Below are 57671 nucleotides of genomic sequence, written 5' to 3' on the forward strand. Positions count from 1 at the left end.
GGTATTTGCAAGAAAAAAATTACTTTTCTTTTTGCTCCTATTTCTATCTCTCTTCATCTTCTGCTCCGCCTCGCGCTTTGCTTTTCCCCCTTCGATTTGGGATTGCAAAAGTGCACATTCTGTAGCAATACTGCAACTATTTCTCAGTCATTTGCTCAGAAATACAGGCCCTAATCTTAATGAACAGACAGGGACGCTTATCCGACAGCATGTTAACAGGTGAAAATAAAATGAAATAATTGTTGACTTAAGCCAAACAAAATGCGAATCCAGCAGATAATAGATCCCAGGGATGCGAAATAGTAGGAATCTGTATTCAATCTTAACAGCTAATACAACAGGAATAAAGTATATATAACTTAATAAATGATTCAATAGCATGAGGTAGCTATTCTTACAAATAGCTTAAACCACCATTTCCCTTTGTGGGTCTGTTTATAAGCGTCATATCGTTTGCATAATGGATATAAAGCGATTACTATTCCTATCCAAACCAAGTAAGCGACCGGTAACGAGAATCCATAGCCTTTCAGATCTGAGGTAGACCAAATAGGCTGAGATAAAATCCACATTTCCCAGTCCTGATGAGGCGACAACAACGATGCAATAATGGCAACCACATGAATCACATATATATGAATGAGATAATAAAACATAGGCACCCTACCAAATACTGAAACTACATTCACAAATGCCCCTTTTAATTTATCAGTACATGAAAGAAAAAGAAAAGCCGTGCTCAGAGCCATTGAAAGATACAATAACGACAAAGGATACTTACTTCCATTAAGAAATGACAGGAAAGTAAAGAAAGCATCTTTTTGCACACTCCATTTTACCGGATCACCATAAACATTAGCATAACGCAACACGACGAAGAAATCAACAGCAACACAGGCCAGAATCAATAAACTCCTTTGCCTTTTGTGAGGATCGTAGTTTACGGAATACAAGGCGCCCAGACAATAACCTAAAGGCATTACAGCCACCAGAGGAACAATCGGGTAGCCAACCAAAAAAGAGCGATCCTGCCAGGTAAAGAATTGCGGGTCATGTAACAATGCCCAGCCAAAAGCGGAGAGCGAATTACCAGGTACATGAATAGGATCTAAAAGGTTATGCCCCACTATAATGATGATACAAATCCACAGGATCAACTTTATACGCAAATGAATTAATCCCGCCAACACGATCATACTTACCCCTAATGCCCATATGGTAATAAAGAAAAACATGGGGAAAGTAATATTGAAATTCCAGCCAAAATTAACCAAAACCATTTCAAGAAAGACAAGCCAAAGTCCCCTTTTTACAAGGAATAGAGATAATTCCTTTTTATCTTTATTTTGTTGCATCAGATATGCTGAGGTTCCGGCAAGCATCATAAATACTGGTGCACAAAAATGAGTTATCCACCTGGTAAAAAATAATATCCCGCTAGTTTGTGTTGGATCAAGCGGATCGTAAAAAAATGAGCCAGAATATAAATAATCCCTTACATGATCAAGCGCCATAATGATCATTATAGTGCCGCGCAAAAAATCGATAGCTGTTATCCTGTTTTTTATAATTGTATCCTTTCAGGTCATTGTTTAAGATAAAGGCATCAAATGTATCTTACTCAACATCGGCACTGGTCATTTCAACCAAAAAATACTACAGGTTAAATTAAGTTATCAATTCGATAACTAGCTCTAATATAGAAAAATACTAAATGAAATACTAGCACTTCATCTGACTCTTCTACCAAATAATATTAAGTTTATTCTGAGTTTGTTGTATTGTTGAAGCAGAATTGGATAAACATTATACAAGATGTTGCAAAGTAATATCAGCAGAGCCATTCCCGTTTTGCCGATACATAGAGCATCAATTGTGCTTAGGAGAAATAACAGGAAACAGGAGTAATGAAATCTTTCCTGCATAGCAATGGTACCCAGATAGTTCAATGCTTCCTTGCGGTTATGAATTAATCCACTATTTAAAAGATACTTTCCTTTAACCCAGTTGACCAGCTTTCCATTTTGTACAAACCAACGGATGAATGTAACACCAATCCGTTCATAAAATTTCCGATCTTTACTGATAGTTAGAGCTGACAACCATCTTGCTGGAAGCATGGAGATCAGTAAACTTATTCCAATAGATGTAAATAACAACCAGGCAGGTCTCTTTTCAGCAAAGTACAGTGCCCAATAGAAGCCAACCGGTGCAAAACACACCATAGTCCAAAACATATTGATTACCTGGTTTAACATTCTTCTGCCGGGTTAGCTGCTATATCAAGCACATTACATATTTAAGTAGTTCAAGATTTTAAAGATAGTCAATTGAGATCAAACCTATTCTTAACGACTTATTGTGAAACACCCAATACAAAAAAGATTTTCTCAAAGCTGAATCAAACCTTAATGATCAATATATTTGTATTAAGATGGAAGCAACCTCAGAAATAGCATATCGAAAGATTATTCATATAGATATGGATGCTTTTTATGCTTCCGTAGAACAAAGGGACAATCCCGAATATAGAGGAAAACCACTGGTAGTAGGTGGCCTTCCGGAAGGTCGTGGAGGTGTAGTAGCTACCGCTAGTTACGAAGCCAGAGGGTTTGGTATTCACTCCGCCATGCCATCCAAACAAGCCTTAAAACTTTGTCCACATGCCTTATTCGTTCGTCCAAGATTTGAGGCTTATAAAGAAATTTCCAGAAAGATCCGGGAGATATTTAGTAGGTACACCGATCTGATTGAACCCTTATCGCTGGATGAAGCGTATTTGGATGTTACACAAGATAAGCTTCACATAGGTTCCGCTTTAGAAATCGCCTGGCAAATTAAAGCCGCCATTAAAGATGAGTTAAAGTTAACCGCCTCAGCAGGTGTTTCCATTAATAAGTTTGTAGCCAAGATGGCTTCGGATATCAATAAACCAGATGGCTTAAAGTTTATTGGTCCTTCGTCTGTGGAGGCTTTTATGGAAACTTTGCCTGTAGCAAAGTTCTATGGCGTGGGCAAAGTAACTGCCGAAAAGATGAAAAAGATGGGATTATTTACCGGTGCCGATATAAAGAACTTATCCGAAGCTGAACTCAGCCGAAGTTTTGGTAAATCAGGCCGATTTTATTATCAGATAGTAAGAGGAATTGACGACCGCGAAGTACAGCCGCATCGGGAAACCAAGTCACTGGCCGCTGAAGACACCTTTGCATATGATCTCAGCACCTTGGAGGAGATGGAAGCCGAACTCGATAAGATTGCAAAGCTGGTTTATGATCGCTTGTTAAAAAAGAATTTAAAAGGGCGCACCATTACCTTGAAAATCAAATACAGCAATTTTAAACAGATCACCAGAAACAAGTCTTTTCCTGTCCCGGTTGCCGACCTGGAAACTATTAATGCCACAGCTAAACAACTATTGAGAATCACTTTTATGGAAACTCACCGTATAAGGCTGCTAGGCATCTCGTTATCTAATTTTGGAGAGTTGGATACCCGGCCAAAGGGAAAAATAGGTGCAGATCAATTGAAGCTCTTTTAATCAGTTAAATTCATATTCACCTGACATAATCTTGCCACAATTGAGTTCAAAATCGTCAAATTGAATTTATTTTAAAATCTTGTAGAATCAAGTGCCACCAATGCAGGTTCTTCATCATTATCAATTACCCGCATAAATGCCTTTTTAACAATTCTTGACCTCAACAATTTAAAATAATAAAACCTGAAGTTTTCAGAAATAAGTTCCTGATGGCCAATCCTATAAACCAATACACTTTTAATAATTCTGTTCTGATAATTAAATTGCAGCATACTAAAAAATGATGCCGCATTTAACCTATTAACCAATTCAGAAACCCGTGCTATTTTATTATCAGAAATAGCCCTGTCATTAATTTGAGTTTGAAACATCATAAGCCTATTACCACCATTATAAAAACTTTCTATCCTTATTCAAAATACACTATAACCATCATTATAGGTAATTATATGTGATTTAAGATCATTTGAAGTGTGGTAGCCCAGTTCATATTGGACGAGTAAATCTGTAATAAAGATATGGCACCTTAAATAAAACTGATCCTGTGTTTCATTAGCATAGATGCTTACTGGTTCACTACTATATTTAGGGGTAGTTTTTTCTACATCTTTTTCTGGAAAATACCTTTTTGCAATAATGTAAAACAGTACTATTGAGAATAATAGGAACACTGGATATAGGCTTAACGGCATAGAACATGAATTTTATAAGATTTAAACTGCACTTACCTTCCTAAACTTAAAATAACGATAAGTGAAGATTATTACAACGCCGGCTAAGATAAACATCCAAAGACTGACAGCCCCTATTATAAAAGTTAAAAAATAATACCATCCATTGAAAAATGAATTCCTTATGCTGCTTAAAAAAGGTAGCCTGTAGCCCGAAAGATCGTCTCTTGCCATTACTTCAGATCTTACCAATGGATTCTGATAAAAGCTAAGCTGAACAGAGCTATAATTAACATCAGCGTCAATTTTTTTATTCTTTACCTGTTGATCAACGAGTTTATTATTTTGCTCAAGAAGGCTTATCGATTCGTTGGTTTTATGATTCTTTCCTGCCTTATACTGTAAAAGTTGCTCATGATTTTGTTGCTTCATCTTCCCGGCTAAATAATCAAGACTTTTATCTTCAATCTTGAGTTGAATGTCTTGAATATGAGCAGCAGAGGCTGATACATCATCAATAAATCCGTCTAGCTTCTCAGTAGGAACGCTTACAAGCATATTTGCCTTAACTACATAAGAATTGATTAATTGTACCGAATCATCAGAGATTGCCAGTGACTTACTATTTTCATCAACAGATTCTATATGACGATCAAGAACAAGCCCGTTCATCTTATGGGTTGAGGATACTATATGCTTGGCACTTTCAAATACGTTTTTTACTTTGAAATCAATACTCGCAGTTTTAATCAGCTTCACCGAAATGCCAACTAAACCGCTTGCCGATAGTGTATCCACAGAAGTGTTTATAATTTCTTTTTCAGAACGGTTAGTGTTGCAGGAACAAATTAATCCGGTGATGATTAGATAATAACCAAAGAGATTTAAATTCTTCATATAAAATAGGTTTATTATTGATACAATAATAAAAGAAATGTCACCCTTTGAGTTCGAGATTGCTATTCATATAGCGGTCAGTTGTATTAGGAAGTTCTAAAAGTTATTCACTAGACTTATTTTGAGACGTATGTATCATATTAAAACAAACCGCCTAATCCTCCTAAAGACTTAGAGAGACTTTCATGTGTAATACTCTGATCGTTGGGATCATTTGTTTTGTGAGCAAACTTTTGAAGTATAGCAGGTAAAGCAGCCGCGATTGCTCCTGTAGCTGCTGGAGGTAACCCTAATTTACTTTCCAAGACTACCTACCAATCCACCGGAGATGGCACTAGTGATTGGGCTACCTGATCTTAAGTTACCAGTAAGCGAAGATAACAAACCACCTATCCCTCCTTGTTCTGCCGCATGGGTTTTTAAGCCATCATTAATATGTGCGGCCACTTCATTATGAACGGCATCCACTTTATCATTAGGGATGGCGTTGGTCACTTCCGGATGTCAGCTCCCAAATTAGATAGTTCGGAAAGTCCTGAAGACGCTCTGCCGATGGCAATAATGCAATCCGCTCCACGGTTTTTGGCCATTTGTATTGCTATCCTTCCAGTGGCACCTGTAGCACCTTGAATCATAACAGTGCCGCCTTTTTTTAGGCCACCCAGGTAAAGCATTGCAACATCAGAACCTAGAAGTGCATTCGGTAATGCTGCAGCAAGTGGAATAGGCAAGCTCTGGGGAACTAACGTCCAGCTGTCTGCAACAATAAGAGCTTTTTCAGACATTGTACCTGTAACACCCGAAACATACACATGAGTACCACCTTTTAATCGGGCAATTCCATCCAGGCCCACTATTGCTGGTAAAATAGGATATTTAGTATAATGTTTACCAGCCGCTTTTAGCTTGTCCACCTATTTTATCGATGAGGCGACCATCTCAACAATTGCCTCACCTGCTTTAGGTATTGGATCTATTGAATATGCATATTTAGGACTTTCTCCGTATTAGGATAAAATTGCTGCTTTCATGTTTTTAATAATTTAAACAAAGGTAAAACCCAGTTTACTGATGAAAGATAACAATTGATAAGAAATACCTTATTTACGGCTCCTAATACGGCTAAGCGAAACAGGTGTAATTCCTAGATAAGAGGCAATATAATGTTGTGGTATTCGCTGAAGAATCTCAGGATGTTTATGCAGCAGCTCAATATAGCGCTCATAAGGTTTTGTCCGAAGATAGCTAACCAGATGTTTGGAATAATAGAAAAACCGTTCCAGAATGATGCCATCCAGCCAAATCTTAAATGACTCATCTGTTTCTTTAAAAAACAAAAAGTCCTGCCTTGACATTACGAATAGCGAACAGGCTTCAATGGTTTCGATCGTATAATCGCTTGCTTCATCTTTGAGAAGACTCTCTAAACTGGCTATTGCACTGCCCTCAAAAAAAAACTGAGTTGTAATGTCTGTGTCGCGATTATTTAACCACATACGCAGACATCCTTTCTTTACAAAATAAATATATTTGGCTTTATTTCCCTCCTGCAGTATTATGGTTTTTGCAGCAAAACTTATTTCCTGCAAATTATAAGAAGCGATAAAGTCCAATAAACCCATAAGATCCTTTAATATTCAAAGCTACGTAAAATAAACACTTGCATAATAAAATGAAAATTTGCATAATAAACTTGTTTGATTTATGCACAAAATGTTCGATTACTGATGTTAAATCACTTATCTTTTTTTCAGTGATGCGATATCGCCTAAATCTTTTTTCCTGCCAGTAGCCTCATTGTTTTTAATAAACTCACCAACATTAATGAAGTTGACTTTTAAATCATCTACCTCTCCTTCGACTCTATTATGATAGGCTTCATCAAACTCCACACCTAAAATAGCGTTTAGAATATCTATTCGAAGCGGAGGATATCCTAAGCAAGTGCATGAGCACTGACTATCATATAATCAACACTATGCACATTAAGTAACTCAATAAAATCTATAAAGTCTCGTTCGAAAATCATAGGGTTCTCTGGTGTACAACTTTCACCATTTTTTCAGGGAATATGCCATCTACCCAGGTTAAATAATTCTTACGTTGACGGCTCACTTCAGAAAGTCTCTCTGACTCTCCTACTAAGCCAAAATAAAACATCAAGACTATCTTCGTCTTCCATTTTTATCTGGTTAACAACCATAGCCATCTTTCTTTCGTGTTTCATTTCTATAATTTTATGATGTCAACGTGAATTATATAACAAAAATAGTTAAAAAAATGGAGCATTTCTAACTGGCTCATTTACTTAAGTCCCTAATAATGCAGCTATCAAACTAATCTACATTCGAAAAATTTCATGCAATCAATATGCTTAAAACTCTGGTTGACATATACTTCTTCATTGGTGAAATACTAGTTCACCAGCCTTTTCTCGCCTCAATGATGGCAGGCTATAAGATTGATCTGAAGCCACAAGAACTAGACGAAGTGCTGAATCTTTACATTGCTATTTGGGAGTTCTTCAAGACCGATCCTCAAACAAAAGTCAAAGCGATTACTGAGTCACAATTTGATCAATTACAAATCTTCAATATCAATCTAGTTGGAAAAGATACCTTCTCGGGCGGGGAAACGACCAGTGTAATGCTTAGTGCAATAATACAACGTATTGGAACACACCCAACCTTCCAAAAAATGGGTATTCAAAAAAGAGGTGCACTGATTGTTGGAGTAAAAAGCACCATTGAATGCTTTCAAGAGCTTGCATCATAAGATGCTACCAAGATTCCTTTATGTTATTCATTCAGTTTAATAGATTATTAGTTTTATAATTAGCATAAACCTATACCCTAAACGCTGCAGCCATTAAAACCTACTCAGATCTTGCTATTCCTATTTCGTTAGCTACTACCTTCCACTTTGCAACCGCATTTTTAACCTCTAAAATCGCAACCTCCATTTCTTCAGCGTTTAATTTAAAACAAACTTTTCAGAGCTTCCCTTCTTTTCATTAAAGTCCTGCCCCATGTATCAGGCATTGAATCTAAAAAAACACCAAAATTTTCCTTTTTATACAGAAACTGGGTACCAGAGTACCAACCAATATCAGGATCCAAAATCAGCTGCTGATTTGCTGCAATCCAGTCCTTATCGTACTCAAAACCAAAACTCTTCCTTCCTTTTGCTTGATTTGCAGTAAGCACACCAACACAAACCGGTTCAGCCATCCCAACCCAATGTGCATAAACCCATATATTTGTTTTATTGATTGCCATCCCCTACTTTCCTAATAGCTCCAGATCTTGCAGTTTCCTTCCAAATTCATCATCTGATGCTAATTTTAGAAAATCATCCTGCAGATTCAATACACGTAAAACATTAAAGTATGAGCCCATAGAAACGCTTGGGTTGCCCTTCTCAATCTGATATAAAGTTGTTCGATCTATGCTTGCACGTTCAGCAACTTGTATGGTTGTCAATCTTCGCCTTTTTCTAGCCAGCTTAATTTGCTCGCCCAACACGTCTAAAACTTTCTGGTGTTTTGGGAAAAGTACAGTTTTTTTAGATTTCATAGTGTTGTTTATTATCAACAAAAATAAGATATATGTTGATAATAAACAACATATATCTTAAATCTAAGGATAGTAGCAATCCGACAAATTATGTCTTTTCTCGGGTGATGTTACAAGTGAATCTACTTTAAGGTGGACGCATGGAAATCAGTATAGACTCCATATGGCTACCAAAATGAGTACCCTCGTACCCGCAAACAAATGCCCCAAAAAGTAAGAACCTTTTGGGGCATTTGTAAGGCAAACTAAGAAACAGTAGGTTCCTACTTGTCAGCTTTAAAACGGGCCAATGGTGCCATTCTAGCTTTGTTTAGAGATAAATCGTCTCCCTTAAGACTAAAATTATCGGCATCTTTCAACGCTTTGGTAAGACCAATTTCAATTTCCATGTTTTCACAAGCCACCTTGGTAGACATACCCTGAGAGAACTTTATTCTTCCGTTATCCTGAAACGTAAAAGTTCCGCCAATTCCATTACAACCACCGGAAGCCGAAAAGCGACCCTCTTTTTGCTGAAGTAAGATAAATGGCTCTTTACCATTTACCCTATCAGGTACAGGTTTACCCGCAAGTTCAACCAGCTTCCATCTACGCTCGGTAATTACAGTGGATTTTTGTGCATCGTCTCCGCCCGACTTCTTAAAGATACCACATGCACTCAGAGAAAGCGCGCAAAAAACGACTGCTAAACAATGTGTAAATTTCACTCTATTCATTTCCTGATTGATAAGCAAATTAATCACCAAAGCTAAGAAATTCGCTAGAATGGCAGGCATGCCTTGATAAAGCACCTTCAACCTTTCATGCAAATGTGCAGTTACTTAGTTAAAGGGTTCCGAAAGCCACCCTTCAAGTTCAAGATTGCTAATTCATCAAGCGATCAGCTATTTATGAAGTTCTTAGATATACCCGACCTGAGTTCGTATAAATAAAGAGGTTGTACCATCTTGTCAATGATACAACCTCTAAAACTCAACTTTTAAGACAAATTTATTTTCTCAATTCCTTGATCCAATCTATGAATCGGTCGACTTGTTCAGAAATAAAAGATTCGTGCTCCTTACTGTCGTCCTCGTTATCTACTAAAATATGTTCAAAATATGTCCCTTTTAAAAATTTTCTTAAAATCCACTCCCCTGTAATAGGTTGATAATCATTTAAGGATTGAGCAGCTTTCAACAACTGCCGGATATCGTATTGCAAGGGATTAATATCAGGAACCTGTTTATTTAAGTTCAACAATTCATATACAGCAATTCTTGCAGTCCTTACCGAACTCTCCATAGTAAAGACGATGTCGTTGTTTGTTTCCACAAATTGCCCTACCAGCCCTAAATTTGTACAGCCCTCAGGAACTACCCTCGGGCGGTCGCCTCTCGCTCTAGGCATAAACATTGACGTGATATACGGCATAAAAGATGTATGCACAATGGTATTTTTCACTACGTTATCCAATTGATCAACAATACCAAGGTGGTAACACAACTCGGCCAGGATTTCGTTTCCAGTACACTGTGGCATCGTTTTCTTGATATAGTTTCCTTCTTTGTTCATAAATAACGAATACACCCAAAGTACCAAAACATCTTCCGGCTGGTTAAGAAAATGCGGTTGTCTGTTGCAGGTAAAGCTCATCAGCCAGTTGGAATCGGTTATGGTAATGATGCCACCTGTTGCTGTTCTGCCCGAATAGGGGTCGTTCACGCAAAGCTCCTTAACTTTGTCTACAAAAGCTGATGGTTTACACGTAAGCGTAGCCGATTCCCAGGAAGACTTTTCAATAGTACTGCAAAATTTTTCAGGCTTACCAAAGACTTCTGATTTCGCAGCCAGGTTTTTCCAAAGCTGCCATCCTGCACTTTGCCCACTCCTGCTGTTGTCAAAAGCAAATTCAGGCACTTTTTCATTGTTACCATAGGACGTGTCTTCCGTCATAGATCCTGTAGTTACGATCACATAGTCATCTTTGCCGACAGCGATTTTGAGTTCTTTGCCCTTCCTTTCCGCAAAAATGCCTTCCACAACTTTCCCTTCGGTGTCTATATGGATATCCAGATCCCTTACAATGGTATTGAGTTCAATCTTTACCCCTTTGCTTTGGAGAAATTTCCTCAGCGGCGTAACGTAGGTATCATACTGATTGTATTTAGGAAACACAAGGCAGGAGAAGTCTTTCATACCATCTATTGCATGGAGGAAACGGTGCATGTACAACTTACATTCAAGCAGGCTATGCCAATTTTCAAAAGCAAACATTGTTCTCCAAAAAATCCAGAAATTACTATTCAGGAACGATTCACTGAAGTAGTCTTTAATACTCAGGTCGTCCAGTTCTTCTTTTTTCTTCAATAACAGCTTTACAATCGCTAACTGGTCCTTTTTTTCTAAGCCGAACTTACTAAAATCGCTAATTTGTCCCTGCTTATGAATCAGGCGTGCTTTTGAATAATTGGGGTCATTATCATTTACCAGACGATATTCATCCAATACGCTAAAAGGTTTTGGAAGTTCCAGGGCAGGAATATCCTGAAACATGTCCCAAAGATTTTCATAGGTCATATCCATTTCCCTTCCCCCACGGATAATAAATCCGTCTTCTGCATTGCCTGTACCGTCGAGCGAGCCGCCATCAACACCTAGTTGATCCAGAAAAGTAATGTTTTCCCCAGGAATACGACCGTCACGGATCAGATAATAAGCCGCTGACATCCCAGCGATACCCGTTCCTACGATATAGACTTTACTTTTGTCATATGATTGAGATGGAATACCTTTGTTTCGCTGGTAATTTCCGATCTGATCTGAAAAGGGCATGGTCTTGTCGTCGGAATTTACCTGAACTTCTTTACTAGAATCCGGTTCATGCTGGGTATGCTTATATTGTTTAGAATTATCGAGTATTTTGCTAAATTTTGAAGTGTCTATTTTCATCTTTTGTATTATTATACACAAAGTTAAACCCTTCTCATCGCCCCTTACGTTCCGAAAATCGCAATTACTTTACTCAAATTCATAATTCATATCGTTTGTTGCTTCTTATACTCAGAAGGAGAAAAAGCTGCATATTTTTTGAAGAACCTGCTGAATGCAGATACTGAACTAAAGTTTAGCCGATAGGCAATTTCAGTAATATCGACATCCGGATTTCCCAGCATAACATAGGCCTCTTTTAGCAGGTTCTCATCCATAATATGGTGGGGTGTTTTACCTGATGTCTTTTTCACGATTTTGATCAAATGTTTATTGGATACAAATAGTTTATCAGCGTAATACGTGATACTTTGGTGATTGAGTATTTCCTTCTGGACAAGCTGATTAAATTTATAAAAGATATGATCAGAACTCTGATTTGGAAAATCTATCGCTGTATGCGCATTGATATGAATTACTTCGGCAATCTCCAATAGTAGATTGATAATAATGGTCCGTATAATATCCTCGGTAAACCTTCCCGTTACAGTAGTCTTTTCGTGCAAATATGCCAGGAGTCCTAATAGTCGTAGCGAAACAATAGCATCTGTGGGGACAATCCTGTATAATGTGTTACTAAATAGTGCTATCTTCTCTATAAAGAAAGGGTTGGAATTATTTTTGAGCAGGAAGGTTTTCTCGAAGAACAGTAATTTCATTTTGAAATCATCGCTCACTGTAATGAACCTGACAACGGTTGAAGGAGCAGAAATGAGCAAGACATTGGGGATGATGTCATACTCCTGATTGTCTATAGCTAAATGAATTGTTCCTGAAATACAAATACAGACTGCGTAAAAATCCATTCGAAAAGTAACTTCAGGAAGTTTAAAAATGGAATTACCAGAAGAGATATAAAAGGGATCGTGACAGTTAATTTTGTAAAAGGACAGTATATCCCGTAAATTCTCGGTATTATTCATCTTTGTTTTTCAATTAACAGATCGTTCATCAATCAATTTTGTTTTGTTACAAACGATAAAAAAGTTCTAATCTTAAGCCAAATCAACGGATCTCGTAGTGAACGCCCTGCTCCTTCTTGTACAAAAATGCCTATTTCCTGGAGTTCTTGCAAATCTCGGGTACCAACATTCTTAAATATCATCTATGGTCTGGAAGTAATCCAACAATTGTTTAATATTTTCTTTATTTTTCATTGATCCATATTTTTTGAACGTCGATTTAACTTTTAATTACCAACGATACACTGGCTATGATAAACAGACCTACAAATAGAAACATCATTCCATCCTCTGATATTTTGATTAGCAAAGCGGATACGATAACAATAAGACTAAAAGGAATAACCGAAAGATAAAATCTACTTTTGGCTTTTAGTCCGTGCCAAATTCCCGCTGCAAAGACGATCGAAGATATTAATATCAATACAAGAAAAACAACCTCGTATTTGTTAAAAATTCCAAAAACAATTCCCATAGTTGCATAGCTTATAGCAGCTAAGGCCACTGTATTTAAAAACCAATTAGGAACGATTGCCATCTTTTGGTATTTGGAGAGTAATAAAAAAGCAAGAAGTGCTGTTGCATTAAAAAGGAAAAGCAGCGTAAAAACAAGACCCTCCGACCAATCATTAGCCACTTGCTGTGAGTACAAAACAAAGGTGGTGTTAATCAAAATGAGATAAAGTAACCACAAGGGTGCAAAGTTTGAAACGATAACCCATAAGCTTGCAAAAACAGTCCAAGCCAGAAAGAAGTCATGTGCATTAGCTCCAGTCTGATAGATTTGTCCGAACACAGCGAACAGAACGCCAACTACAATTACTGAACTTGTCAGAATAATATTCCTGGCAGTAATAGGAAGCAACACAAGGATTGTAGTTACGATGATTAATCCCTCTATGAGTCCAATTTTTTTAAACTTTTGCAGGTCAGCCCAATTGTAGGCAAAAAAGAAAACTATTCCCGCCACCGTAAAACCAATGCCAAGAGTGATAAAGAACATTCGGAGAAATTTCTGCCACATCTCCTTGTCATTATAGACATTTTCTTTCAAAGCTCTTTAACCCCTTGTTCAGTCAGGTTGCTGTGCCTAGAAATGATGTAGATGTCTTCACGTTGGATACTTTTCATCAGTATGCAGTTAATTTTGATTTAAAATAATTACAAAATCTTTTTTTTAGCTTTCGATATAACAATACCACATGCTTTATCTCCTAAAGGACTTCCATTAAAATAACTCACATTAGTAAAACCCCGTTTTTGTAATCTATCTTGACCTGGAAACAACAAATACCACTTAACAGCATCAAAATAATGATGATAGGGAACATTTGCCGAAGGTCATCCAACCCTACTTTTTAGCAGTACGCGCCTGGTAAGCCACTAAAATGCAATTTTCTTAAAACTTAAGACCTATCTTGAGTTTGCATTGTCAGCAAATTTGTAATCAATCATATCTTTAGTATTAACCGTTGGCAGAGAATTTAAAAGACCTTTCCCATACGCATATGTAGGATAAATCTCATCCCCTTTTTTGCCTGGAGTGTAAAACTCAGTGTAAGTATCATACTTTATTATTGCTTCATTTCCAATTCCGACCCAGTAAACCCAGTATAATGTATTAGACGGAAGTGAAACAGGCATTGATACCCTACCGGAAGATGTTGTATAAGTATTCGCCGCAATCTGCTTAAAAGTTGTATCCGATTTAATTTTTACGTTAGTACTAAAATTAGTTTTAATTGATGAACCAGAAATTCGAACTATTTTAAAATTAGCATTTTTGTCACCAATATGATTATTGGTTAATTGAAAAATAGTAAACCCCTTTTTGAGGTATTATCAAACTATCGCTCAACTCGGTAATGACTTTCTTAAAGTATACTGCTTGGTTAAAACTCAAAAACGGTGTTACCTCCTTGATGAAGCACCACCCCCTAATCCACCTAATCCTATTACAAAGCCGATCCAATACAGTACCCCTGAATTATTTTCCGCGTACAACCCGTATTGTGATGAGAATAGCTTTGAAATTAGAGCAAATGGGAAAACTAAACCATGAATTATTCCACTGAAGAATCCAGATTCATTTGAAGTGTAATGGCTTGATGTGCAAGAGGACAAAGTACAAATAACGACAACAATGAATAGGATACTAAAATATTTATTATATTTCATTTTTGATTAGGTTAAATCAATTTAGATTTTAATATTGATAAGATATTCAATCTTTTCTTCCTGGGGTAAGAATTAGCACAATTATAAATAAAAATAAGCAACTATTGCGTGGTTTTGTTGGCTATACTGAATCCCAAGCCAATATATATGCTGCTAATAAAAAAGGTATTCTCTTCAAGATTCGCAAGCTAATTACTTACGATCTAAGTAATTAGTTGTTCGTAGATTCCTTCTTATAATGGCATAGCATCTATATAAATATCAAAAACATCAACCTTGAGTTCGTATCAAACTATAGGATGTATTTCGTCCTCCACCTGTTTCTTTTTCCAATATGCCTTTTTCTATAAGATCCTGTATATCTCTTAGCGCAGTATCAGGAGAACTCTTTGTCATCTTCGCCCATTTCGTACTGGTTAGCTTTCCGTAGAATTCATCGAGTAACACACTGACCATATATTGCTGACGGCTATTGAATAAAACTTCGCGGTTCTTTTCCCAAAATTGAGTTCTTTTTACAACGGCAGAAAAAGTTTCTTCTGTGTGATCCATGGCATGAAACAAACAATCTAAAAACCAGCTTAACCAACGGGTAATATCAAGATCACCTTTTTGTGTTTGTTCGAGCATATTATAGTAAGTCGCTTTTTCCTGTAATATTTGCGCAGACATACTGTAAAAACGCTGGGACGTTCCGTCGGCACGAGCAAGTTGCATATCAGTAATTGCACGGGCTATACGACCGTTGCCGTCATCAAATGGATGTATAGTTACAAACCATAAATGCGCTATTGCTGCTTTCAATACCAAATCGATAGTTGGTGCGGCATTAAACCAATTCAGAAACGAGTCCATTTCTGCCGATACTAGTTCAGCTTTGGGAGCCTCAAAGTGAATCTTCTCTTTACCCATTGCCCCTGATACCACTTGCATTGGTCCTGCTTCAGGAGTGCGCCAAGCAGCAACCGTGATTTTATGCATCCCACTCCTTCCCGTTGGGAATAAAGCAGCATGCCAGTCATATATTCGATTTGCAGTTAAATTAGTAGAATACCTTTGGGTTGCGTCTAACATCATTTCAACCACCCCATCTACATTACGGTCGATAGGCACTGCCCCTGCTAATTCTATGCCCAACCTGCGTGCTATAGAAGATCTTACCTGATCAGTGTTAAGCTTTACTCCCTCTATCTCGCTTGATTTAGAAACATCCAATGTTAAGGTATCTAATACCGCATTCTCCTGTAACTTAAAACCAGCCGAACTCATCAATCCTAATATACGTCCCTGGCGGTGTCGTACTTCACCTAAACGAACGTGTATTGCTTCGGTGTCCCAACTGAACGAAGGCCAGCCTTTTAACTGATGTATATACATATCTTTTGCATAATGCGGTAAATATATTCATTTTTCTCCGCACATTTGCGGACTACTTCATCAACAGAGACTAGATGACGATTAAGGACCATCCCATCCATCTTCCGGGTTGAGGTTGCTACAAGCTTAGCAATGGCTTTTTTTGCATAGAATGAAAGTCATGAACTGATATGGATTCTAAATATGCTGAAGAAGGTGCATTGAAGTTCTGCTCATCACCATCTATATAAAATTCACTTATATTCACTTGAAAAGTGTCAGAAACCCGTCTCAAAAATATGTCAGGCTCCAGATGGTACAATTCTGAAGTACCCATACCTTTGATTGATTTTCCTAATCCCATACTAGCATAGTACTATTTAATATCTTCAATGCTATATGAGTCATCTAACCTTACAACTTTCTTCTTCCCCTCGAGGATATCGTAAAAGTCATCTCTTGAAATAATTCAGTAATCGAAGTAAATTCTTTACTATAAACTCTGGGATTGGGTCAATATGGCTTTGGAAGATTATAGGCCGATTTAAATCTGATCGAAATATTTAATAATAGACTACAAATGAGTCAAAGTAACCAATACTAATCCCATATAGTACAAAATAATATTGGGAGTACTCTACCTTTCCCTCATTTAACTGCTTAATAATTAATTCTTCCATGATATTTTAAAAATAGATAGTGCTGCTTGCAATGCCCAGGCTTGTTGTATCACCGATGATATAAATAGTTTTGATATTAATGAATTCCCATTATTTTAAAATACCCTACCAACTATCAACCTTCACTTCTTCCTCAACCACTGATGAAAGACCAAAGTACATTTTAAATATATCCAAACCAGGTTTCAATTCATCATAATCCGGTAAGTCAGCAAGCTCTTCATCAATAATATCGAAAACCTTATAGTTAGCAATTACAATAAATTTTTTTATCCCTCTTGTAATCGCAACATTTAACCGATTAGGGCTATAAAAAAAGTCAAGTCTCCTTTTCGATTCCAAAGGATTTGAATTAGACATACTGTAGATAATGTAATCGATCACATTCACTTAGGTCTCCAGGTTCCATTAACGACCATCCCGTTTCTTAGAATGTCCAGTTAGATTTGGCAGAGTTGCGATTTAAGTTATGTTACTCAAGGTACACATTAGGTACAAAACCCAATCATACTTATCAAGTATTACATACGATGCAAATAACTTTTAATACGTCCAATGATCTCCTCAAATGTAGGCTGACCATTATAATATAGAGCTTTTGTCTGTAGAAAACGTTCCTTGAAGATTTGCAGTAAGCCATTATCAGAAAAATCAAATGCAGCGTTTTCCGATAGGGGTGTTTCTAACTCTTTAGTATTGAAACGTCTTACTTTATGTGCTTCATACTTTTCTGTACCGATAAAATTAATAACAGCCTGATTTCCATGAAGCTCATATACATCATAATATTGACGGAGGAAGTTCTGGTTGATCACTTTCGATTCTTGCTCCTGAGCAAACTTCCTGATAATGGCCTGCAATTTCTCAACGAAGGTATATTCAGGATTGTAACATTTTATACCAATAGCCCTATTATCGGCAATCTCTACACCTGCATCCAACGCTCTAACGTATGTCCAAGAACTAATTTATCCCTTCTATATTAATATTTTCCGTAAGCCATTGATAATAATCAAGCCTGGATTGAACGTGGATCTCTTTTGTATGATTTCTGCCAATCCATAACTTTATAGGAAGGGTTGCCGGCGGATTGATCACAATATCGATATCTTCGGAAAATCTGCTGATTATATCATAACCCTTCGAAAGGGAAGTTCCTCCTTTTAATTCGAAATCGAAGCCCTGTTTCCGTAATCCATAAAGCACATGCATAATCCAGTAATCCTTCTCTACTAAAAAAGGTTCTATGCTTCTTTCGTCGGCAATCACGTTAATAAGGTCTAAAAAATCTTTACGCTGATGTAAATAATTTGCTTCCATTATGTATCAATTATAAAATTGACATCAAGAACGACTTGGTTCTTGGATTTCCATAAGCCTGAACAGACTTCTTCAACTTTTCCTTGTCCATATCAGACACTCTTTCCTTTACCCTACTTAATACCTTAGAAGAGTCTTCAGCTATATTGGAAAGATTATTTAAAAGGTCAACAAGTAAAAACTCGATTGTTGCCTTTCTAGGGAATGCGGCTTTGTCAACGAAATTGAATGTACGGTTCCCCAGTTTTATTTCACCCTTGCGCTTATGATTATAAACAATTGATTTATTGTATAACTGAGTGGTGCCTACACCTAAGCTATTATACAGATTTGGTGAAGTCAGCAAAAAATTATCATCCTTTAAAAATTTGCTAACTAATTTCTTCTCATCAGGGGGCAACTTCCCGAATACAGACAATCTGGGGTAATGATACAGTCCATTGCGAAGCTTGACCATTACTTTATCTTGAACCAGCTGTGCTAATTCACGATCTATAGCTCCAGAATAAGGTGCAAGATCTTCCCTGCGGTAAACTTCACCACGACGTATATACTTTTCCAGCCGACTTGAATTTTCCATACAATCACACTACTTATTTCAAAAATACGAAAATTAGGCCAACGTTTAAATATTTCGGAAAATTTCATGCAAAGCACTTTGGGATAGCACAAGCTTTTGGCACCTCTTGACGTTTTCCTTATGACTCGAAATAGCATACCGCTCTATACCAATATTGCCATTTATTGTATCTATAAATGCAATGTCGCAATAGCGTTTTTCTTCATAAACCTTTTTCAACTCATCAGTGCGATTCAAGGGTAAAAGCTAAAAATCCAAGGTCTTTTTGAGGCATGATGAATTGGTAGCTTAAATCAGTTGGAGTTATATCCCTGATTAAATAATAAGGCTTTTATTTTCCTCTAATTTTTCAAACTTTGCTTTTTTTACTAAATTTTCAGCACCATCCATTAGCTGCAATTCAATGAAGCTGTTAATGTGGTTCATTTCCTCTTTTAATTGCGGTACGTCATTTAAGTTAAAAACATTTGTGTCTAATAGTTGATTGCCAATAGCTTTTATCTTTTTACTCTTGATTCTTTCATTGGCTTTAATTCCCTTAAATAACCTGAACGTCTGGGTGATTCGCTTTAAGAGTGGTAAATTCGCTTCTTGCTCTTCCAAAATTAGTTTCATAGGAAATATATGATCAATAGCTATGAATCTTAAGGCTAAAGTATTCATGGGCAATTGCTCATTTCCCATGCCCATCTTTGTGTAAAGTATGCTGCGGCTATTATCATTAAGAATCAGTGTTACGCTTACTTTTTGGGAAGAATCAGTTTCAATTGTTAACTCTTTAATATCATTAAGAATAATGGTACCCTTGTTTGTATGTAGCTGTATGTTATTGATCTGATTTTCAATATAATCATCAAAAAACTTTCTCGAGATTTGATCTTTATAAAAGAGCTTTTTCAGAAAGCTGATAAGAAAATATACCTTCCCATAGCATCTGTCTTGAGTAACCATCCGGAAAATGAATATTTTCTTTAACGAATCTTTATTATAAGTAAGTTGATTTGGAAATTGAAGATCCTTTAGAAAAACTGTCGAACTTTCTTTTATAGCCTTAGTAAACTGTTTCAAAGGTTCAACATCATCAATTATTTCCTCGCCACTTAGGGTTTCTATCAAAAAATTACGGTATTGAATTAGCCCGTTCTTATATTTATTGACAACGGCTACCGGAGCTTCTTTTGTGACTATACCTATTAGGCGGTCAATTAATTCTTCTACACCAAATTTATCGGATTGATTAACCACTTCTTTAATCACCTTAAAAAATGAATCGTCCTTGAAAAAGTTAATCAGGATAGTTTTATTAGCTGAAGCAACATAGCTTGCATATGAATTTGCAGATCCAGCCGTGTAGTTTTGATCTTCCCTAAGCCAGGTGATAAATTCGTTTCTTAAGTAAAAGCCATTCGGTTTATTGGGTATAATATTTGACATCTATTGTAAGTTATTTAGAAGTTGGTAAGGTAAATAAAACTATCTTATGCGTTCGAGGAAAATATAATGCTCATACATACGATTTTTAATCGTTCAACCCCAACCCTCTCAAAATATTCACCCCTATCTTCGACGGTTCTAAAATCATTGGGAAATCCTTCAATATTTCTTCCTTTTCTAATTGAAAGCTATTTAAGATATTTTGATAAGTAACGTTCTCTGGAGATACAGGTTCCTTACTATGCAGATCAGTTTTCCTATCGTAAAGAGAATACTCAACTTTACCATTGTAACCAGAAAAAAACAATTGCTTAGCAGATTGCTGATTGACATGATCTTTATTATATAATGCGAACCAAGCGTGCTCACCTCCCGTATTTCTAGGGCCAGCGAAAGTACAAACTTTTGATATCTTCGTTTCGTTTACTATCTGCAAATCTATTTGTAAACCTTTAGCTAACTGGGAGAGGAAGGCTTTAATCGTTCCATTATCATCATCTATGATGAAGGTATAAATGAGAGAATACACATCTTTATAGGACCCAAAAGCACCTTTGTTAGCCTTGTAATAAGTCTCAAGTTTTTCAAGAGTTAAGGTTTTAGATCTGATGTCTTTTGCCACTTCATAACGAACTGCATTGACGGCTCCAATGCTGTCCTTGTATTTATTAATCAACCCTTCTAAAATCTCCTGCGGTAGATTCTTTAAATACTCTAATAATAACTCATTATTATTTCTGAGTTGATACACTAATTGAGATTTTTCAGTAATTAATTTTAATCCTGATTGGAAAGAGAGTTCTTGCATAATTCTTTTCTTGGAGATAATTGCACTTAGTATCCTATATCTAAAATACTCTAATCAAGCACTCTCCCGATACAATAGATAATATACGTTTGTCACAGATAGTTATTAGCACGAGATATAAACCAGATATTAAACGTTCGATTACCAAAGTTATATCACTTACCTTTTTTTTTCAATGAAGCTATATCGCCTAAATCTTTTTTTCTACCTGTAGCCTCTTTTTTTTTAATAAATTCACTAACGTTAATGAAGTTGACTTTTAAATCATCTACCTCACCATCGACTTTATTCTGATAGGCTTCATCAAACTCCACACCTGAAATAGCGTTTAGAATATCTATTCGAAGAGGAGGATAACCTAACTGCGTTACATAATTATCCTTTAAAAAATCCTTTTCCGAAAGACCAAGAGACCCAAAACCAAAATCATTTAAAACCGTAATCATTTTTGTAGCATTTTCAGCACTAGGTTTGATCCAGATATCAAGATCACCGGTATGCCTTGGGCGACCATGATAAGCAAGTGCATGAGCACCGACAATCATGTAATCAACATGATGGATCATTTACGGAATGCTTGAAAGCAAGTTGACAGTTCAGTTTACACGCCCAAAAAGCGTTGGAAAAAAACAGGAAAACACTATTCTGAAACCGCTTAATTGCCTCATTAACAAAATAAATGGCTGTTTTTTGCTTTCAAATCATGCCTGTGCTGTATGTTAGCTTACCTTTTACCCATAGTAATTCTACTTTGTAGTGTCGTAACTTAAAAGATATTTAACTGGTTGGCGCAAGTACCATCCAGTTAAATTACTCGACAACAGTGATTTAAAGCTGTCTCTTCGGTAATTGCAACTTTATAAATTAAAAGCCCAGACTTAAAGGGCTCTTTTATTGTATATGTGCTATTTCAAATTCAAATCCGCTGAGCTTCTCTTCTTCAACCATTTTTCTAAAATTAGGTGAACACAAATATAAAGGCCCTGGCCGTAGCAAGCCTCTCTTAACACCTATCATCTGATTACTGGCAAAAAAGTCCATCTCGGTTATTGATGGATCATTTAATACAAATGCTTCTGATAAAAGATTTAATCCGATGGTATGACCTTTTGGGCATTTGTAAACTTCTTTTTCAAGTCTAATATGATAACCACCTGGTATTGTAAGTTCTAAAGATTCACTTCCTTCAGAGAGATCAAAAAGATTAACTCCTGCAGTGGTGTTATCCGACAATTCTAAACTGGAAGATGCAAATAACTGAAAATAGCCCAAAGTTTCTGTACCTGAAACAACAGGTTTAAATATTGCTCCTTTTAACTTTCTTTGCTTAAACGCTGTCGCAAATTTTTCTGATATTACCACTTCTCCTGCTATCGTTGTGACTATATCTTTTTTCGGAATCGAACCTTTTTTTAACATCAGTGTGCTAATTTGTTTCCTGTTCGCTCCGCATATTTTGCATGCTGCTGTTTGATCGTACAGTGTTCCACATTCTTCACCAGCCGGCTCAAACGTGACTTTTATTTTCATTTGCAATAGCGTAGCTGCATCTAATTCTTTCTTTGTATAATATCTTTTTATGTTTGAATAGAGAAAAAAGAAGTCATTATTTTTTTCTTTTATCTGGCTATTTAAAATTCTTATTTTCTCAAATTTGGGGTCGTCTTTAGTAATATATATAGTTGTGTTTGATCCCGTTTTTTTTCCTTCGCCTGATTTTAATAGCAAATGAGCATACTCATTAACTATTCTGAATTCAACTATTTCTTTCATCAATTTTTCTATTAAGGTAATGGAAATCGATTGTAAACCTTACTTAATATGTTTTTAAGTTCTGCAGCACTCGGTTTTCCTAGTCCGTATCCCCATTCTGCCCGAAATGCATTTGTTATTTTCTGATGGTATGCTGCATCTAATGGAACAAGCACTTGATTTTTTGCACCTCCTAAGTATTTAGGAATGGGATGATGTTCCTGGATTTTACCTGCCAGCTTGGGATATTCTTTTTGCGCAGCACTTACTAAATCCTCAGAGTATTGTACTCCCTTACTTGTTTCTGAACTTATCTGCACCGGACCAGCCTCATTAATCATGCTTTGTGTCATAGGCATCATAGGGTCAGGAACATCAGGCAATTTGCCTGACCAAAAATTCGTTCCTTTTGCAAATATTTTATTAGCAACACCGCCTGCCAGTCCACCAGTTACACCGCCTAGAAGTGAATTAACAGCTATGCTATGACCGTCTATTGCATCACCAAACCAAATCGCATTGCCTAAGCTCTGAACGGTACTACTGGCGAATGCACCTGTGAAACCTGCCAAGGCCCCTCCACCAACACTTGCAGCTCCCAATCCGGTCCCAACTAAAGAAGCCCCTCCTGTAGCTGCTCCAAGAGCTCCGGCACCACCTCCTATAATAGCTGCGGCTACAATATCTCTAACAGAAGTCCTGCCTTGAACAACATGAACAGCAACATTTATGGCAGCTCCTATTACTGCACCAACGAAAATATGAATAAACCTTCCATCGGGGTCTACGTATATTAACGGATTATTTCCCAGAGTAGCATATGGAGACTCGAAGATAAACTGTCTAGCCGGGTCAGGCGCATTCCATCGGCCTGTAGCAGGGTCGTACATCCTGGCACCAAAATCGTACATACCTGTAGGAAACTGATCTTCCTTTCCGATACAGAAATTCCAATTACCTAGTTTTGAACGCATTAAGTCTAAAAGATACAAAAACGGTACAATAAAAATTCAGACTTATAACTAGTTGAAAATCAACACATTACAAAATACATGTTTTTTCTCTTACTACCTCAAAAAGCAACAAAATTAATGAATTTAAATTGGTTTAAATATGAAGTATTGTCATATGATGTGCAGTTTGATGACGGCACGAAATCTAAATTCTATAAATCTATCTTTCAAATTCTCACATCAAAATATCGGAATTTTACGCTATAAAAAGATCATATTTCTTGAACAATTCAGTACTTATTCCTTATACGGTTTATCTCTAATTTGTGATTTTTAAAGTTATAATAGTATATGAAAAAAGTAATCTTTAATGCTCATTTAAATAATTTTCGGCCATTATACCAATTATAAAATTGCCATCATAAACGACTTTGTTCTTGGATTCCCATAAGCCTGAACAGATTTTTTCAACTTTACCTTGTCCATGCTAGATACTCTTTCTTTTACCCTGTTTAATACCAGAGAAGAGTCTTCAGCAATATTGGAAATATTATTTAAAAGGTCAACAAGTAAAAATTCAATTGTTAACTTTTTGGGAAATGCAGATTTGTCAACAAAATGAAATATACGGTTCCCTAATCTTATCGCACCTCTGCGCTTGTGATTATAAACAATTGATTTATTATATAACTGTGTAGTCCCCACCCCTAAACTATTGTACAGATTTGGGGAAGTAAGCAAAAAATTATCATCCTTTAAAAATTTGCTAACCAATTTTTTTTCATCAGGGGGCACCTTCCCAAATACTGACAACCTTGGATAGTGATATAGTCCATTACGAAGCTTGACCATTACCTGATCTTGAACCAGCCGTGCCAGCTCACGATCTACTGCTCCAGAAAAATGAGATAGATCTTCCCTACGGTAAACCTCACCACGACGTATGTATTTTTCTAGCCGACTTAAATCTTTCATAACAATCACACCACCTATTTGAAAATACAAAAATGGGAACAAATCTTGAATGATTGGAAATTTTCTTACAAAGAATGTACAAAAAACTCTACTTGACAAAGACTAATCTAACACAATTACATGAAATTATATATTTTGGTACTACTAACTTTTTAATTAATAATAGTTGCAAATAATAAAAGCAGCCAGGATCTACAACTCTGTGATTTAAAACGCATCATGGCGATATTTGCAAATCTGAATAGGCTTGAACTCGACTTTTTATGGGCTAACCTGATCACAGAGGAACTAATAATTCAACAGCCTTTCCTCGCCTTAATGATGGCAGGTTATAATTTGATCTGGAGCCACAAGAAATAAATGAAGTGCTGATACTTTACGTTGCTATTTGGGAGTTCTTCAAGACCGATCCTGACAAAAGTCAGAGCGATTACGGAATCACGATTTGATCAAATACATAACTTCAATATCCATCCAGTGGTAAAAAAAGCCTCGTTGGACAGTGTAACCACCAGTTTGCTATTGAGTGCAATAATACCGCGTTTAGGAACACACCCAGCCTTCTAAAAAACGGATGCCCAAAAATTAGGCGCTCTGATTGTTGGAGTAAAAGTACCATTGAATGCTTTCAAGAGCTTGCTTTGTAGCACACTTAGTTTACAAATGAACTAAAATTGCATAATAAACTTGTCTGGTTTATTGTGCAATTTTCCGTTTATTATGATAATTATTGGTTCATTTCTATATGGTTATATACGGATTTCCGTTTCTTCTTCGGATATTTTTAAGGATAACAAAACATTGAAGTCCTTTACTCCAACTGCATTAAGAAACCAGTGTCACAAGAAAACATAAGATCCACCATTATCAAATAATCAATCAGAAGTATTTTTCTTCAATTTAAGACTCTTGTCTTTTATGTTTTTAACCTGCATTCTCATTACCCCTAAGGACACAATGGTCTTTTTGAGTTGGCTAGTGTGTCCATCCTGTCCATTTCCAATAATGATATTTTGTAATTCATCTTTTTTATGCTTCATTATGGATGATTAAACAAATATATTATTTAACCATTAGGATTTATTTTTTGTCAGTAGCGGACTACCTGGTTACTATTCTATTGTAATCTTCCTTTAATTTTCATTTAGAGTTCTATTGCTAAATCCCTAAATTTGAACTTATCCGTTTCGACTATTTGCTGCACATGTGAACATACAATTTGAAGATAAATGTTTGATCAGTCATTAGAATATAAATTAGTACAGATCAGGAAAAACCGGTTTATTGAAAATGAAAGCTACCTGCAGGAATATATTTACAGCTTTTACAGGCATAACTCAAAATGTTGCATCAAGTATATCGTATCGGTCAAAACCTATGAACATGGATTGATGACGCTGGATTATTATCCTAAGCTAAATTTAACACCGAGGTTCAATTCCTTATACGATATACAAGACTTGCGATATCGGATGCTGACCAAACAGAATTCATTTGGTGTTATTGGTGGAACAATACTAGATATTATGCTTGAAATAAATAGTAAAACGGGCAATAATGTATGGGGATTTCTTGCTGCAAACTTACCGGGCGAAACTACAAATGCAAATAACAAACGTTACCAGGTTTATACTGAAGTTTTACGGCGTACCTTTATACATCACTTTGATGTTTTTGGTAATAAAGAAAATAGCGCTATCTTTATGATACCCAAAGCGAAAGCATCGAATTTAGTTAATATAATAGAACAATATGAGCAGATCTTCTCAGAAACCAACTAATGAAAAACAGGCTATTTCAAAGGCTGTTAGGGTCGCGCTTATGCCTAAGACCGAAGCCCAGGTAGTTCGTTCTGCCCAAACTGGCCGTTTTATAGGAATGTCACACAGTATTGCAAGAGTGGATGCCGTAATTATCCCAGGCTACAGAATTAGAGGTTAATCTTTTCACACATAAATAACCGGCACATATTACTATATGCCTTACATCCTCCTGTTTTACTGCCCTGTTTTGCATCCTAATATTAGCAATATTTGATGTATAAATACTTATGAAGAACAAACGCATATAGCTCTTCTCATTCGTTTCTTGGCACCCAGGCACTATATTATTAATCAAGATTAAAAAAGGACATAAGAGCACAATTTTTTTTGATTCAGGCTGTTTTATTTTAGCTATATGTCTACTTAATATTATCGTATGTATCCTAATCCCCTTATTCTGGCTCATTCGGGCATCTATATCAAAGAGGATCCGTTCTACTCCTCTCAGGTTGAAGTATTTGAACTCAGACCTGACCTGTATGTATCATGGGCTGCAATCACAATCAAAGACGATATATGCTTTGAAGATTTACACCTACGGGGTAATTGGGCCATTAACGGAGACTCGATGTTGATGTTTCTTACCGATGAAGAAAGCCAGGGTATGACTCGGGCAAGTTATGTTTGGTTGAATGATCACTGGGTGGCAGAAAATGATCCATCTGTTTACTTGCGAAAAAGAAGCAGATTGGATGATATCCAAGGACCATTTTATTTTGATCATCGATAGAATATATAGCTATTCTAAAAAAGAACGTGAACACCTTATAAGCAAATATGTTTATTGAAACAGGTTAATTAAGTTTGCACGAACCTGATGACATCAATTATTCACAATACCAATCTGGATCACATGAATTCTTCTGCTCAATCTTTTTGATGATAAACAAAGAATAGCTTATAGGGTATAAGTTAGAATTTCGCGACTTCCTGCCGAGCAACCTTTAAGGGGTGATCAAAGGGTCTTTTAGTTTGTTTAAAGTCCTCGTTGATCCATTTTTCTTCCCATTCAGGAATTGTCAATTTTTTCTTATTTGGCTGTTTTTGATATTGGTATTTCATCCTTTCAACGTAATAATCACTAATTAGTCCGGCCCACATTCGGGCAGAATAATCATCAATGGTACCTCCCCAAGTAGTGATCAGTCGTTTGGCATCACTGGCATAATATTTCCGCTCTTGCGGTGTATCTCCCCAAGCTTTTGCAAGATTTATCCAAACTTCTAATTTATGATTTGGATGAGATAACAATAGCCGATCTGCTATAATCAATAAATTAAATGCTTTATTGAGTTCAGTATCTTGAATATTTTTTTTGTCTGAAACGGCTGTTTTTATTAGGCTATCTGCTTTTAAGCTTAAGAATTGTGAAGTTAGTTCTATAGCATCGTTTTTATACAATTCAGACCCTGACATTTGGTTTGCGCATGATAAAAATTGTTTAACACCAGTAAAAAAGGCATCACTTACGTTGACACTACCATCCTGCTGCCCAGTTGCACTAATCTGATAACGAAACCTGGGATGTGGATCAAAAGTACCATAGCAAGAGGCTAAAAAACAATTATAAGCATCCTGCATCGCCTTAGGATAAGCTCCATAACGCTGCTTACAATAGTTACTTATCCATACGTTTATGTCTATTTTCTGCTCCCGCCAACCAACATCGGTGAGTAGTTCATATAAAATCTCATTATTTTCAATACCTTCAGGCGCAAATCCGAATCCTATTAAATTACCTTTGTTCTTATATTGCAAAGCTTCAGCAGGAGCCTCGGCATATGTTTTCAGAATACCGTTCCATGGCGTTTTCCCGCCCATATTAGGTATAAATGAATAAATCCATGCTTTATTAAAAAAGCCATGGTAGGTCTTCCATGAAGGAGCAATCTTCCACGAATCTCTGTTATATTCATTTGCCAGATCCAGAAATAAAATTTTATCATCGGGTACTTTTTCAACTAACATTCCAAGTCTTTTTTCAGTCCAGAATAATTTACCATCAGCTCCTTTATGAAAAGGAAAGGTCCAGCCCTGCATTACCCAAACTGCATCAGCATTAGCTGCCATGATAGACTTATATACCACACTTCCATAGTCTGATAATTGCTCAAGCTGTTGTTTTTCATTAGAGGCTTCAGGAACGTCCATTTCATTAAAGCTATCCGCCAAATAGTACTTTCCTTTCCCAAATTCTTTTTCCCATTCTTGAATATACATCTTACCAATCCTGGTAAATAGTTCATTATTGGGTAAAAGAATATGACCTAGGTTGGGTTTTAAATCTTTAAATCCTCCCCATATTATTTCTTTTATTTTTGCCTGTGGGAATACTTCAGTTATCTCTTTAGGCACGAAACCGGCAAATGCAGGAATGATCGGATGCATTTCCAGCTCATTCATCCGAGCCATAACTAAATGCGTTAATTTTACTTGCTTTTCATAATAAGAAGATGGTACATGGTTATCCCAACCTGTAATATTTCCCATTCTGTTCCAAGGATGATATGCCGGACCCGTAAAAAAACCATCAATGGCAGCCTCACTTAGCCCTAGCTTTTTGAATACTCGAATAAGGATCGCCTCATAAGCGCCATTTATTAGGGGCATGTCCATGCCATGTAATGCCATCCAATCCAATTCCTGTTGCCATCGCGAAAAATCCCAGTATGGTGTAGTATATCCATGTATAACTACATTAAAATAGTAATGGTATTGATATGGAGAAACTACTTTCTTTTTTTTTGCAGCTATCCATGGAGATTGGATATGTGCATTTTTACCACTCCAGGTAACCATGCCCTGATTGGTTTCTTTAAGGTAATCATAAAAGCCTTTGGTGATGCTTATAGCAGTATTTCCCCGGATAAAAAGTCGATCATTTATAGTTTCATATACAGGATTGGATCTTGTGGTGTTTGTTAATATTTCCAGATGTATTGCTGCGGCGATCCTGGATCCGAAATTTCTTTCAATTACTGCGCGGGAAGCCTCAATTATCGAACTGTTTTGTTTACGGTCTTGTGCGTTCACTTTACCGATAAACGACACAAAAAAAACGATCAGATAACATTTAAAGGGTTGCATAATTAGTTGATTATATTGCCAAAATTATATGAATGATCCGGTACTGATACATTTATCACTAAATTACGTTGAACAACAATTAACGTTTCATAAAACTAGATGTGTAGCTAATCTGCATTAAAAATTTATTGAAGATTACCTGACCCTTGCTTATTGATTGAATATGAACCAACAATTTCCCCGGTATCCCGGGTCATTACTATATTCATCATTTTTTGATCTGCGCTGAGCCGCATAAGAGTACGTTCAGATGGATTGGGCCCTCCCCCAATAATGATAGGAAAATTGTGGCCGGCCTGTGGTTCATGAACACCGTATCGGTGGGTATGACCGGAAATCAGCAGATCAATTTTATATTTATTGAATAAAGGGCCGAATAGTTTTCTGCAGTGCAAGGTTCCATGCCACTCCCCTGAGTGATAATGAGGAATATGCATGAATACCACCTTAAACTTCGCCTTTTTATAAGCAGTACTTTTGAGTTGTGACTCAAGCCATATGGCCTGCTCTTCACGATACTGGTCAAATTCGGCGAGTCCGGAATACTCATGATTATCGTCCTCCTTATCCTCTCCAGAATCAAGTGCAATAAAATGTACGGGGCCTTGTGTAAAGGAAAAATAGTTCCCTTTATTTATATTCTCAAAATAATCAGATAGATTCCTTGAAAACACGCCTCTTGTTTCATGGTTTCCCCTAATAAAAAGAAATGGTTTACTAGTCGAAAATATTTCGGCACAAGGATCAAGCAGGTGTTCGACTAACTGATCTTCATCTTTTTGATAATCGAACATATCACCATTTAAGAACACAAAATCAAAAGGTTGATCACCATTTAATTTAATTAAAAGGGGAAATGATTCAGGGTGGTCATGAATGTCATTTAAAATCAGCAAAGACACCTTATCTGCCTTGGCTGACATTGTAGTAAATTCATACGAATCACTTTCAATTGTCTTTCCGTAAATCAGTTTATATGGTTCATATAATACGATTTCTTTGGAAAACACCTTATAGGTATACTTTGTTGAAGGCTTTAAATTTTTAATTCTTACTTTATGGATACGATTATTTGCTTCCACTAACCCCCTGGTGACAGGATGAATCTTTACAGGTTTCTCATTTAACGCACTGACCTCAATCCAGCTGTAACAGGGCTGATCCGTTAACCAGAATACACTGATTGCAGTTGGCTCCGGGTTTTGCAGATATGGTTTTGATAAGAACGACAAGTTCCTGGTCATCACTCTTTCCCGCTTTGAGGCCACTGACAATAATGGTGAGCCCGTAGCAGCCAGAAGAGATGCTGCAGATATGAGCTGGAGAAAATCTCGCCTCTTTACTGTATTTTTCATTTTCATATAAGCTATTGTTAAATAACACCTATTCATTGGAGAGTTAAAACCGATTCCGTCACAAATTTCCAAAATCAGGTTTCCAGTGGTGTTCAGTGCAGAATTAATCTTATGTACATGATAATATTTTCAAAAAAGCATCATCATACAACGCACTATAAGCACCCATTTAAATGCTTATTTTCCTGCCTCTTGAAGTTATACCCCATTTTTCTTTAAGCGCTCCGTTTATATTGATAAGGGCATGATCATATAAGGCAACAGTTGGACAAATATGTATGGGTAAAGCATAAAGTAAATCCCCAACCTTATAATTGTGGACGTCTTCTGATTGAATAACCATATGTTCTTCACTTTGACTATAAGGCCTCAGTTCAGGTGCGTTTATAAAGAAAACCCGATTTTGCAAGTCGTTCTCACATGATATAGATTTATATCCAAGATCGATACACAGCTTGTTATGTCCTGGCAACGAAACCACTCTGGTTAAAACCAGGGCAGCAAACAAAAAATGTTGCTCCGGGATATTATCATGATACCCTTTATCCCAAAAAACAAACGTGCCCGGACTACATTCTGTATTCTTATTTATGGCATGAATAGCAAATGTTGGTGATCCTCCAGCAACCAGCAAGGGATAGGGAAAGCCCAAAGTTTCGATTGCTCTCCGAAGTACTTCTACTGGCTTAAAATCGTTCTCACAGTGAATAATACGATCAAGCAGGTTTTTATCTTTGATATGTCCATCATAAGCATGAAGGCCCATAAATTTAATCCCTGCCATTTTCTGCAACTGACAAAACAATCCAAGAGCATCGCCAGGAGATACACCAGTTCTGTTCATGCCCACATTCAGGTCAATAAATATTGGGATGATGATTGCATTTTCATCGGCAACGCTTGATATCATACGGCAGGTTTCCATATTATCAATCAGACAAGAAAATAAAGTAGCCGGATATGTTTTAATGAGTGCGATCAATCGTTCCAATTTAACTTTTGTGGGTTGATAGGCCATTAAAACATCTTTCGCCTTACACATTCCTAGCATTTCCGCTTCAGCAATTGTTGCACACTTGAATTTATTTATACCATGCTCAATCATTAACCTAGTCACGTCAATGGATTTATGTGTTTTTACATGAGGGCGCAAGAGATCAGTGGCAGGAACAAGTCCCTTTAAAACATCAATATTGTGAATCAATCGCTCATGATAAATGATCAACGCAGGAGTATCAATCTCTTCTACATTTTTTATATGATACCAGTTATCGTCTCTTTTCATCTTACCTCTTAACATAAACCCCTACCTATTTTCATTTATATGATTACTCCACTTACAAATTGACCCTGAGCTATACTCTTCTAATTAAAATATATGGGAGTAAATGTTACGCTTATCTGAATTGTCCAGATTGTCTTCGTCTTTTTAGAATTGAATCAGCGTATTTAGTCTTTTACGCTACCAGTATAACTGGAGTAAAAAACCTTCTGTTTCAGATTTGATTTCGGGATACTTGCAAAACCCGAGTGCCAGCTCCTTAAGGTTTACTAATTTTTACCATCACCACTCCTTGAGCCGGAACTGGAACGGTAAACTTTTCCTTAAACATACCAAGTCTTTTTTGCCGCCATATATCCCGGACCGCATATTTCCCTGAAATTTTCAATTCTGACCAATCAACACTTACTTCAGCGGCTTGCCCACCCTGATTAAATAAGCCAACAGCCGTTGAACCATCGACCAGTTTTTTTACCATCAAAAAACAGCTGTCCGATTTTTTGATAACGGATCCGCATTTTCCCAAAGGATCCAGATTGACGTCTATCACTTCTGGATTACAAAGCACATTGAGCGTAAATTCATCAAGCTTTGTCATATCCCCACTAAAGAAAAGCGGTGCGGCCATTAGTGTCCACAATGACATATAAGAATATTGCTGATTCCCGCTCAACAAACTGGGTTTAGGCAGCGTAAATGTAGTTCCGATCTGAGACCCAAACGATCCAATCTGTAGGTAATCTGGATCATTCCATGCACCAGGCTTAGACCACTCTCCATGTTCAGCATTTTTGAGTGCCACAGAAAAAAAACTATTCAATTCAAAGCCAAGATCTGATCCTGTCCGCCAACTATTTCCACTCACTTCGGTCCCCCACTCCCACACGTTTCCCATACCATATTGGCAAAGATTATATACTATATCCCGGGACTGATGGCTTAGTGCATTACCCATTAGCTCAAAAGGTTTTTTCATCTGTTCCAGTGAAGGCTTTTGACCGACAACCTTATTATAAGAGCACCAGTCATATTTAAGAAAATCAAATCCCCAAGCTGCATATTGAGCAGCATCCTGTTCTTCATGATTCCACGACCCAGTCATTACGGTACAGGTTGTGGGTCCGGGCGTGCTGTAGATTCCAGCTTTAAGACCTAACGAATGGATATACTGAGTCATGGCCAGCATATCCGGAAAGTGAATATTGGGAATAATGTCCCCGTTGTTTTTTCGTATCGGACCGACCCGCGTTGAATCCTGCATATACGGGTTGGTTTCTGTAGCATTCATCCAGCAATCGTCAACATTTATATATTGATATCCAACATCTGCCATTCCGCTGCTAATCATGTTATCAGCAGCTTCCCGTATCAGTTTATCGGTGATCCGGTTAAAATGGACATACCAGGGGCTCCAGCCCATAGGAGGAGTGAGCGCTAATTTATCGCCAGCAATTATCTTCAATTTTCTAGTACTTTTACCCTTGGAATTAGCCGCAAAAATCAAGAGATCATAGTCCCCTTTTAAAGGAGTGACACCGGTTATGATCCCAGTAGAGGGATCCAGTTTTAATCCCGCTGGAAGATTTTTTACCAAAAACTGAATCGGACGTTCACCCTGACATGGTATACGGTACAAAAAGGGGTGTCCCGGACGGCTACCATAAACTAAGGGTCCATTGATACGGGGCTGAGGTTTGGGTTTTGGTGTTAAAATTTCCTTTTCATTATTTACCTGCTTCCCCGTCTGTGGAAAGGCATTTACAGCACTAATTAAAATTGTGAGTAAAAGAAAGTAAAATTTTTGATGTAGCCGAATCATAATCATTTTCAGTATAGTAAAGCGTGTAGAAATAATGGACAAAATGTTGAATATATTATATGCACTTATTCCTTTGTATTTGAAGGCAAATTTTAAAATTTCTCATTTCACCGACATACGAGTAAAAAAGAAAGGATTCGATGATATAATATAGCATATTCATTGCTGTATTAATAACAGATCAATAAAACAACATTGCAGGGTTAATTTCACTTTTAGGTTTACCAGTAGCACTGATAAACACTTTCAGATTACCAGAGCTCGTGGCGTCGAAATATTTTATTGTGATCTTGTGATAGCCCTTTTTTAAAGGTACCGCTCCGCCCTGATCAAATAAGCCATGTTTACCATCATTATCAACCACTGGCTGGTTGTCAATCAGCAAGACAGATCCATTTGCGGAGCTTGTTGAAAAACCATAAACATCATCTGCATCAATGTGAATAAAGCCGTTAAATAGTAACCCGAAGCCTTTCATATTATTTTTGAATGCCGAAGTGTTGAAGCTAAGGGAAACGCCACTGTCAATTACGGCTTCGTCTTTCAGCTGGTTTGTACTGGTAAATCCACCTGTATATAACCGATATTTCAGGCCTTTGGAAGTCCCATTGTAATTTATAGCTTCAAAAGGTAACTGATTGTACATGACAGTATGGGTGACCTGGCTTCTTTTTCCCGAAGGCGTGATTACAATTGTTTTTAGTTCACGATACTGGCCTGCTGGCACATTGTAATGCATTGGAACAGTATACTCCATGTCAGTCTCTCTGGGAGGATAACCATCTATGGTAAAATAGATTTTTGCCCCGTTAACCGGGCTCGTTAAGTTTACATTTAACTGGGAACCAAACACAATAGTATCCTGTGAACCAATAGCTGCTGGTACTCTGTAATTGAAATTGTTTTTATCCAACCATGCAAGATGTGAAGGGAGGCGAGTATTAGTAAAGTCGGCAAAGTTCTTGTTCGACAAAGAGGTCCATCCTACCTCAGAAAGGGCAAGCATTCTAGGCAATATCATATACTCTGCTTTTTTTTCGGTGGCGATATATTCTGCCCACAGGTTGGCCTGAACGCCTTGTATGTATTTTTGCTGATCGGACGTTAATTCTGCAGGGATGGGGTTATACCTGTATATTTTATCAAGCGGGGCATTGCCGCCATTATTTAAAGGCTCAATATTTTGTTTACCTTGTAGCTGATCGATATATAACCCAGCGCTTCCGGGAGTCATAATAACATGATGATTCTGTCTGGCTGCAGCTATACCACCGGCTTCTCCGCGCCAGCTCATTACTGTTGCATTCGGCGAGAGACCACCTTCCAGTATTTCATCCCATCCAATAATGTTGCGGCCTTTTGAATTCACAAATTTTTCAATCCGTTGGATAAAATAGCTTTGTAATTCTTCTTCATCTTTCAGCCCCAATTTTTTTATTAGTTTCTGACAAAATTCAGATTTTTTCCATGCATCTTTTGGTGCTTCATCGCCACCAATATGGATATACTTACCTGGAAAAAGATCCATGACCTCCGTTAAAACATTTTGCAAAAAGTCAAATGTTTGTTCAGATGGGCAATATATATTATGAAAAATCCCCCAGGTTTCGGCGACTTTATAAGTAGTCAGAGAAGGGTTGCAGCTTAACTCGGGATAAGCCGCAAAAACAGCTTCAGAATGGCCTGGCATTTCAATTTCAGGAATAATATTAACATAACGTGCGGAGGCATATTTTACTACCTCACGGATCTGATCCTGCGTATAAAATCCACCGTATGGCGTATTATCATATTGCTGTGGTGTACGGTCATGAAAATCACCGATGACGGTTTGTGCCCGCAAACTGCTCACCTGAGTTAATTTGGGATACTTTTTTATTTCGATACGCCATCCCTGATCATCCGTCAAATGCCAGTGAAAATTATTGACCTTATAAGCAGCCATCAGATCGATATAACGTTTTACGAATTCAACTGAAAAGAAATGACGGCAAACGTCTAGCATTAAACCCCGGTATTTAAAACGTGGATAGTCTTCAATTTCGACGCATGGAAGTGAAGCAGCTCCCGCTTTGCCCCCAGGCATGAGCTGTATTAAAGATTGTATCCCGTAAAAAAGACCCGCACCCCTACCCGTAATTGTTATTTTTTGTGGGGTTATCAATAGTATATACCCATCAGGTGGCAGCTTATCAGCGCCCTGTGAGGTAAGCACTATGCTGTTTGCAGGAATCAGACCTGAATTTGGTTTAAGTTTGATCTTAAGCATTCCTTTATTCAGTAAATAATCCTGAAAAAAAACCACTGCTTTATTCATAACCGAATCGGCAAGCAGGGTAGTTTGTTGACTCAGCATAAATGTACCTATTGATTTTTTAAGCAAAACTGGTGCTGGAATAATTCCTAAACTTGGATTATTATCCTGTGCATTTGCCAATCCGGCAAAACCAACCATAAAAATACTGGATGCTATAAGAATTCGCTTAATTTCAGAAACAACCTGAATAATATCCAGTGTAACCGGATTTCTGTATTTATTTAAATTTTTCATAGAAATACTTTTAATTTTTATGCCAGTTATTGCTAATAATACGGAGCCAGTTTCCATGTAGGATTTTTTGAATATCATCGGATTGATATCCCCGGATTGCAAGCAGCTTATTTAGACTTTGAACATCAGCAATGGTTTCTAAATCGTAGGGAGCTTGTTCTTTTCCATACATTCCATCCAGATCACTTCCTATTGCAACATGGTCACTGTTACCGGCAATCTGGCAGATATGATCAAAATGATCAATTATACTTTCCAAAGGGACACCATTTTTAATAGGGTCAGATACCCCTCTTTTCCAGTTATTGGTGAGCATCCAAACATCTAAGGAGCCTCCAATTACGGCTCCCCGCTCGATTAATGCTTTGATTTGGTCATCATTTAACTGCCGCTGATGATCAACCAGCGAACGGCAATTGTGGTGGCTTGCCCATATCGTTCCTTTAAAGACACTTAGGGCCTGCCAGAAAGCTTCGTCAGTTAGATGTGTAACATCCAGTATCATATTTAAATGATCCATCTCTTTTAGCAATTGAATCCCCAGACTCTTTAAAGGACCGGTCATACCGGTACCATTTGCATATCTTCCAGGGCCATAATGAGCTGGCCCAAGTGCCCTCAAGCCATTCACATAAGCCTTCTCCAGATAGGAAAGGTCTATTAAGGAATCAGCCCCTTCTAAACTTAAAATATAGCCCACGGGTTTATCTTCGGCAGCTATGTTTGCATTTTCCCAGAGTGCTATATGATTTTTCAGAGATAACATGTCAGTAATCAGTATCATTTCATTTTGGTCTTCCATCGCTTTGTACCATGCAAGTTGCCCCTGACTTTGAGCCCATGCCTGTTCCGGTGAGTTCCAGCCGGGTAATGAACTATGCTGATCAACAACACGTGCAATTTGAGTAGCCACGACAAGTCCGATATTGCCTTTTCTCAATTCAGGTAACGACACAAGCCCTTTGGCACGATCCAGTTTATCTGTTAATCCATTTTCACGTTCGCGAATTTTCGAAACAGGTTGCTTTAAATCACGATTCCACTCCAGTGCATTCATGGCCAAGTCAAGATGGGCATCCATTATAAGGTTATTGTTCATCGTTCAATTAGCTATTTATGATTCGATTTAAGCTGCTGCAGTTTTTTCTTTTCAATGATATCCGCAGGATATTTCAACGCTAGTTTCCGGATTTCATAGGTGAAATCTGTAAAAGTTTCTTCCCATAGCTTTGCTTCTTCTTCTGTATATTCATAGAATCCTTTTTGATTAGCAATTCCTTTTCCCCCATTTTTCACTATATCATCTATAAGTTTAGGCACTTCAGTCGAGTTATTTAAATCAGGAAAAAGATCCTTCATCACGTTATGATAAGCGGCTACTCCGGTAAGATCCATCCAGCGAAATATTCCTACCATTGTCATGAAGTATCCTGCATTGTTACGACAGGACCGGTCTACATCTTCAATAGTGGCATAGCCATTTTCAACTAAATAAAAAGCTTCGCGGTACATCGCATACATTAGCCGGTTGGTAATAAATCCGCGAATATCTTTACGCACAAGAATGGGTTCTTTGCCCCAGATATGGGACAGTTTATATAGGTATTCGGCAAATTCAATCGCACTGAGGTCCCCACATATGATTTCAAGAAATCGTGTTGTATGTGAGGGTTCCGCCCAGTGCAGCCCTAAAAAGCGCTCCGGATACAGGGTTAACTTTTGAAGTAAACTTATTGGAATAGCTGATGTATTACTTACCAGTATACAATCTGGAGTGATAAATGATTCTATTTTTCCATATACAGCTTTCTTAATTTCAAGATTTTCAATCGTACTCTCAATGACCAGACCGCAATCCTTAAGATCCTCAAATCGTTCAGTGATAGTCAGCAACTTCAATAGAGTTCCGGTATCAATTAGGGTAATTCCATCTTCGAAAGAACGCATAAGATGCTTTTCAATGCGTTGCCTGGCATGATTTAAATCACTGCTTATGGGCGCAACTGCTATTACATTATGTCCGGCCATGATCAAACATGCTGTTATGCTGCATCCCATTAATCCCAGTCCTACTACCCCAACCTGTATTTCTGATGTATTCATATTTATCTTTTTCATTTCTTTTTTTTAATTGATCTGAGTTTTAGAATTACTGGCTCTTCTATCCTGATCAGAGAGAAAAACGTTAAAATTCAAATTGAAATAACAGTGTATCATTCCAACTTAACTTTCCTCAAGAACTTTCGTTGAATCCCAGACTTAGGCAGAATTGGTTTTAAAGCAGCAGCTACTTCAATTGGCAGATCTGATTCCAGAATATCAGCACCCATTGCAAACGTTTCACGATAATGCAGGGCCCGCTCGGCAGGATTATTTAATTTATCATACGAAGGTGCAGCTGAAATCATGCACATGACCTTTTTTTGATGAAGCAGATCCATCAGTTCCTTATTACCAGGTTTATTAGTGGCACCTATGTAAGCAATCAAGTTTTGCCATGGAACTCCTGCTTTTTCATACGAATAAAAAGCATCTTTTGACAACACAAATGCGGATAGCATATGCCTGGGGTTGTTATGATAGTAAAAACTGGCCTCTGTCGGATTATGTACTGTAAGCATGATGAAGTTATTGTTACACTCTTTTATAATCTTAACTATCATTTCAGGTGGAACATCTTTGTGATCAAGATTTAATATCGTCTTTCCTTTGCTCCATCGTATTACCTGATCAAGCGTTGGAATTTTATATGCTGTAACATTTCCCTGGGGATCCTTCAAGCTGAATTTTTGCAATTCAGCAAGAGTATAATCTGAAACCTTTCCTTTACCGGTAGTTGTTCGGTCCAGGGTTTCATCATGCATTAAAACGGCAATGCTGTCCTTGGTTAGTCTTGGATCAATTTCAAAAAAGGCAGGAGTATATTTAAGCGTGTTTTCAAACGTAGCGATACAGTTTTCAGGGTAGCCAGTAGTAGTTCCGCCGCGGTGGCCACTGATCACAGGTATATTTTCTCCGGTATGTTTAAAAAACAACTGAAACTCTTTAGCGCTTTTAAATTTAAGTGCCATTATTTCCGTCTGTGCTTCCGTTTTTTTTGCAGTTGCTGTTAACAATAAGAAAGATAAAATCAGGCTGCTAGATAATTGCCTGTTCGTAATTGATGTTTCCATTTAACATGTATTAAAATCGTATTTCTACCTAAAATTTGACTTAAAATTAGAACTGATGGCAGCAGGCTACATTGGATAAAACCCTTTCCTACCAGCAGGATGTTAAAAGGCACTTAATTCCGCTATGTGTGTTAGATAAGTATCTCCCTGACTTGCATTAACTGTAATTCTGAAAAACCTTGCGTTTTGTGCGTAGTTAAGATAAATAGTATTCTCCAGCACATTGGCTAAAGCATAAGATTGGCTGTAGGTCCAGGTTATGCCGTCCTGACTTGTTTGAATGATGATATCCCTTGGGTTTCCTGTGGCTTTTACAAGGCCGGTTGTTTCCTTACGTCCGGTAATGATGAATCCCCTCAGCTTCTTTTCTTCCTGCATATCCACTGTAATAATATGAGGGGGCCCTGGTTTTGCTGCCTTCCATTCAGTACTCCAAAAAGTAGCTCCATTTTTATCAAATGCATAGATCGCACGACCGTTTGCCACGCCTTCTCCTGTTTTTTCTTCGGATGAAAGGGATACGATTTTCCAATTCGCATTTTCAAACGGGACATACGGATTTGTGGCATAGGTGGCACTTATGAGATAGTAGGTCGTTTTTAAGGATTCACTTACGGTTATAGGGCCCTCAGTTTTAACCGTAACCGGGAGCAAGTATCCTCCAACACCATCCAACTTGTCGGTAAAAATACTTATCCGCAATGGATCTGTACTTTTTTTATCTTTCGAGATCACTGCGTTATTTTGTTCGAAGGCAAAACTTCCCTCAGGCATGACCTTATAATTAGTAAAGTTCGTTTCATTAAATTTCGACACCAGAGTTGCATCTTCTTCAAAACTCACTTGTACATCTGTTGAAAGGACTCCAGGGCCTCCAAAGTTTGCGCCATAAAAAATAGAGTCTGTTGTATTAGAGAAACGGAATTGGTGTACTGCAGGGCTATTTACTGCTTGTGGCATATAAACAGAAGAATATTTGTCCTGGCTTCCTTGTAACAGGTCAATATTGGCTTTTCCACATCCCAAAGCAAAGCTGATGCAGATCAAGAAGCCTATTATTTTATAATTAACTACGTCTTTCATTATACTAATTTGTTATTTAAATGGAATGAAGGCATCATGAGCAATTAGTTGTTTGTGTGATTTACCAACCCGGATTCTGAACCAAATTCCTATCTCTGTCCAGCTCTTCCTGAGGGATGGGAAACAGGTAATAATGTTTCAGGAATACCCTCCGCTCGTACATCGTACGCTGGTAAAAAACTTCATCGGCTAGTTTAGTACCTGTGTTCACATTCATTCCATAAAACGGCCCCCCATCTGTTTGTTCAGCAATCTTCCAACGCCTTGTATCTGTATATCGCAGCCCTTCCAGGCAGAGTTCTACGCGGCGTTCATGACGAATTTTTTCTCTCATTTCGCTTTGACCCAATCCTGCCTGTACATTAGGTACACCAGCACGATTTCGAATCTGATTGAGATAGTTTAAGATATCGGGATTGCCTGGATCATATTCATTCAAGGCTTCAATATAATTGAGCAGGATTTCCGCATAGCGGATCATGACAAAAGGCCTGGCCACATATACAGAGGTCCGGGTATTGCTGTTTGGGTCAACATTTTTACGGGCAATGTAACCCGTCCTGGGATAATCATCAGAGCCCTTCTTGCCGGTATTACCACTAAAGAACGTTTCCACAATTTTTATTCCTTCACTTGTATTTAACCATTGACTACCGTTATAACTTACGTTTACATAAAAACGGGGTTCACGGTTCACATACATGTTATAGGTTCCTACGGTGGTATATTTGGTTGCCAAGGTAGAAAATCCTGTTTCCACATAATCGGTCCCCGTTTCATTAATACGCTTTCCTGTCCCTGTCTCAAATTCATCCACCAGCTGCTGGGTGACAGCAACGGCTCCGTAACCGCTCACCACCCGTGGGGCCACTGAGCGCTCCCATGAACTTAAGTTATTGGATACTCTAGCAAAAACAACCTCTGAGTTCCAGGGAACTAAAAACACATCACGGGTTGATAAATAGGGGTCAAAGACACCGGAGGCATTATTTTTACGAAACAGGGCAAAATTAAAATCAGTGATGATCCGCTTTGCGGCATCTGCTGCCAGTTTCCATTTATTTGCATCATACTGAGTACTGATCAGGGCTTTTCCATCACCATTTTTAAAATTGCTATAGTCCATATTCCCATTAAACTGGGGACTTGCAGCAAGTAATAAAGCTTTGCTCTGGTAAGCATAACAAACAGCCTGGGTCATCCTGCCATAGTCAGTCGTAATTTGATCTGTATAATTTTTCTTCAGGTCAAGGGCTGCAATGTCTAGCTCAGAAACGATATAGCTAATGCATTCATCAAATGAACTTCGTGGTTTATTGGCTTCTTCTGCGGATGGCTCAATATCTCCCGAAATCACTTCGTCACCTACCAGAATTACCGGACCATACTGCCTGACTAAATTGTAGTACAGGATGGCTCTTAAAGCTCTGGCCTCTGCTATATACTGGTTGATGCGCTCCTGTCCGTTAGACAGGGCAAGTAATTCCGCATTCGCTCCAATGTGCTGAATGAAATAAGTTGCAGATCGGATTCCGCGATAATTGGCTGTCCATTTATTATAAAAGTTTGATGCCGCATTCCAGTTGCCCAGGTTGATCGGGTAGCTGTCATAACCACTCCCCGGTCTGTCGTAGGTAACGTCTGCATCATCTGATGCACCATCCCAAATTGTCGTATTACGATAGGCCTCATTGGGGATGTAGTTATAGATGTTGGCCAGGTATTCCTCTGAGTACTTTTGTCGCTGAAAGACCTGATCGATGGTAATGCGGTCATCTGGTACCTGGTCTAAAAAGTCTTTTTTACAGGCATTCAATATGGTAATGGTGCTGATGCCCAATAAAATGACCAGTAGTTTATGTAATTTGATTAAATTCTTCATGTCTAAATTCCGGTTTAAAAATTAATAGCAAGACCAGCCGTGTAGGATGCCGTATTTGGATACTTATCACCCCGACCATTATCGAGCTCCACATCCCATAGCTTGAATGAACTGAACGTGACCAGATTCACACCTTGTAAAAATATATTTGCTGACTTGATTCCGACACTTCCGGTCCAGCTTTTGGGAAGGCTATAGCTTAGCTGCAGGGTTTTTAACCGCAGGTAATCTGCCTTCTTTACCCACCAGCTACTGGCAGCGAAGTTATCATTGATTGAACCTGAGCCAAGACGGGGATAAAAGGCATTGGGATTCGGATTTTCAATCGTCCATCGGTCTGCAATATTATCCATCAGGTTTCCTCGGCTTAAGCCTTGTTGAAAAGGTAAAGCGGCTTCGCCTGATATCAGGTAATCCACTTGAGCTGCACCCTGGAAAAGAGTCGATAAGGATAAGTTTTTATACCCTACAGTAAAACCAAACCCGTAGGTCATCCTCGGAACGTTACCGTAGCCCAATGGAACCTGATCATAGGAATCTATTTTACCGTCGGCATTGACATCCCTGTACTTGATATCTCCTGCACGGGTATCTCCGGTTTGCCTTGGTGAGTTAGCTACCTCGTCATCACTTGCAAACAAGCCAACGGCTTCATAGCCGAAACGCTGACTAACCGGACGGCCTTTTCGTTCTAACCAGGGGTATTTCCATGCGGGATCATCGTTTTCAATTACCTTATTCTTGTTGTAGGTAAAGGTTCCAAGTAGCTGAAGGCTGAACTTGCCAAACTGGTTATTATAGTTGACAGAAGCATCCAGTCCACGATTGTCGATCACCCCAATGTTAGCGAAAGGCGCATTGATCATGCCCGCATAAATAGGCAATGACTTGCGCCTTAAAAAGATGCCGCTTCTATACTCCTTATAGAAATCTGCCTGTATACTTAGTTTATCTTTTAATGTGTGGACATCCAAGCCTAAATTGGTCTTTTTTGAGGTCTCCCATTGCACATCTACTGCGTATTCACCAAATTCCTTTCCAGCATATGTATTTTTCATATCAATACCGTAACTGTATCCACCTGGTGCAGAAATAGTGGAGATATAAGCGAAGCGCCTACCATCAATAAGGCTGTTACCCACTTTACCGTAAGAAAAGCGGAATTTAAGAAGCTGTACTGCAGCTTTTAAGGGCTCAAAAAATCCTTCTTCAGATAAAACCCATGCTACACCTCCAGAAGGAAAAAAACCATATCGCTTATCAGGAAGAAAGTTTTCAGACCCATTTAATCCGAAATTGGCATCTACAAAATATTTATTGGCATAACCATAGGTAGCTCGTCCGGCTATTCCACGAAAACGGTAAGGCAATGAATTTTCAAGAGATGTGGCATAGGTGTCGATCTTATCACTTTGATTGTAGAGCAATAATCCGCTTACGCTGTGTTTCCCAAAATCACGATTATAATTCAAAGAAGCCTCGCTATAAACGGTACGACTCCCTACGTTTGATTTTGTGTAAGCCAGGAATTCAGTACCAATAGCTGTCTGATCATAGAGGAGATTACCATCGACGTCACGACCCAGAGCCAGATAAGTATCTGGTAACTTGCCATACCTGTTGCTGGTATAGTTATAAGCGTCAAAGGAAAACATCGCGCTAGCAGATAGGCCCTTTGTGATAAAGGGCAACTGCTGCGTAAGACGCAGATTTGACATCACCTGGCTACGCCATTGATTGGCATATCCAGCCTGGGTTAGACTTGCCCAGGGATTACTTATGCTGCCACTTCTGATATCCGCTATTTTCCCATCCGGATATTGTAAAGGCATCGTCACGGGTGTCATAAAGTAGGCATCTGCAAAAATATTGTTGATGGATTCAAAGGGAAGGTTTACATTGTTTAAATACCCCTGTATACCCAGTTTGATCTCGGTACTTTTTCCTGGCTTTATAGTTAAATTAGATGAAACGTTATATCTTTTCAACGAGGTAGAGGGGTCGTAATTCTTGATGGCGTCCGTCTTGTATAAACCGACCTCATCATAGTAGCCTAAGCCAACGTAAAAGGTAGCATTTTCTGTACCTCCACTGATATTGGAATTCACATTCCGCACTTTCCCTGATTTATTGAATAGCTCATCCATCCAGTTTACATTCGGATACAGGTAAGGATCCTCCCTGCTCCGTGTTTTTTCGATCACTTCATCCGAGTAGACTGGGACGCCGCCACGGGTTGTAATGGCTTCATTGGCCATTTGCATATAGGTGATTCCATCAGCAAGTTTGGGAAGGGTGGTAAAGCGCGTAATTCCTTCATTATACCGGATATTATAGACCGCTTTTCCCGGTTTACCACCCTTAGTAGTAATCAGAATAACACCATTTGCTCCTCTTACCCCGTACACAGCGGTTGCAGAGGCATCTTTCAGTACCGAAAAGCTCTCAATATCTTCGGGATCAATGTTTGAAATCTCGCGGGGTACGCCATCAACCAGCGTCAAAGGAGCACTTAAGCTACTGGTAAAGGTCGATATGCCCCGGATATAAATCTGCGCGTCATTAAAACCTAGTTCACCACTTCGTTGAACAGAAACAAGACCTGCAACCCTTCCACCAAGGGAATTTGTTAGGTTAGATACGGGGAGTTTAAGATCTTTGACGTTTACGCTCGATTGTGCTCCAACCAAGCTGATTTTCTTTTGCGTTCCATAACCCACCACAGTAACTTCTTCCAAAAAAGAATTGGCTTCATGAAGAATCACTGTTAAGTTATTTTGTGCTTTTGATGTTTTAACTTCCCGGGAACGAAAGCCCATATAAGTAAACACCAGAGTAGCCTCATCGGGAACTTCTAATATAAAACGGCCGTTTACGTCGGTTGTAGTACCAATACTGCGATTACTTTTTAGAATTACAGATACTCCTGGCAAAGTAATGCCACTGGTATCTACTACGATACCACTCACTGTATTATTCTTTTTAATCGATTTGGGCGAAGCTCCAATTTGTCTTTGAACTATGACCACGTTATTTCTTATGGAATAAATCATTTTCTGATCAGTCAGAACCTGATCTAAAACAGCAGATAATTTTTCATTTTTGAACGTATAATTTAAATGGAGGTTCTTATCGATGATCTCATCGGGACAAAAAAATCTTACAGCAGCCTGCTCCGAGATTCTTTCCAGAGCCTGGGCTATAGATATGTTATCCAGTTTTATTGTTACCGTCTTGTTTAATAGTTTAAAGCTATCAGAGGAATTTGCAGAAGTCAGTGAGCAAAAGGCAAAAATTAAATTAAGCAACACAAAACTTGACCTCAAAAACTTATAACAGTAGCACTTCACTCTATTACTAAATAGAGATTTTTTCATATTTTTATATATTAAATGTGATTGGCAGGACAACAACTCTATGATTATCAGGTCAGGCAGAGTGGTGTCCAATATTCTATTGCATTTGGTATCCCGGGCAGAACTTTTCTGTGCGGGTTTCTTATTAAATAGCCTTTACCTCATATATGTATTCGATTTCAGTTGGACTCTATACTAACTTCTTTCAAGAAAAGGGATTAGCTACATTTTCTTTATATTCCCATTTAAGAGCAATATGTTGGCGGAGATTCCTAAATATTTACGTATTTGAAGCATTGCCAATATATGGGTAAGACCCCTAGATAAGGTCCAAGGCGTAGATCAATCTGAAAAATGAATAACTTCGATTAATTCATTCAGTAAATAGGTCTTTTCTTTGTTTGGTAAAAATGAGTTTAAGCTTCCGGCAAGATTTGAAACTAATCGATCAGCGCAAACCGCATACAAAAACCAATACATTTGGTAATTAGTTATGCATAGACTTACCTTGTTCTTAAGAATTTTTTACAGTTAATCCCAGAGCGTTTCCTGCTTTAAGTTATGTTGCCATTTTTTGCTAGTCAAAAGCAAAACGGATTTTGTCCATTAAATATAAAATCATTTTTTTTAAGGACAATCTATTCCTAATCGGCTAAACTTTGCGCGTATCAACCAACTGATAAAATTCGGCACAATTATCTCCCCATAAATTGCTTTTTTCTTCAATGTTTAAAAACGAAGTATTTTTTTCCAGAACTTCACAGACTTGTCCGTATGATGCAGCTAAAAGACATACCGGCCAATCACTTCCGAACATCACCCTGTCAATACCGAATACATCTAAAACTATCGATATATAAGATTTAAAATCTTGGTGTTGCCATAAATTCCAATCTGCTTCCGTTACTAATCCAGCGATCTTGCAACTCACATTACGAAAATTTTTAAATAAAGTAATATCCTGAAGCCACCCCTCCATTAACTGATCTTTAATGAAAGGCTTAGCTATATGATTGATTACAAATTTCTGATCGGGAAATCGTTTAACAAATTCTACTGCATACCTTAAATGTCTTGGATGTATCAATATATCATAGGTATAACCAAACTTGATTAAGAGGGAAATTCCATTGCAAAAATCCTTACCTAGTAAAAAGTCGTCTTCCAATTCTGACTGTATAATATGCCTGAAGCCTTTTAAGGATTTAAACTGCGAAAAATAGGTTAAACGTTCTTCAATATTTTCAGCTCGAAAATCCACCCAGCCAACAACACCTTTAATAAAGTTGTGTTGGCTAGCCAATTGTAGTAAAAAATGGGTTTCACTTTCACTTTGGTCTGCCTGCACAGCCACGCAACCATCAATTCCATTTTGTGCTAACAGGGGCTGAACATCGGTGGGCAAAAAATCATTCTTTATACGGGACATGTCATCATCAATCCAACTGTCCTTAATTGGGTCATATTTCCAGAAATGCTGATGGCTATCTATTTTCATCGCTGTATAATTAATTATTTTATGAGCTACTTCAATACTAGGGTAAACAAGAAGGCCCAATTGGTTCAAAGGTTTTGTATCCCAGTACAAATTCCTGATGACCGAGCATTTCGGAGCAAGTTTGCTGCCCGGAAGCAAGACTTAGAATTTTTTGGACAATCTCCTGGCCAACTTCTTTTATCGTAGCTTGGTTGTAAAGAATTTTGCCCGCGTTAATATCCATATCTTCTTCCATTCTTTTGAACGTTTCCGGGTTTGCGCACACTTTAATTACCGGAGCAATTGCCGAACCAACCACAGACCCCCTTCCTGTTGTAAATAAAACACAATGCGCGCCAGAAGCAATCAATTCAGCTATTTCAGAGCTGTCATTCGGATTGGGAAATCCAAACCTTGGATTCCCATCTGGAACAATATCCATTAAATATAATCCTGTTTTTTGGGGGATATCACCCGGTTTAATCATGCCAGAAACGGGAGAATTGCCGGTTTTACAGTAAGCACCCATTGATTTTTCTTCAAGCGTTGTCAATCCGCCTTCTGCATTACCAGGAGCAAAACTGCCATGACCCATGATTGAATAATATTTTGCTGCTTTTTCGACCGCCTTTTTTAATTCATCGGCTAACAAAGGAGTAGTAGCACGATTGCTCATGATCTTTTCCAGCCCGATCATTTCACCAGTATTTTCGAATATAGCCGTTCCTCCATTTTCTATTATTAAATCGAAAGCATTTCCAACAGCTGGGTTAGAGGTAATTCCACTTGTTGCATCGCTACCACCACAGACTACCCCTACACTCAATTCAGAGAGAGAAATATTTACAACTGGTACTGATTTGATTTCTTCTAACGCAGATGAGATAAAATCAATTCCTTCATCAATGGCTTTTCTGGTACCACCAACAGATTGAATACCAACCAATTTTACCGGACGTCCACTTTCTTCAATAGTTTGTTGCAATCTTAACCGGTTAAAACTTTCACAACCTAAAGACACTAATAAAACAGCACCCACATTCTGGTGCGTACATAGTGCATTCATCATTTTATCAGCATAGCTATTGGGATAACAGCCACCAAAGCCAATAAGGTGTACCTGTTGATTACGAAATTGTGTGGAAATTTCTCTTGCAACATGGTGTGCACACTCGACAAGATAGGCTACAACTACTAAATTACGGATACCTTTTCGACCGTCCTGACGCAGGTAACCTTTTAAGTTATTTTGGACTAATGAACTCATGATCTAATGTGTATGTAGAAATATAATCACTTTTCAAGTTATGCAGATGCACATGGGCACCCCTTGGAATATCTTCAATTGCTGAGCCTATGGGCACCCCAAATTTGATCACCTGTTCACCCTTCAAAATAGGTCTGGCTGCAATTTTATGGCCAAGGCCCAGCGGTTTATCAAATACGACCAGCACTCCATCAATCTCTTGCTCATCACCTGGTAAAATGCCATTGCAGATCGCAAACACGTTATCAAGAGGGTTAATTTTTATTAGTTTATTCATTTTCTAATTACATATCTAACTTCACAATGCAATCAATTTCAATCTTGATTCCTTTCATTAAACCGGACTGTACAGTTGTTCTCGCCGGTTTAATGCCGGTAAAATATTGAGAATAGATCTGATTAAAGCGGTCAAAATCCGATATATCACTTAGATGTACTGCACATTTTACAATATTTTGCATGGAACTACCCGCTTCCAGGATTATAGCCTCAATGTTTTGCAAGGTCCGATGTGTTTCTTCTTCAATTGTTCCTAAGATAAAGGCGGAGGTTTTAAAATCCACAGCTGCCTGCCCACTGATAAAAAGGAAACCGTCAACCAAAACACCATCAGAATAAGCGCCTGTTGTGAATTCGTTACTACGATCCGGGTGAGAAATTTTTACTTTCATATAATTATTTTTAGAGTTAAACCGCTTTAAATATATTGTTATCAGGTAAGGTCGTGCCCTTCCTGGTCCTTATTTTGCTTCCAACTGAAGCAAAATATAACATGAAGAGATAGGCAGGCAGACAGACTAAATAAGCCATTTGATGCGAACTGATCTCGGCGAAATAACCATAGAGTAAGGGCCAAACGGCACCTCCAACGATTCCCATTACCAACAGGGAGGAGCCGGCTTTAGTAAATTTACCCAGGTCTGCTAAGGCAAGGGGAAATATGGCTGGCCATAGAAGTGAATTTGTTATACCCAACAATGCAACCAGGTATATGGATACAGAAGCAGGGGCGACAACAATTAAAAGTGTCGTTATTATTCCTGATATAGTACATAAGATTAATGCATTTCTCTGACTGATTCGTCTGGGAATAAAGATTATACCCAATAAATAGCCTAATACCATTCCACCCGAAGTATACCATACATACGATTCCGGATACGGCAATTTCAAAATCGCTGCATAGTCATTTATAGATCCCAATGCAATTATTTCTACGCCAACATCAAAAAATATCGCCACTACTCCTAACAAAACATGGGGAAATTGAAAGATATTTTTTTTTGAATTAATATGACTAGTTGTTAAGTTATCATTTAATGTTTCATCTTCACCGATAGCTTTAATTTCCGGAAGAGGTGAAAAATAAGATAATACGCCAACCAGGATTAATATTCCTGAGATAATATAGAATGGAAAAGTAACATCCTTAACCTCAACATTTGCAAGATTAAGGAAAGTAGCCAGGATCAGGGAAGCGCCTGCAAAGGATAACTTATCACAGATACCCATGATACAGATTCTCCTTGCTGCGCTGTCGATTGACCCAAGTATGGTAACATACGAATTTATGGCACTGGTAAGTAGGGTCTGACCAATTCCAACTATAAACAATGCAAGCAAAAACAGAGAAAAACTAACAACCTGGGAAGCAAATCCGATTAAAAAGAATCCTGCAGCAATAATTAAAAATGCCGTAGTAATTCCTCCTTTATACCCGACCTTTCTAATTACAGTTCCTGATGGGACACCAAAAACCACGTAGGCTAAGAATGTTGCAGTCATAATTAAATAGGACATACCAGTGGAAATATGAAATGCGTCTTGTACAAACGGTATAAAAAAGGCATTTATGCCTACAGAAAAACCCAGCACAGCATACATGGAACCTATGATTACCAGCGGGACAATTAAAGCCGTTTTACTATTCATCATCATTTTTTAATTTGTTAAATATTCGTGTTTTTAACTTTATTGTTTACAACCATCTTAGTAAAAAGTCTTTATTTTTCGGATAGCTCCACCCGTACATATTCACAATCAATTACCTTTTCTATCAGGTCCTGAGCAACATAATAATATTGATTCGATGCTTCAAAGCCAATAAGCGGATTATTCCTTGTGATTTCAAAAAGTGTCCTTGCTAATGAGATTTCATCCATTAGTAGGACATTTATTTCCTTTCTTAACGCACTTCTTTCGGATTCTGGAATATTTCCTGCAAGCAATTTATCCCGGCAAATTATAAAATGTGCCTGATTGGAAACAGATGCAAAGTGAATATAAGCAGCTTGAGCAATTTCAGCATCGCCCTCAGCTTTTCTTTTATTGCCAGTTGAGGCGTACTTTACTGCCTGGTTAAACATACCAAGACCTTCCTTCCAGCCCTTAACGAGTTTATCAAATTGCTCAACAAAGACTGCTTTCGGATACGGCGCAAGCCAGCCATTCAGATCATCATAAGGAAACCCTACCATAGTAGCCGTATAATTGGTAGATTTTGCAAACAATAAATTAGCCGGCCCGTATTGCAATGGTGATCGGTAAATCACATTTGCACTAAAAGGGAATTGCCGGAATGCTTTACTGAAGGAAGTCCATGCTCTCCTTACGTATGGAACTGCTTTATCACCGTAGCGTTTTAAGGCTAGATTATTTAATATCGTTTCCGTATTTGCATTTGGTTGTTGTGCAAATGCATAAGCAATTTCCAGGTTCGGAGAAGGATATCCTCCCAGAGACCAGCTTAACATCATTCCATCTATATTTTCCTTTGCTAAATTGGAGGTGTGCTCAGCAACAAGATCAGGAACAGGAAGCCAAGGAACAGCTGATAACTCCCAAGTATTATTAATCTGCACCTTGGCAACCGTCTTTAAGCCGGCCTTTTTTGCAAATTCCCAGTGGCTTTTGGCATGATTTCCAGGACCTATAACCGAAATAGAATATTCACCAACAGTTGTTTTTACCCCTCCGCGTTCGAAGGGCTTTTTCCATTCGCTTACCGACATGAACCACACCGACTTTGGTAATTTGGAAATTATATCAAATGCATCACTATCATGCCAGCCCCAATCCCATACAATTACTTTTGCATCTGGATTCCCTTTGTGCACTCCAACTTCGATCGCTTTATTCACATCAGCTATAACAGCTGAATAGCTTAATTTACTACAGCGGGGACAGCTCTGCTGATTGCCATGCGAAGCACAATTAGTCAGGTTCTCAGATGCCGTGATGGTAAACACGCCACCCAAATCCGGCACTTGCTTAAACACATAACATAGCGAATTCGTCATCCAGTCTGTCACTGTTTTATTGCTGGTGCACAGTGCGGTAAGATCCCCTTCCCTGGCTCCTGCCATAGCACTCCTATTTTCAAAAAATGATGCTGGCATCGATCTGGGCTCATTCAGGTATAAATACACCTGAATACCATATTTCTTCGCTCGTTCAACTGTTTTTCTCAGATTCGCAATACGTTGATTGTGACCTGCCCCGAATTCAGGAAAGTCAGTACCACCGGGGGCGAGTTGATTCAGGACAACGTGCATCCAGACCCCATTAATTCCCTGCGCCGCCAGTCTGGCCAACAATCCGTCCGGATAAGGATTTATTGCTGTATCAATAAGTGGATCCCCAAATACACCGAAATAGGAATAGATAAAACGTAGCCCCTTTTTATTTGAATCAATCAGAGACTGGATTTTAGGTTTATTGGGTATCGTACTTAGCTCTTCTATAAAGCCTAAACGAGGTTTTTCAGGTTTCTTTAAGGCCTTTTTAAAATATATACCGACTAACTGCTTGATTTCTTTTGCGCGCTGTTTGTCTTTTTCAGTAGGCGTAGTAAATGAAAGACGCGGACATTTTGGTTTTAAACCACCCAACTTTATGAAGAGGAAATCATCATCACGCAGCGAAACGGCAAGTTCATTTTTTGACATTCCCGTCAGCTCCAATAGTTGGTCATAGGGTAATAAATGCCAGTTTCTCCGAATCACGGTAATAAACATCTGTTTTTTGTAGTTTTCGGGGATCAGCACACCGTTTGGTAAGCCCATTGAAGCCGCAATTTCATTAATGTCTTTAACCTGACATCCAATTGTTTTTGCCATAATTGACGGTTCAACTAGATTCCAGTTGCGCCAAACGAAGGCATACATGGTGTTAGGAAAGTACTTAAATTCAATGGCTGGTGGATAAGAACCAACAGGCAATTCTTCCTGAGCAAAGAGAGGATGATTTAATAAGATTAAAAGCAAAAAAGCTATTTTCAAGAATTTTAGCATCCCTTACTGAGTTTATCTTTAATATGATTAAGTATTACGGTTTTGGCACGATTGCCATAATCCAACGAAGCATTTAATGCACTTTTAGAATACCATTTCTCATCAGAATAGCGGCCCATATCCACTGCTTCCGGGCAAAAAGCCATCATTAAAGAAGTTTCTTGTTCTCCAGCATGATCAATGGGGAATTCAGCCTGGACTTCCGTACTCATAAATGGATGAACGTTGATCCAGTTAAAGGGACTATCTCCTGCTGCATGGTCCTTATAATATTCAGCAAAAGAAATATTGCCCCACCATCCTTCTCCATTTTCTTTTTCTATGAAAGCAAATGTTTCCTGTCTTGCGGCAAGCTTAAACGACAGATCTGTTGGCATTCCCTCTGAAAAATTTTCACACTGATGATGAATAAATACATGAATATTGCGGAAGCCTATACGCAATAAATTATAAAATAATTGCCTTGCAAAGGGTTGCAGAATCTGACTATCTATATGTACCGTCCCGTTACGTTCGGGAGGCTCTACAGCGAAACTACTTGCACCATAATAAAAGGGTGGAAAAATCACAATGGGCATCTCTTTTTCTATCATTTCCAGAGCGCGAACGACCAGAAGAGTATCTACCCCTGGTGATAAATGTTCACCATGATACTCCAAAACTCCTAGGGCTAATGCCACTGGTACATTTTTATCAATAGCTTCTCGGATTTGATCCGGAAACATGAGCTCATATCGCATAAATTTCCTATTGAATATTCTATTTAAAATTTAATCTGAAATAGACTGTATAAAGCAAACAGTCTATTCCTTGTTCATTAATCAACCTGCCAAAACCCAGACTACAATCTATTCCTTAAGTAGAAAAGAATTATTTTGTTGGCCAACCTGGATTCTGCTCTAAATTTTTGTCCTTTATTATTTCCGTACGTGGAATGGGAAACAAATACATTTTTTCATCAAATACTAAAGGCTGAGCATCCACAACGAAGGAAGCGTAGCTGAAAGTACCATTCGCATTTTTTGTAATATCCATTCCATGAAATTTATTTCCATTCAAGCGAGTTGAGGATTGTTTCCATCTGCGCAGATCAAAATATCTTTGCTGCTCAAAACATAATTCGATATACCGTTCATTATGAATTAAGGCCCTCATTTGATCCTGGCTCATTCCTCCGCTTAAAGTAGTCGTGATTCCGGCCCTCTTCCTCAACAGGTTAATGGCATCATAAACACTTGCGTCAGGACCAGCTACTTCGTTTTCTGCTTCAGCATAGTTGAGCAACACTTCGGCATAACGCATTTCAATCCAGGGTTGAGTACTTCCATAATTATAGGTATAAATAAGGTTATTCTGATCAATGGCCTTTAATCGGTAATAACCTGTAATCGTATTATAAATTTGATTTGCAGGTTCTTCATTGAAATCCCTGCCCCCTTCGTAAATCTGCAGCGTGATTGTTGTCAGCACTCCGCTGATAGTACCTTTAATCTGTGAGCCGTTATAGGCAATATCAGCATAGAAACGGTTATCTCTTCCAACATACGGATTATTAGGGTCATACCCTGATGTGGGATCCGAAATTGGCTTACCATTGGCCATAGGAAAAGCGTCCACTAATTCCTGTAAGGGTGAGCATTCACCCGCATCATTATGTGCTAAAATAAGCGGTTTTACTCCGGCATCTAGGCCATGATATTTTTCAGGCATATGATATTGCACCTCATATACCGATTCTGTGTTAGCGGGATCCTGCCATAACTTTGTCAAATCCGAATACAATGAATATTTGCCGAGCGACATTACGGCTTTGTTGGCCGCCGCGGCAAGCGCCCAGCGACTTTGATCATTTCCAGTGTTGAATAATGGACTGGAATAGTAAAGCATTGACCTTCCTTTTAAAGCCAGAGCAGCACCTTTTGTGGCGCGCCCCTTATCTGCACTAGCAGGCAGGAGAAGTGCTGCAGCATCCAGCTCTTTTGCGATGAAATCAAAACATTCATCGCTCGTATTTCTAGCTACAAGCAAGTCGTCAGTTATTGCTGCTGGTTTATCCAAAATTGGGACACCTCCATAACGTTGAACGAGCCTGAAATAGAAAAATGCCCTTAAAAACCTCACTTCACCAATGCTCTTATCCTTCACAGCCGAATCGATAGGAGCTGTATTAATGGTTGCTAAAAAGTTGTTACATTTTGCAATAGAAGCATATGTGGCGGTCCATATATCCATGGGGTTACTGGTGTCATTCCAGTTACCGACCAAAATAGTATTGGGAACGCTCCCTGGATAATCGTGCCTGGCTTCATCGGATATATTAATATAGGTGTTAAAATCCCAACCGGGTATATCGTTATATATATTATTGACATACAATTGTACCAGTGCCGGATCTGAAAATATATCATTTGCAGATATTGATGTGGGATTGTCTGTATCCAGAAAGTTTTTTTCACAGGAAGGTAACAATAAGGCTCCTATAAATATGACTAAAATTGACTTTATCAGTTTCATAATTTAATATGTTAAGGGTACATTAAAGCGTTAGATTTAGTCCAACATTAAAGATTCTTTGTTGTGGGTAATATTGACCTGCTGAGTCCGAAATTTCCGGATCGAAAATTTTCAATTGGGATATCGTCAAAAGATTGAAACCTGAAAGATATATTTTCATTCTGTTGATGCCCTTTGTATGAAGCCAGGTATCATTGAAAGTATATCCCAATTCTGCAGATTTCAAACGAGCATAAGCCCTACCCCTAAGCCACCAATTCGAGTTCTGATCATTGATTGGATTAGAACCAATCCATGCTTCAGGATATTCAGCGTCCTTGTTATCCGGCGTCCAGGCATCAAGTAGGTAGGAGAAAGTATTATTATTACTTTGACGATACATATACCTTCCCTGACCTGAAATCATAAAAGTACTTTTTGCAGTTCCCTGTAGTAATACATTCAAATTAAAATTATGCCAGTTTGCACCCAGATTTAAACCAAAAATCATTTTGGGTGTGCCATTATTATAGGAGAGCACATGCTGATCCTTCGAATCGATTATACCATCGCTGTTTAAATCAGTGTACTTAATATCTCCTGCATGGGCATTTAATCCAAATTCTTTTCCACCCATCCAGCTTTGTGCTTCCTCGGTGGATTGAAAGAGGCCTATAGCATCATAGCCTACCATGTAGCCATATGGCTTACCCGTCTGTACCAAATAGTCTGGAGTGCCTTCGGCATCATCTATCTGAATGATCTTATTGACAGAATAGCTTGCCATAGCCCTTATATTGTAACGAAATTTGCCTTTTTGATTTTGATGGGTGAGCGCAATTTCGAAACCTTTGTTATCCATAATGGCATAATTCACATCAGGCAGAGCCCTTCCAAAAGTTGCCGGGACGGATAAGTCCTGCTGCCAGAGAATATCGCTTGTACGTTTATAGAAATAGTCCAGTTCAAAACCAAACTTTCCTTTCCAGAAAGATCCGTCCAGTCCGATGTCGGTAATATTCGCTCTTTCCCAGGTAATATTTTCATTGGGATAGACCCCATAGTAAACACTTGATGCAGGTGCTCCTCCAAAAACCGGCCCTGAGGAAGTTCTGATGGTATATTGATCCACGTACTGGAAGGCTCCAACATTATCATTTCCAAGCAGACCATTTGATACCCTTAACTTCAGGTAGTCAATAAAAGAAAGGAAGGTATTATCTTTTATAAATGATTCCTGAGCAATATTCCAACCGGCGGATACAGAAGGGAAAAATCCCCATTGATGACCAGGTGCAAAAATATAAGAACCATCGTAGCGACCGGAGGCTTCGATTAAATATTTACCATTAAAATCATAATTTAACCTTCCAACTACACTTCTGCGGGTATCTAAAAGCACGGCTGAACCGGTTAAAGATTGATTTGTAGGTCCGCTGGCAAAAAAATCGTCTTTGATGTTTGTAAGAAAATTGGCTTTGGTTCCACTTATATTAAAACCCGTTCCTTGGGACTGTTCATATAACAGTAATGCCTTTAGGTTATGCGGTCCAAAGGAATGATCATAGTTGAATGATAAATTCGATGTGATACTTTGATTATGTGTATCGGTTTGATTCAAACTCGTCGCTGATCCTACTGTTTTTGTTCCCGTTATATTGCCGGATGCATCCTCATTGTACATGGTATAGGGGTAGGAAAAAGTTTTTGTATCAATAAAGGACTTAGAAATTCCAATATTTCCCTTTAAAGCCAAACCTGGGGTTATAAAAGGGAGATTTTGGGTGAATGACAGCGTGCCATTGAAAACATTGTTCGTTCCGTCATTATACCCGGCACTATGAATCATTTCGTAAGGATGCGAACCTTGTGTATTATAGGGTTTACCATCCGGATGAAAAGCAGGTATTGCAGGAGATTGTGCCTGTACGATGGCGAAAATATTTGTTGCTGTAAAAGGTGGCGCATTGTTCTCTTCCTGCCTGCCGTCCAGTAATAAACTAACAGTCAAATTCTTGTTTATTTCTGCATCCACATTAGATCGGAAATTATATCTTTTGAAATTAATATTGTCATACA

At 38.1% G+C, this 57671-nt stretch carries 55 protein-coding genes (1 of these 55 running past the window's edge); 6 read left to right on the forward strand and 49 right to left on the reverse strand.

Translation table 11 applies throughout. The annotated features are described in order from the left end of the window. Positions 1-371 precede the first annotated feature (371 nt). Both ADIARSV_RS00005 and ADIARSV_RS00010 read right to left on the reverse strand, forming a co-directional pair. The gene (locus ADIARSV_RS00005) at positions 372-1571 is read right to left on the reverse strand and encodes a DUF1624 domain-containing protein (protein WP_052016910.1); all 1200 of its coding nucleotides are present in this window, start codon (positions 1569-1571) and stop codon (positions 372-374) included. 159 nt (positions 1572-1730) lie between these two features. Next, entirely contained in the window at positions 1731-2258 is a 528-nt protein-coding gene (locus ADIARSV_RS00010) for a glycosyl-4,4'-diaponeurosporenoate acyltransferase CrtO family protein (protein WP_016193259.1), read from the reverse strand. 176 nt (positions 2259-2434) lie between these two features. Here ADIARSV_RS00010 and dinB point away from each other — a divergent pair, with 176 nt between their 5' ends. Then, positions 2435-3541, forward strand: coding sequence for a DNA polymerase IV (gene dinB / locus ADIARSV_RS00015; protein WP_016193260.1), 1107 nt, complete (start codon positions 2435-2437; stop codon positions 3539-3541). A gap of 71 nt (positions 3542-3612) precedes the next feature. Here dinB and ADIARSV_RS00020 read toward each other — a convergent pair whose 3' ends face one another. The 8 genes from ADIARSV_RS00020 to ADIARSV_RS22025 form a co-directional block, all read right to left on the reverse strand. Continuing rightward, positions 3613-3915 carry a hypothetical protein gene (locus ADIARSV_RS00020; protein ID WP_040298523.1) on the reverse strand — a complete coding sequence of 101 codons (303 nt, stop codon included), beginning with the start codon at positions 3913-3915 and terminating at the stop codon, positions 3613-3615. A gap of 39 nt (positions 3916-3954) precedes the next feature. After that, the gene (locus ADIARSV_RS00025) at positions 3955-4233 is read right to left on the reverse strand and encodes a hypothetical protein (RefSeq protein ID WP_040298526.1); all 279 of its coding nucleotides are present in this window, start codon (positions 4231-4233) and stop codon (positions 3955-3957) included. A 21-nt stretch (positions 4234-4254) separates the two neighbouring features. Next, a complete protein-coding gene (locus tag ADIARSV_RS00030) occupies positions 4255-5109 on the reverse strand; it encodes a DUF4349 domain-containing protein (RefSeq protein WP_016193262.1) in 855 nt (284 codons plus the stop codon). Between the two features lie 140 nt (positions 5110-5249). Continuing rightward, positions 5250-5414 (reverse strand): hypothetical protein, encoded by a 165-nt coding sequence (locus ADIARSV_RS21700; RefSeq protein WP_016193263.1) that lies wholly within the window; start codon positions 5412-5414, stop codon positions 5250-5252. Beyond that, positions 5404-5604: a hypothetical protein gene (locus tag ADIARSV_RS20270; protein ID WP_016193264.1), complete on the reverse strand. Its 201-nt coding sequence runs from the start codon at positions 5602-5604 to the stop codon at positions 5404-5406. The genes ADIARSV_RS21700 and ADIARSV_RS20270 overlap by 11 nt, the downstream gene beginning before the upstream one ends. After that, positions 5601-6023 carry an MDR/zinc-dependent alcohol dehydrogenase-like family protein gene (locus ADIARSV_RS00035; RefSeq protein ID WP_016193265.1) on the reverse strand — a complete coding sequence of 141 codons (423 nt, stop codon included), beginning with the start codon at positions 6021-6023 and terminating at the stop codon, positions 5601-5603. Before ADIARSV_RS00035 ends, ADIARSV_RS20270 begins: the two co-directional genes overlap by 4 nt. 186 nt (positions 6024-6209) lie before the next feature. Then, complete coding sequence (locus tag ADIARSV_RS00040; protein ID WP_016193266.1) at positions 6210-6731, reverse strand: Crp/Fnr family transcriptional regulator; 522 nt, start codon at positions 6729-6731, stop codon at positions 6210-6212. Between the two features lie 117 nt (positions 6732-6848). Next, complete coding sequence (locus ADIARSV_RS22025) at positions 6849-7001, reverse strand: hypothetical protein (protein WP_016193267.1); 153 nt, start codon at positions 6999-7001, stop codon at positions 6849-6851. A 478-nt stretch (positions 7002-7479) separates the two neighbouring features. Between ADIARSV_RS22025 and ADIARSV_RS00050 the strand changes: the two genes are divergently transcribed. Next, positions 7480-7884: a hypothetical protein gene (locus tag ADIARSV_RS00050; RefSeq protein WP_040298527.1), complete on the forward strand. Its 405-nt coding sequence runs from the start codon at positions 7480-7482 to the stop codon at positions 7882-7884. 203 nt (positions 7885-8087) lie between these two features. Here ADIARSV_RS00050 and ADIARSV_RS00055 read toward each other — a convergent pair whose 3' ends face one another. The 18 genes from ADIARSV_RS00055 to ADIARSV_RS00140 form a co-directional block, all read right to left on the reverse strand. Further along, complete coding sequence (locus tag ADIARSV_RS00055) at positions 8088-8387, reverse strand: HipA N-terminal domain-containing protein (RefSeq protein WP_016193269.1); 300 nt, start codon at positions 8385-8387, stop codon at positions 8088-8090. Between the two features lie 3 nt (positions 8388-8390). Continuing rightward, the gene (locus tag ADIARSV_RS00060; protein WP_040298529.1) at positions 8391-8684 is read right to left on the reverse strand and encodes a helix-turn-helix domain-containing protein; all 294 of its coding nucleotides are present in this window, start codon (positions 8682-8684) and stop codon (positions 8391-8393) included. Positions 8685-8947: 263 nt separating this feature from the next. Beyond that, a complete protein-coding gene (locus ADIARSV_RS00065; RefSeq protein ID WP_200864684.1) occupies positions 8948-9460 on the reverse strand; it encodes an META domain-containing protein in 513 nt (170 codons plus the stop codon). A gap of 214 nt (positions 9461-9674) precedes the next feature. Continuing rightward, positions 9675-11615: an oleate hydratase gene (locus ADIARSV_RS00070; protein ID WP_016193273.1), complete on the reverse strand. Its 1941-nt coding sequence runs from the start codon at positions 11613-11615 to the stop codon at positions 9675-9677. 86 nt (positions 11616-11701) lie between these two features. Continuing rightward, the gene (locus ADIARSV_RS00075; RefSeq protein ID WP_016193274.1) at positions 11702-12577 is read right to left on the reverse strand and encodes a helix-turn-helix domain-containing protein; all 876 of its coding nucleotides are present in this window, start codon (positions 12575-12577) and stop codon (positions 11702-11704) included. A 259-nt stretch (positions 12578-12836) separates the two neighbouring features. Next, positions 12837-13670: a DUF2157 domain-containing protein gene (locus ADIARSV_RS00080; RefSeq protein WP_016193275.1), complete on the reverse strand. Its 834-nt coding sequence runs from the start codon at positions 13668-13670 to the stop codon at positions 12837-12839. Between the two features lie 1394 nt (positions 13671-15064). Next, a complete protein-coding gene (locus ADIARSV_RS00090; RefSeq protein WP_016193277.1) occupies positions 15065-16171 on the reverse strand; it encodes a Fic family protein in 1107 nt (368 codons plus the stop codon). 118 nt (positions 16172-16289) lie between these two features. Next, complete coding sequence (locus ADIARSV_RS00095) at positions 16290-16514, reverse strand: hypothetical protein (protein ID WP_016193278.1); 225 nt, start codon at positions 16512-16514, stop codon at positions 16290-16292. A 421-nt stretch (positions 16515-16935) separates the two neighbouring features. After that, positions 16936-17220: an AAA domain-containing protein gene (locus tag ADIARSV_RS00100; RefSeq protein WP_316929479.1), complete on the reverse strand. Its 285-nt coding sequence runs from the start codon at positions 17218-17220 to the stop codon at positions 16936-16938. 131 nt (positions 17221-17351) lie between these two features. After that, on the reverse strand, positions 17352-17771 hold the full coding sequence (locus ADIARSV_RS22030; RefSeq protein WP_016193280.1) for a nucleotidyl transferase AbiEii/AbiGii toxin family protein: 420 nt from the start codon (positions 17769-17771) through the stop codon (positions 17352-17354). 22 nt (positions 17772-17793) lie between these two features. Beyond that, on the reverse strand, positions 17794-18150 hold the full coding sequence (locus ADIARSV_RS22035; RefSeq protein ID WP_016193281.1) for a nucleotidyl transferase AbiEii/AbiGii toxin family protein: 357 nt from the start codon (positions 18148-18150) through the stop codon (positions 17794-17796). Positions 18151-18160: 10 nt separating this feature from the next. Beyond that, the gene (locus tag ADIARSV_RS00110) at positions 18161-18730 is read right to left on the reverse strand and encodes a DUF6088 family protein (protein WP_016193282.1); all 570 of its coding nucleotides are present in this window, start codon (positions 18728-18730) and stop codon (positions 18161-18163) included. A gap of 315 nt (positions 18731-19045) precedes the next feature. Further along, on the reverse strand, positions 19046-20164 hold the full coding sequence (locus ADIARSV_RS00115) for a hypothetical protein (RefSeq protein ID WP_016193283.1): 1119 nt from the start codon (positions 20162-20164) through the stop codon (positions 19046-19048). Between the two features lie 85 nt (positions 20165-20249). Continuing rightward, the gene (locus ADIARSV_RS00120; RefSeq protein ID WP_016193284.1) at positions 20250-20972 is read right to left on the reverse strand and encodes a hypothetical protein; all 723 of its coding nucleotides are present in this window, start codon (positions 20970-20972) and stop codon (positions 20250-20252) included. 155 nt (positions 20973-21127) lie between these two features. After that, the gene (locus ADIARSV_RS00125; protein ID WP_052016911.1) at positions 21128-21538 is read right to left on the reverse strand and encodes a hypothetical protein; all 411 of its coding nucleotides are present in this window, start codon (positions 21536-21538) and stop codon (positions 21128-21130) included. Between the two features lie 325 nt (positions 21539-21863). Further along, positions 21864-22745: a hypothetical protein gene (locus ADIARSV_RS00130; protein ID WP_016193286.1), complete on the reverse strand. Its 882-nt coding sequence runs from the start codon at positions 22743-22745 to the stop codon at positions 21864-21866. Between the two features lie 11 nt (positions 22746-22756). Then, entirely contained in the window at positions 22757-23698 is a 942-nt protein-coding gene (locus ADIARSV_RS00135) for an RHS repeat domain-containing protein (RefSeq protein ID WP_016193287.1), read from the reverse strand. Between the two features lie 384 nt (positions 23699-24082). Continuing rightward, positions 24083-24652 carry a DUF6088 family protein gene (locus ADIARSV_RS00140; protein WP_040298533.1) on the reverse strand — a complete coding sequence of 190 codons (570 nt, stop codon included), beginning with the start codon at positions 24650-24652 and terminating at the stop codon, positions 24083-24085. Between the two features lie 219 nt (positions 24653-24871). Here ADIARSV_RS00140 and ADIARSV_RS21705 point away from each other — a divergent pair, with 219 nt between their 5' ends. Next, a complete protein-coding gene (locus ADIARSV_RS21705; RefSeq protein WP_016193290.1) occupies positions 24872-25012 on the forward strand; it encodes a hypothetical protein in 141 nt (46 codons plus the stop codon). A 515-nt stretch (positions 25013-25527) separates the two neighbouring features. Here ADIARSV_RS21705 and ADIARSV_RS21710 read toward each other — a convergent pair. After that, the gene (locus ADIARSV_RS21710) at positions 25528-25692 is read right to left on the reverse strand and encodes a hypothetical protein (RefSeq protein ID WP_016193291.1); all 165 of its coding nucleotides are present in this window, start codon (positions 25690-25692) and stop codon (positions 25528-25530) included. A gap of 189 nt (positions 25693-25881) precedes the next feature. Between ADIARSV_RS21710 and ADIARSV_RS00145 the strand changes: the two genes are divergently transcribed. From ADIARSV_RS00145 to ADIARSV_RS00150, 3 genes are all read left to right on the forward strand, one after another. Then, positions 25882-26433, forward strand: coding sequence for a hypothetical protein (locus ADIARSV_RS00145; protein WP_016193292.1), 552 nt, complete (start codon positions 25882-25884; stop codon positions 26431-26433). Then, positions 26405-26593 (forward strand): hypothetical protein, encoded by a 189-nt coding sequence (locus ADIARSV_RS21375; RefSeq protein WP_152439718.1) that lies wholly within the window; start codon positions 26405-26407, stop codon positions 26591-26593. The genes ADIARSV_RS00145 and ADIARSV_RS21375 overlap by 29 nt, the downstream gene beginning before the upstream one ends. Before the next feature lie 258 nt (positions 26594-26851). Further along, the gene (locus tag ADIARSV_RS00150; protein ID WP_016193294.1) at positions 26852-27205 is read left to right on the forward strand and encodes a hypothetical protein; all 354 of its coding nucleotides are present in this window, start codon (positions 26852-26854) and stop codon (positions 27203-27205) included. Positions 27206-27387: 182 nt separating this feature from the next. Here ADIARSV_RS00150 and ADIARSV_RS00155 read toward each other — a convergent pair whose 3' ends face one another. From ADIARSV_RS00155 to ADIARSV_RS00250, 20 genes are all read right to left on the reverse strand, one after another. After that, complete coding sequence (locus ADIARSV_RS00155; protein WP_016193295.1) at positions 27388-29562, reverse strand: alpha-N-acetylglucosaminidase; 2175 nt, start codon at positions 29560-29562, stop codon at positions 27388-27390. A 125-nt stretch (positions 29563-29687) separates the two neighbouring features. Then, positions 29688-30917 carry a purple acid phosphatase family protein gene (locus ADIARSV_RS00160; protein ID WP_040298550.1) on the reverse strand — a complete coding sequence of 410 codons (1230 nt, stop codon included), beginning with the start codon at positions 30915-30917 and terminating at the stop codon, positions 29688-29690. A gap of 169 nt (positions 30918-31086) precedes the next feature. After that, positions 31087-32202, reverse strand: a complete 1116-nt coding sequence (locus tag ADIARSV_RS00165) for a D-TA family PLP-dependent enzyme (RefSeq protein ID WP_016193297.1) — start codon at positions 32200-32202, stop codon at positions 31087-31089. Positions 32203-32458: 256 nt separating this feature from the next. Next, positions 32459-34018: a putative Ig domain-containing protein gene (locus ADIARSV_RS00170; protein ID WP_152439719.1), complete on the reverse strand. Its 1560-nt coding sequence runs from the start codon at positions 34016-34018 to the stop codon at positions 32459-32461. 181 nt (positions 34019-34199) lie between these two features. After that, complete coding sequence (locus ADIARSV_RS00175) at positions 34200-36569, reverse strand: family 20 glycosylhydrolase (protein ID WP_016193299.1); 2370 nt, start codon at positions 36567-36569, stop codon at positions 34200-34202. A 10-nt stretch (positions 36570-36579) separates the two neighbouring features. After that, the gene (locus tag ADIARSV_RS00180; protein WP_152439720.1) at positions 36580-37668 is read right to left on the reverse strand and encodes a dipeptidase; all 1089 of its coding nucleotides are present in this window, start codon (positions 37666-37668) and stop codon (positions 36580-36582) included. A gap of 11 nt (positions 37669-37679) precedes the next feature. After that, positions 37680-38687 (reverse strand): 3-hydroxyacyl-CoA dehydrogenase family protein, encoded by a 1008-nt coding sequence (locus ADIARSV_RS00185; protein WP_016193301.1) that lies wholly within the window; start codon positions 38685-38687, stop codon positions 37680-37682. A gap of 95 nt (positions 38688-38782) precedes the next feature. Then, positions 38783-39742, reverse strand: coding sequence for a glycerophosphodiester phosphodiesterase family protein (locus ADIARSV_RS00190; protein ID WP_016193302.1), 960 nt, complete (start codon positions 39740-39742; stop codon positions 38783-38785). A 102-nt stretch (positions 39743-39844) separates the two neighbouring features. Further along, complete coding sequence (locus ADIARSV_RS00195) at positions 39845-40825, reverse strand: BT_3987 domain-containing protein (protein ID WP_016193303.1); 981 nt, start codon at positions 40823-40825, stop codon at positions 39845-39847. Between the two features lie 61 nt (positions 40826-40886). Continuing rightward, positions 40887-42707, reverse strand: coding sequence for a RagB/SusD family nutrient uptake outer membrane protein (locus tag ADIARSV_RS00200; protein ID WP_016193304.1), 1821 nt, complete (start codon positions 42705-42707; stop codon positions 40887-40889). Positions 42708-42721: 14 nt separating this feature from the next. Continuing rightward, positions 42722-46084 carry a SusC/RagA family TonB-linked outer membrane protein gene (locus ADIARSV_RS00205; RefSeq protein ID WP_235048334.1) on the reverse strand — a complete coding sequence of 1121 codons (3363 nt, stop codon included), beginning with the start codon at positions 46082-46084 and terminating at the stop codon, positions 42722-42724. Positions 46085-46715: 631 nt separating this feature from the next. Continuing rightward, positions 46716-47561, reverse strand: a complete 846-nt coding sequence (locus tag ADIARSV_RS00210) for an amidohydrolase family protein (protein WP_040298534.1) — start codon at positions 47559-47561, stop codon at positions 46716-46718. 37 nt (positions 47562-47598) lie between these two features. Beyond that, the gene (locus tag ADIARSV_RS00215) at positions 47599-48807 is read right to left on the reverse strand and encodes a UxaA family hydrolase (RefSeq protein WP_016193308.1); all 1209 of its coding nucleotides are present in this window, start codon (positions 48805-48807) and stop codon (positions 47599-47601) included. Next, a complete protein-coding gene (locus ADIARSV_RS00220; RefSeq protein ID WP_016193309.1) occupies positions 48785-49084 on the reverse strand; it encodes a UxaA family hydrolase in 300 nt (99 codons plus the stop codon). The genes ADIARSV_RS00215 and ADIARSV_RS00220 overlap by 23 nt, the downstream gene beginning before the upstream one ends. Before the next feature lie 7 nt (positions 49085-49091). Next, positions 49092-49478, reverse strand: coding sequence for a RidA family protein (locus ADIARSV_RS00225; protein WP_016193310.1), 387 nt, complete (start codon positions 49476-49478; stop codon positions 49092-49094). A 16-nt stretch (positions 49479-49494) separates the two neighbouring features. Beyond that, entirely contained in the window at positions 49495-50739 is a 1245-nt protein-coding gene (gluP, locus tag ADIARSV_RS00230; protein WP_160166624.1) for a glucose/galactose MFS transporter, read from the reverse strand. A 71-nt stretch (positions 50740-50810) separates the two neighbouring features. Further along, positions 50811-53087: a hypothetical protein gene (locus ADIARSV_RS00235; RefSeq protein WP_200864686.1), complete on the reverse strand. Its 2277-nt coding sequence runs from the start codon at positions 53085-53087 to the stop codon at positions 50811-50813. A gap of 5 nt (positions 53088-53092) precedes the next feature. Further along, the gene (locus tag ADIARSV_RS00240) at positions 53093-53839 is read right to left on the reverse strand and encodes a creatininase family protein (RefSeq protein WP_040298536.1); all 747 of its coding nucleotides are present in this window, start codon (positions 53837-53839) and stop codon (positions 53093-53095) included. Between the two features lie 130 nt (positions 53840-53969). Next, positions 53970-55613, reverse strand: a complete 1644-nt coding sequence (locus tag ADIARSV_RS00245; RefSeq protein WP_016193314.1) for a RagB/SusD family nutrient uptake outer membrane protein — start codon at positions 55611-55613, stop codon at positions 53970-53972. Positions 55614-55635: 22 nt separating this feature from the next. Continuing rightward, positions 55636-57671: the 3' portion of a TonB-dependent receptor gene (locus tag ADIARSV_RS00250; protein ID WP_016193315.1), read on the reverse strand. It continues 1366 nt past the right edge of the window; only the last 2036 of its 3402 coding nucleotides appear in the window; its start codon lies off the right edge, out of view; it ends in the stop codon at positions 55636-55638.

Origin of the sequence: Arcticibacter svalbardensis MN12-7, from assembly GCF_000403135.1 — a bacterium.
In the GTDB taxonomy this organism is placed as follows: Bacteria; Bacteroidota; Bacteroidia; order Sphingobacteriales; family Sphingobacteriaceae; genus Arcticibacter; species Arcticibacter svalbardensis.

Excerpts from the sequence above, each read along its gene's own strand:
- ADIARSV_RS00010 (WP_016193259.1), bottom strand. The coding sequence starts at position 2,258 with ATGTTAAACCAGGTAATCAATATGTTTTGGACTATGGTGTGTTTTGCA.
- dinB (WP_016193260.1), top strand. The coding sequence starts at position 2,435 with ATGGAAGCAACCTCAGAAATAGCATATCGAAAGATTATTCATATAGAT.
- ADIARSV_RS00020 (WP_040298523.1), bottom strand. The coding sequence starts at position 3,915 with ATGATGTTTCAAACTCAAATTAATGACAGGGCTATTTCTGATAATAAA.
- ADIARSV_RS00025 (WP_040298526.1), bottom strand. The coding sequence starts at position 4,233 with ATGCCGTTAAGCCTATATCCAGTGTTCCTATTATTCTCAATAGTACTG.
- ADIARSV_RS00030 (WP_016193262.1), bottom strand. The coding sequence starts at position 5,109 with ATGAAGAATTTAAATCTCTTTGGTTATTATCTAATCATCACCGGATTA.
- ADIARSV_RS00040 (WP_016193266.1), bottom strand. The coding sequence starts at position 6,731 with ATGGGTTTATTGGACTTTATCGCTTCTTATAATTTGCAGGAAATAAGT.
- ADIARSV_RS00050 (WP_040298527.1), top strand. The coding sequence starts at position 7,480 with ATGCTTAAAACTCTGGTTGACATATACTTCTTCATTGGTGAAATACTA.
- ADIARSV_RS00055 (WP_016193269.1), bottom strand. The coding sequence starts at position 8,387 with ATGGCAATCAATAAAACAAATATATGGGTTTATGCACATTGGGTTGGG.
- ADIARSV_RS00060 (WP_040298529.1), bottom strand. The coding sequence starts at position 8,684 with ATGAAATCTAAAAAAACTGTACTTTTCCCAAAACACCAGAAAGTTTTA.
- ADIARSV_RS00065 (WP_200864684.1), bottom strand. The coding sequence starts at position 9,460 with ATGCCTGCCATTCTAGCGAATTTCTTAGCTTTGGTGATTAATTTGCTT.
- ADIARSV_RS00070 (WP_016193273.1), bottom strand. The coding sequence starts at position 11,615 with ATGAAAATAGACACTTCAAAATTTAGCAAAATACTCGATAATTCTAAA.
- ADIARSV_RS00075 (WP_016193274.1), bottom strand. The coding sequence starts at position 12,577 with ATGAATAATACCGAGAATTTACGGGATATACTGTCCTTTTACAAAATT.
- ADIARSV_RS00090 (WP_016193277.1), bottom strand. The coding sequence starts at position 16,171 with ATGTATATACATCAGTTAAAAGGCTGGCCTTCGTTCAGTTGGGACACC.
- ADIARSV_RS00095 (WP_016193278.1), bottom strand. The coding sequence starts at position 16,514 with ATGGGATTAGGAAAATCAATCAAAGGTATGGGTACTTCAGAATTGTAC.
- ADIARSV_RS22035 (WP_016193281.1), bottom strand. The coding sequence starts at position 18,150 with ATGGAAGCAAATTATTTACATCAGCGTAAAGATTTTTTAGACCTTATT.
- ADIARSV_RS00110 (WP_016193282.1), bottom strand. The coding sequence starts at position 18,730 with ATGGAAAATTCAAGTCGGCTGGAAAAGTATATACGTCGTGGTGAAGTT.
- ADIARSV_RS00115 (WP_016193283.1), bottom strand. The coding sequence starts at position 20,164 with ATGTCAAATATTATACCCAATAAACCGAATGGCTTTTACTTAAGAAAC.
- ADIARSV_RS00120 (WP_016193284.1), bottom strand. The coding sequence starts at position 20,972 with ATGCAAGAACTCTCTTTCCAATCAGGATTAAAATTAATTACTGAAAAA.
- ADIARSV_RS00125 (WP_052016911.1), bottom strand. The coding sequence starts at position 21,538 with ATGATCCATCATGTTGATTACATGATTGTCGGTGCTCATGCACTTGCT.
- ADIARSV_RS00130 (WP_016193286.1), bottom strand. The coding sequence starts at position 22,745 with ATGAAAGAAATAGTTGAATTCAGAATAGTTAATGAGTATGCTCATTTG.
- ADIARSV_RS00135 (WP_016193287.1), bottom strand. The coding sequence starts at position 23,698 with ATGCGTTCAAAACTAGGTAATTGGAATTTCTGTATCGGAAAGGAAGAT.
- ADIARSV_RS00140 (WP_040298533.1), bottom strand. The coding sequence starts at position 24,652 with ATGAAAGATTTAAGTCGGCTAGAAAAATACATACGTCGTGGTGAGGTT.
- ADIARSV_RS21705 (WP_016193290.1), top strand. The coding sequence starts at position 24,872 with ATGGCGATATTTGCAAATCTGAATAGGCTTGAACTCGACTTTTTATGG.
- ADIARSV_RS21710 (WP_016193291.1), bottom strand. The coding sequence starts at position 25,692 with ATGAAGCATAAAAAAGATGAATTACAAAATATCATTATTGGAAATGGA.
- ADIARSV_RS00145 (WP_016193292.1), top strand. The coding sequence starts at position 25,882 with ATGTTTGATCAGTCATTAGAATATAAATTAGTACAGATCAGGAAAAAC.
- ADIARSV_RS21375 (WP_152439718.1), top strand. The coding sequence starts at position 26,405 with ATGAGCAGATCTTCTCAGAAACCAACTAATGAAAAACAGGCTATTTCA.
- ADIARSV_RS00150 (WP_016193294.1), top strand. The coding sequence starts at position 26,852 with ATGTATCCTAATCCCCTTATTCTGGCTCATTCGGGCATCTATATCAAA.
- ADIARSV_RS00155 (WP_016193295.1), bottom strand. The coding sequence starts at position 29,562 with ATGCAACCCTTTAAATGTTATCTGATCGTTTTTTTTGTGTCGTTTATC.
- ADIARSV_RS00160 (WP_040298550.1), bottom strand. The coding sequence starts at position 30,917 with ATGAAAAATACAGTAAAGAGGCGAGATTTTCTCCAGCTCATATCTGCA.
- ADIARSV_RS00165 (WP_016193297.1), bottom strand. The coding sequence starts at position 32,202 with ATGAAAAGAGACGATAACTGGTATCATATAAAAAATGTAGAAGAGATT.
- ADIARSV_RS00170 (WP_152439719.1), bottom strand. The coding sequence starts at position 34,018 with ATGATTCGGCTACATCAAAAATTTTACTTTCTTTTACTCACAATTTTA.
- ADIARSV_RS00175 (WP_016193299.1), bottom strand. The coding sequence starts at position 36,569 with ATGAAAAATTTAAATAAATACAGAAATCCGGTTACACTGGATATTATT.
- ADIARSV_RS00180 (WP_152439720.1), bottom strand. The coding sequence starts at position 37,668 with ATGAACAATAACCTTATAATGGATGCCCATCTTGACTTGGCCATGAAT.
- ADIARSV_RS00185 (WP_016193301.1), bottom strand. The coding sequence starts at position 38,687 with ATGAAAAAGATAAATATGAATACATCAGAAATACAGGTTGGGGTAGTA.
- ADIARSV_RS00190 (WP_016193302.1), bottom strand. The coding sequence starts at position 39,742 with ATGGAAACATCAATTACGAACAGGCAATTATCTAGCAGCCTGATTTTA.
- ADIARSV_RS00195 (WP_016193303.1), bottom strand. The coding sequence starts at position 40,825 with ATGAAAGACGTAGTTAATTATAAAATAATAGGCTTCTTGATCTGCATC.
- ADIARSV_RS00200 (WP_016193304.1), bottom strand. The coding sequence starts at position 42,707 with ATGAAGAATTTAATCAAATTACATAAACTACTGGTCATTTTATTGGGC.
- ADIARSV_RS00205 (WP_235048334.1), bottom strand. The coding sequence starts at position 46,084 with ATGAAAAAATCTCTATTTAGTAATAGAGTGAAGTGCTACTGTTATAAG.
- ADIARSV_RS00210 (WP_040298534.1), bottom strand. The coding sequence starts at position 47,561 with ATGAAAATAGATAGCCATCAGCATTTCTGGAAATATGACCCAATTAAG.
- ADIARSV_RS00215 (WP_016193308.1), bottom strand. The coding sequence starts at position 48,807 with ATGAGTTCATTAGTCCAAAATAACTTAAAAGGTTACCTGCGTCAGGAC.
- ADIARSV_RS00220 (WP_016193309.1), bottom strand. The coding sequence starts at position 49,084 with ATGAATAAACTAATAAAAATTAACCCTCTTGATAACGTGTTTGCGATC.
- ADIARSV_RS00225 (WP_016193310.1), bottom strand. The coding sequence starts at position 49,478 with ATGAAAGTAAAAATTTCTCACCCGGATCGTAGTAACGAATTCACAACA.
- gluP (WP_160166624.1), bottom strand. The coding sequence starts at position 50,739 with ATGAATAGTAAAACGGCTTTAATTGTCCCGCTGGTAATCATAGGTTCC.
- ADIARSV_RS00240 (WP_040298536.1), bottom strand. The coding sequence starts at position 53,839 with ATGCGATATGAGCTCATGTTTCCGGATCAAATCCGAGAAGCTATTGAT.
- ADIARSV_RS00245 (WP_016193314.1), bottom strand. The coding sequence starts at position 55,613 with ATGAAACTGATAAAGTCAATTTTAGTCATATTTATAGGAGCCTTATTG.